The following is a 56480-nucleotide window of genomic DNA, read 5'->3' on the forward strand; positions in this document are numbered from 1 at the left end:
TCCGGGGCGTCGGCGCCGATCAGGTCGACCAGACGGTTCCAGAAGGCCTGGTTGGTGACGTAGACCATCACGAAGCCGTCGCTGGTGCGGAACGGCCCGGTAAAGGTGGCGCCGTGGCGGTGCGGGCTGCGCACCCCCCGCGGGGCGACCATCCCGGAGTAGGCCGCAGAGACCAGGTAGGACGCGCGGCGGTCGGCGCCGGAGAGCAGCACCTCCTGGCCGGAGACGTCGATCACCGAGCCGGTGCCGGTGCGGCGGGCCTGGAAGATGCCCGCCATGGTGGCCTCCCCGGCGGTGCGGCCCACGGTGTAGTGCTCCAGCAGGCCGGGCTTGCGCAGCGGGGCGCGGTCGGCAGCGCCGGTGGCGTTCATCGGACCACCCGCGGCCTGCAGCACCAGGCCGGTGGCCTCGCGGTCGCGGTGGGGACCGGTCTGGCCGAAGGCGCTGATCCGAGTGAGCACCAGCTTGGGGTTGCGCGCCCGCAGCACGTCCGGACCCAGCCCGAGGCGCTCCAGGTGGCCGGGGCGGAAGGACTCCACCACCGCGTCGGAGCTGGCCACCAGCTCCAGCAGCAGCTCCCGGTCGCCGGCGTCGGTGAGGTCGAGCGCCACCGAGCGCTTGTTGGTGTTGAGGTGCAGGAACAGCGCGCTGCGCTCCGGGTCGGGCACGTCGTCGGGGAAGGGTCCCCAGTGCCGGGTGAGGCTGCCCTGGCCGGGCTTCTCCACCTTGACCACGTCGGCGCCGAAGTCGGCGAACAGCTTGGTGGCGTACTCCCCCGCCACCCAGCGGGACAGGTCGAGCACCCGCAGGTCCTGCAGGGCCTGGCGCGGACGGGTTCGGTCCTGGGTGGACTGATCGTCAGTGAGAGCTTCGTCAGTGGACAAGACCCAGCTCCTCCTGCAGCCACCGGGCCGCGACGTCGGCGGTGCCGCCCCAGACCTCGGTGGTCTTGGCGCGCTCGGACCACAGGTGCAGGTCGGTCTCCCGCACGTACCCCATGCCGCCGTGCAGCTGGTGGGCGTTGAGGGTGGCCCACTTGTAGGCCTCGTTGCACCGCATGGTGGCGATGGCCACCGGCCGGGTGGCGCACTCGCCGCGACCCAGCCACCACACGGCGCTGTGCGCGGCCAGGCGCGCGGCGTCCAGGGCGATGTGGATGTCGGCCACCAGGTGCTGGGCTGCCTGGAAGCTGCCGATGGGGCGGCCGAACTGCTCACGGGTGCTGATGTGGGCGACGGTCTGGTCCAGCACCGCTGCGGTGCCGCCCACCATCTCCATGCACTGCAGCGCGACCGCGGCGTTGGCCACCCAGCGCAGGTCGTCGGTGCTGAGGCCGCGACCGTCCTGGCCCGCCAGCACGGCGGTGGCGGGCACCAGCACGTCGGTGAGCACCACCCGGCTCACCCGCTCCCCCGACATGGTCTCCAGCGCCTGCGCCTGCCAGCCCGCCGCGGTCGGGTCCACCAGGAACCCGAGGGTGCGGGTGGGCTCGGCGTAGACCCTCGCCCTGGCCGTCACCAGGACCACCTCGGCGCCCTCGGCGTTGACCACGAACGGCAGGGTGCCGCTGAGCGCCCAGCCCCCGCCCTCGGCCGGCACCGCGGTCAGCACCGGGCGCACGTCACCGGCGTCGGCGGGGTTGCTGATCGCGGTGGTGGCCCGCAGCTCACCGGCGGCCAGCGCGGGCAGGTGGCGCTCCTGCTGCGCGGGGGTGCCCAGCCGCCCGAGCGCGACGCCCAGCAGCAGGCTGCTGTAGATGCTGCTGGGGCACAGCGCCCGGCCGGCCTCGGCGAAGAACAGCCCCAGCTCGTAGAGGCCGGCCCCGCTTCCGCCGTGCGCCTCGTCGGTGGCCAGGCCCAGTGCGCCGACGTCGGCCAGGGCAGCCACCAGGTGCTTGGGCCAGGCGTCGGCTGCGGGGTCGCGCAGCTCGCGGACGAGGGTGGTCGGGCAGTGCTTGGCCAGCACCGACCGCAGCGTGGCCTGCAGGTCCAGCTGGTCCTGGGTGGGAACGATCTTCATGGTTCTCCTCGCGCTGCAGGGCAGCGGCAGTGTGGGCGAGCGGGCTCGTCAGCGTCCGTAGCTGGGCAGGCGGTGGCCGCGCTGGGCGATCACGTCCCGCAGCACCTCGTTGGTGCCGGCGCCGAAGCGCAGCAGTGGCGCGGCCCGGTAGAGCCGCTCGAACTTGCCACCGGCGGGCGCGTGCTCGCTGCGGTGGGCCAGCACGCCGGCGGGGCCGAGCAGCCCGGTGGCGACGTCGGCGATGCGCTGTCGCAGCTCGCTGGAGAAGATCTTCTCCGAGCTGACCAGCACCGAGGGGATGGTGCCGCTGTCGAGCAGCGAGGAAGCCTCGAAGCCCATCAGCTGCGCCACCTCGACGTCAGCGTCCAGCTGGGCCAGCTGGCGGCGCACGTCGGCGTCCTCCACCGGCCGGGTGCCGTCCTCGCGGGGCAGCCGCGCCAGCTCGAGCAGGTCGTCCACCGCGCGGCGCAGGTCGCCGGCGTTGGTGAGCGCGCCACGCTCGAGGTCCAGCGCGCCGGTGATGTACTGCCAGCCCCGGTTGACCTCGCCGATGAGGTTGGTCGCCGGCACCCGCACGTTGTCGAAGAAGGTCTCGTTGGTGCGGTAGTCCGACCAGGAGATGATCGGACGGATGGTGACGCCGGGGGCGTCGATCGGCACGATGATCACCGAGATGCCCTTGTGCTTGGGCACCTCCGTGTCGGTGCGCACGCACAGCCACTCGTGGGTGACCCGCTGGGCCATCGAGTTCCAGATCTTCGACCCGTTGATCACCCACTCGTCGCCGTCCAGGACCGCGCGGGTGCGCAGGCTGGCCAGGTCGGTGCCAGCGCCGGGCTCGGAGTAGCCGACCGCGCAGGTCATCTCGCCGCGGGCGATGGGCGGCAGGAACTCGGAGCGGTTGCGCTCGGTGCCGTGCCGCATGATCATCGGCGCCACGGAGGTGACCGTGAGGTCCGGACCCGGCACCCCCCAGTACTCGAACTCGCTGACCAGCAGGTGCTGGTAGACCGGCCCCAGGCCGAGCCCGCCCAGCTCCGCCGGCCAGTTCAGCCCGAACCAGCCCTTGTCCCCGATCTTCTTGCGGAAGCGGGTGACCTCGCCCTGTGGGGCCTCGAGGTCGTGCACGGCCATCTCGGCCCGCAGCTCGGGAGTGACGTTCTCGCGCAGGAAGGCTCGCACCTCCTCGCGCCAGGCTCGCTGGTCGGCGTCAAGCTCGAAGTCCATGCCCGTCCGTTCCGGAGAAGGTATGCCTATTAGGCACATTGCTAGAGAATCTAGCAGTTGCTGTGCCAGGGGTCACGCCCGGGCGATCAGCTCCTCCGACAACGCCCACAGCCGGGCGGCGAGCTCGGGGTCGCTGGCGTGCGGACGGGCGCGGCCCAGTGCGCAGTCGGCCAGGTACGCGCCGCCGTGCTGGTCCAGCTCGGGCGCGGTGGCCGCCCACACCGTGGTGGCGGCGCCGACCGGCACGGTGCCGTAGCGCATGCCGCTGCGCGCCGGCCGAGCCGCACCCGCGGCGGCAGGGTCCCGGGGCGGACGGTTGAGCTTGGTCAGCCGCACCATCTCGGCCAGGTCGGCCTCGTCCATGTAGCGCGCCAGCTCGGTGACGATGATGCCGGGGTGCACCGAGTAGGCCCGCACCCCGCTGGGCTCCAGCCGCCGGTTCAGCTCGAGGGCGAACAACGCGTTGGCCGTCTTGGCCTGCCCGTAGGCCTCGAACTTGTCGTAGGGCCGGCGCAAGTAGCAGGGGTCGTCGAAGTCCACGGCCCCGAGGCTGTGCCCGGCGGAGCTGAGCACCACCACCCGAGAAGGGGCGCCCGCCACCAGCGCGGGGGTGAGCAGCTCGGTGAGCAGGAAGTGGCCCAGGTGGTTGGTGCCCAGCTGCAGCTCGAAGCCGTCCGCGGTGCGCTCGAACGGGGTGAACATCACTCCCGCGTTGTTCACCAGCACGTGGATCTCGCGGTGCCGGCCGAGGATCTGCTGGGCAGCGGCACGCACGCTGGCCAGCGACGTCAGGTCCAGCTCGACGTGCTCCAGGTCGGCCGCGGGGTGGCGGTCCAGGATGCTCTGCAGCGCGGCGGCCGACTTCTCCGGGTTGCGCGAGGCCAGCACCACTCGGGCACCGGCCGCGGCGAGGGCGCGGGCGGTCTCCAGGCCCAGCCCCGCGCTGGCCCCGGTGACCACCACCGTCCGGCCGGTGAGGTCCACACCGGACAGCACGTCGTCGGTGGTGCGGGCGGTGTCGGTGGTGCGGGCGGTGCTGTCCTGGCTCATCGCGGCTCCTGCTGTCCAAGGGGGCGGGCTCCGCCGACAGACGCCGCGGTGGCGAAGCGCACCACGGCGAGGGTCGCGGCCTCGGTGCCGGCCTGCAACGTGGCCAGCTCGGCGCCGTCGGCAAACGGCACCAGCGTGCGCGGTGGCAGCTCACGGCCGTCCTGGGTGAGCGCACCGGAGAGCACCACCACGTAGCCCCGTCCGGTCAGCGCGACCAGCTCCGGTGCCAGGGACTGGCCCGGACCCAGCCGAGCCGCCCAGGCCTGCGCGCCGCGCGAGGTCTCGGCCAGCAGTGACGCCGCCGCACCCTCCGGGGTGGCCAGCGCGGTGAAGTGCTCGCCGCCGCGGACGGTCCGCTCCCGCGACTCCGGCATGTAGCTCAGCCCGGTGGCCGCGTCCAGGCGCAGGGTGAAGTACGCGAGCCCGTCCGGGTCGTCGGTGGTGATCGGCCCGTAGGGGGTGTGCCCGTCGCTGTAGTGGACGACGCCGACACCCACCTCGTCGCGGCCCAGCCGGCCGCGACCGCCCACCACCACCTGGAACTGGTCCACCTCGTGGAAGTGCGGGCGCAGCAGCGGCGCCTGCTGGGTGACCAGGTAGGCCTGGTACCCGTCCTCGCCGTCCAGCCGGTCGTGGCGGCCGAGGAAGTCGCTCATCAGGAACTGCCCCTCCGCGGTCTCTCGGCGCACGGTGCGGGCCTGGTCCGGCGTCACGGCTGGCGGCACGGGGTTCTCCTAGCTGCTCAGCGACGGGCTCGGGACGGCTTCGGCGGCCAGCCGGGCGGCGCGGGGCACCGGCACCGGGATGGCCTCGAGCAGGGCGCGGGTGTACTCCTGCTGCGGGTCGGTGAAGATCTGCTGCACGTCGCCGGTCTCCACCACCTTGCCGCCGGCCATCACCATCACCCGGTCGGCGATCACCTCGATCAGGGCAAGGTCGTGGCAGACGAACAGGTACGCCACCCCCAGCTCCTCCTGCAGGTCGCGCAGCAGGTTGAGCACCTGGGCGCGCACCGAGACGTCGAGCGCGGCCACCGGCTCGTCGCACACGATCATCTTCGGGTCCAGGGTCAGCGCCCGCGCGATCGCCACGCGCTGCAGCTGCCCGCCGGAGAGCTCGGCGGGGTAGCGGCTGAGGTAGCGCGAGCCGATGCCCACGCGGTCGAGCATGGCGCTGACCTTCTTGGTCCGCGCGGCGCGGTCCAGGTCGGTGTGCACCACCAGCGCCTCGGCGACCGCCTCGCCCACGGTCATCCGCGGGTCCAGCGAGCTGTGCGGGTCCTGGAAGATCATCTGCATGCCGCGGCGCATCCGGCGCAGCTCGCCGGCCTTGGCCGCTCGCACGTCAGCACCGTCGAAGGCGATGCTGCCAGTGTCGGGCTCGATGAGGCGCAGCACGATGCGCCCGACGGTGGACTTTCCCGCGCCGGACTCCCCCACCACGGCCAGGCACTCCCCCCGCTCCAGGCTGAAGCTGACGTCCTGCACGGCGTGCGACCAGCGGGACTTGCGGCCCAGCAGGTCGCGGCCGGAGGAGAAGGACTTGGAGACGTTGCGGACCTCGAGCAGGCTCATCAGATCGTCACTCCCTGCAGGGCGAGCTCACCCAGGCGCACGCACCGGGCCTGGTCGGTGGGTCCCGCGCTGATCAGCGGGGGGTGCTCGCTGTCGCAGCGCCCGGGCTGGGCGTGCGGGCAGCGGGCGGCGAAGCGGCAGCCGGTGGGCCACTCACCGGCGGCGGGGATGCCACCGGGGATGGCGACGAGGCGCCGGTCGGTCATGGTGCCCGGCTGCGGGATGGCCGCGAGCAGGCCGGAGGTGTACGGGTGCTGCGGGCGGAAGAAGATGTCGTCGACGTCGCCGTCCTCGATCACCTCGCCGGCGTACATCACCACGACCCGCTGGCACAGCTCGGCCACCACCGCGAGGTCGTGGCTGACGAACAGCAGCGACACCCCGGTCTGCTCCTGCAGCTCGCGCAGCAGCTGCAGGATCTTGGCCTGCACGGTGACGTCCAGGGCGGTGGTCGGCTCGTCGGCGATGAGCAGCTTGGGGTTGCAGGCCATCACCATCGCGATCATCACCCGCTGGCACATGCCGCCGCTGAAGGCGTGCGGGTACTCGTCCACCCGCTGGGCGGCGCGCGGGATCTGCACCAGCTCGAGCATCTCCACGGCGCGGGCCCGTGCCTGCTTGCGGTTGAGCCCCATGTGGCGGCGCACCGACTCCGCGATCTGGTCCCCCACCGTGTAGGCCGGGTTCAGGCTGCGGATGGGCTGCTGGAAGATCATGCCCATCCCGGCGCCGCGGAGCTTGCGCCACTCGCGCTCGGGCAGCGCAGTCAGGTCACGACCCTCGAACTCCACCGACCCGGCGGAGATGCGTCCGCCGGTGGCCCCGGTCAGGCCCATCACGGCCAGCGAGGACACCGTCTTGCCGGAGCCGGACTCGCCCACCAGGGCCACCGACTCCCCGGGCCGCACGTCGAAGGACGCGCCGTCCACCGCGGTGACCCAGCTGCGGCCGGCCGCCGGGAACTGCACGGTCAGGTCGCGCACCCGCAGCAGCGGCTGCTCCGCCGCCGCCACGGTCGCGGTCTTGGTCGTCTCGAGCGGGCTCTCAGGCACTGTCGCCTCCACTGCGGCTGCGGACCATGGCACGGCGCACCCCGTCACCGAGGTAGGTGAACGCCAGGACGGTCAGGAAGATCATCACTCCGGGGGGCCACACCAGGTGCGGTGCGCCCTGCATGTTCGAGGCGGCGGTGCTCAGCATCGAGCCCCAGCTGGCGGCCGGCGGCTTCGCGCCCAGGCCCAGGAAGCTCAGGCTGGCCTCGGCGGCCACCGCCGAACCCAGCGACACCGAGATCACCAGCACGATGGGCGGCAGCACGTTGGGCAGGATGTGCCGGCCGATGGTGCGCAGCGGGCGGCAGCCCAGGGCGATGGCTGCCTCGATGTAGGTCTCGTGGCGGACGTCCATGGTGGACGCCCGGGCCACGCGGAAGAACCGCGGTGCCATCACCAGGCCGACGGCGAACATGGCGTTGGTGATGCTGGCACCGAGCACGGCGACGATGGTGATGGCCAGCACCAGCGACGGGGCGCTCATCAGCGCGTCCATCACCTTGGTGGTCACCGCGCTCACCCAGCCGCCGAGGTAGCCGGCGAGCACGCCGAGCGGGAAGCCGAGCAGCATCGCCACCGCCACCGCCTGCAGCGACGCCGACAGCGAGATGCGGGCGCCGTGGATGATCCGGCTGAGCACGTCGCGGCCGTAGTCGTCGGTGCCCAGCAGGTGCGCCCCGCTCGGGGACTTGAGCCGGTTGACCACCTCCTGCGCGAGCGGGTCGTGCGGGGCGAGCAGCGGGGCGAAGATCGCCATCACCACGACGGCGAGGACGAACAGTCCTGCCACCACGGTGACCGGCCGCCGCACGATGGAGCGCAGCGCACCGCCGCGGAGCGCCACCGGGGTGTCGGTCGGGTCGGTCTCGGACGGGGAGACAGGTCCCTTGGCCAGGGACGTCGTGTCGCTCATGCGCGCACCTTGGGGTTGAAGTAGCCGTAGGAGATGTCCACGACCAGGTTGACCAGCACCACCACCACGGTGGTGAACAGGACGAAGCCGAGCAGCACGGGGATGTCCCGGTTCTGCACGGCCTCCACCGCCATGCTGCCCAGGCCGGGCATGTTGTAGATGATCTCGATGGTGACGGCGCCACCGAGCACCTCCGACACCCGGATGCCCAGCACGGTGGCCACCGGGATGAGCGCGTTCTTCATGCCGTGCTTGATCACCACGCTGACCGGGCTGAGCCCCTTGGCCCGGGCGTTGAGCACGTAGTCGCTCTTGAGCACCTGCACCAGCGACGCGCGCAGCTGCAGGGTGACCTCGGCGGCCGGCAGCAGCCCCAGGGCGATGCCGGGAAGCACCAGGTGCCGGATCCAGGGGGTGAACCCCTCCGACAGCGGGCTGAAGCCCGATGCCGGCAGTGCCCGCAGGCTCACCGCGAAGATGGCCACCAGCACCAGCCCGAACCAGAACGCCGGGATGGCGATGGCGATGGAGGCGATGACGTTGACCGCGCGGTCGACGATGCCGCCGGGCCGCAGCGAGGCGACGGTGCCGAGGATGGCGCCGACGAGCACGGCCACCACCATGGCGAAGAGCACCAGCGACATGGTGGTGCCCATGCGCCGGAACAGCAGGTCGGACACCGTCTGGTTGGAGATGTAGGACATGCCCAGGTCGCCCTGCAGCACCCCACCCACCCAGTCCAGGTAGCGGATGAACACGTTGTGGTCGAGCTGCAACGACTCTCGGATGGCGGCCAGCCGCTCCGGTGTCGGGTTCTCCCCGGCCAGGATGACCGCGGGATCACCCGGGGACAGGTCGATCAGAAAGAAGATCAGCAGCGGGACGACGAGCAACAGCGGTATCGCTGTCAGCAGCCGCTTGCCGGAGTAGCGCAGCATCACAACCCCTTACCAGGTGCGCACGAGAGCGGTGCCCACACGGCCCGGCGCAGGCCGGGCCGTGTGGGTGAGTGGTGAGTCAGACCGGTGACTCAGGAGGTCATGGCCACGTAGCGGAGGTCGAAGATGCCGGTGTTGACCCAGGGCATGTTGTCAGCGCCGATGACCTTGGGGCTGGCGACCGTCGCGTTGGTCTGGTGGCAGATGGGGATGACCAGCGCCTCGTCCAGGGTCAGCGACCAGATCTTCTTGTACAGCGCGCCGCGCTCGTCCTGGGACTTCGTCGGGTCGGATGCCTCGGCGGCGAGCTTGAGGATCTCCGGGTTGTCGTTGCCCATCTTGTAGGCACCGGTCACGAAGGTCTTCACCGTCTCCGCCGGGTCGACCTTGGGGCTGTAGCTGTTGGTGACCATGGCCTCGAAGTCGCCGGCGATGTAGCGAGGCTCGTTGACCGTGTTGGGCACCGGGTTGAGCTCGGCGTTGAAGCCCACCTTGCTGAGCTCGGACTGGATGACGTTGGCCGGCTGCTCGGTGTTGGTGCCCGCACCGAAGGTCAGCGCGATCTTCGCCGGACCGTTGGCCGCCACCAGCTCCTTGGCCTTGGCCTCGTCGTAGGCGTACGGGTACTGGTAGCCCTGGTCGGTGGCCCAGCTGGAGGAGGGCTCCAGCTGGCGGTAGGGCGAGCAGGTGTCGGAGAACAGCGCGCTGATGGCCTGGGGGTTGACCGCCCGGGCCACCGCCTCGCGAATCTCCGGCTTGGCCAGGTCACCGCGGGCACGCAGCATCACGCTGAGCACGTTGCGGAACTCCACGGTGTTCACCACCAGGCCGCCCTGCTTGGCCAGGTCCTTGGCCTGCACGAGCTCGTTGGCCGAGCTGACCCAGGTCAGGTCGGTGGCGCCGGTGCGCGTGCCGTTGAGGCGGGTGGAGGCGTCGGCGGTCCACTGCAGCTCGATGCCGCCCAGTCGGCCGGCCTTGGGGTCCCAGTAGGTGCCCGGGGCCTTCTTCAGCGACAGCTTCTCGCCGGGGGTGTAGCTGGACACCAGGTAGGGGCCCGAGCCGGCGTTGCCCGGCTGGTTCTGGATGTCGGTGCCGGCCTCGATCACCTTGGGGCTGATCATCATGCCCACGTTGGTGCTGAACAGACCCGGCAGGTCCACGCCGGTGCCCTTGGCCAGGTTCAGCCGAGCGGTGGTGGGGTTGACGACGTCGACGGAGGTGACGTCCTTCAGCGCAGCCACCACGGTGCTGCCCTTCAGGGTCTGCCCGCGCTTGATGTTGGCGGCGACTGCGGCGGCGTCGAACGGGGTGCCGTCGTGGAACTTCACGTCGTCGCGCAGCTTCAGCTCCAGCGAGGACCCGTCCTTGGCGAACTCCCAGGAGGTGGCCACGCCGGGGACGAGCTTGTCCTTGTCGTCCACCAGCACCAGGCGGTCGTAGACGGCGGAGATGTAGCCCCAGCCGCCGTAGCTGGTCTGCAGGTAGGGATCGAGGTTGCGCGTGGGCGCCGAGGCGGCGACCTTGAGCACCGCGTTGGGGTCGACCTGCGCGTCAGCAGCGGGCGCGGTGGCGGAGGTCTCCTCGCCCGCGCCACAGCCTGCTGCCAGCAGCGTCGCCGCCAGCGAGACGGCCACCACTCCCGTTCCTCTACGGATCCAACCGGCTCTCAATGGTCTTCCTCTCGACGATCTGCGGGATCTGCGTCCTGCCTGGAGCTCGGCACGCGTGCGCCGGACCAGGTTGCACTGCAACATGTTTCAACTACGCATAGTTCTATTAGGAACTATCGATAAGTGTGGCATGCCTGGATGGATGCAGTGTGTCTCGGGGCACACGCGCGCACGCCGCTAGATTCCGCTGGGCGGGACAGAACTAGAGACCGTAACCAAAACGCCTGGTGGGCAGCGCCTCTCACGCGCCCCAGCGCGGCACCCCGCTGGGGTGTCACGCTGTCGCACGGGGCTGGTGGCGCTAGGCCCGAGGCAGCCCCAGCACCCGCTGCGCGAGGATGTTCAGCTGGATCTCCACCGTGCCGCCACCGAAGAGGATGGCCGGCAGACCCAGGTGGTCGACGTTGGTGTTGCCCGGGCTGGTGGCCAGCGCGCCGGCCGGGCCGAGCAGCGCGAGGGTGGCCTCGGACCCGGATCGCTGGGCGAGGGCTCCGGACACCTTGGTCACGCTGTTGTTGGCGTCGGCGCTGCGGCCCAGCAGCTGCAGGAACATCCCGCGCAGGTTCAGCGCCCCGAGGGTGATCTCGGCGGCCGTGAGCCGGCCCAGCACCCGCAGCACCTCCTCCTCCGGCGCGGCCAGCGCCCCGCTGCCGATGGCCTCGCGCAGGTGCGCCGACGTGCCGTGGCCCAGCCGGGTGGTGGCCATGTTCAGCCGCTCGGTGGCCAGCGTGGTGAGGGTGATCTTCCAGCCGCCACCGGGCTCGCCCACCAGGTTGGCGTCGGGCACGAAGACCTCGTCCAGGAACACCTCGTTGAACTCCGCCCTGCCGGTGGCCTGCTTCAGCGGCCGGACGGTGATCCCGGGTGAGGTCATGTCCACCAGGAAGTAGGAGATGCCCTTGTGCTTGGGGGCGTCGGGGTCGGTGCGCGCCAGCAAGATGCCCCAGTCAGCCTGGTGCGCCATGGTGTTCCACACCTTCTGGCCCTGGATCTTCCAGCCCCCCTCGACCTTGGTGGCCCTGGTGCTCAGGCCGGCGAGGTCGGAGCCCGCGCCGGGCTCGCTGAAGAGCTGGCACCACACCAGGTCGCCCCGCAGGGTGGCGTGCACGAAGCGGTCCTTCTGCTCCTGCGTGCCGTGCTTGACCAGCGCCGCCATCGCGTACTCGCCGATGATGAGGTCCGGCGCCTGGATGCTGCGGGCGCGCAGCTCCTCGGTGAGCACCAGCTGCTGCGTGGTGCTCGCGCCGATGCCGTAGGGCTTCGGCCAGTGCGCGCCGAGGTAGCCGAGCTCGGCCAGCCGCTGCCGGCGCGGGCCCACCCGGTGCTGGCTGTCCGCCACCGCGGGGACGTCGGCAGGCAGTGCGGCGACCTCGTCCAGCGCGGCAGACACCTGCGCGCGGAAGTCGCTGCTGTCGGTGTCGTGCTCGATGCTGAAGTCTCGGGCTGCCTGCTGCGCGGCCACGCCCAGGCGCTGCTGCCACACCGCGTCGGCCCCGGCGATCGCCCGGATGCTCATGGCCCGGCGCCAGTACAGGTGCACGTCGTGCTCCCAGGTGAAGCCGACAGCGCCCAGCAGGGTCACGCACTCCACCGCGGCCTCGACGGCCGCGGGCAGCGCGGTGACGGCGGCCTGGGCCGCGGCGAGGCGCTGCTGGGCGGGCTCGTGCTCCAGCGCGCGGGCGGCGTCCCACGCCGAGGCGCTGGCCTTCTCCGCGCGCAGCAGCAGGTGGGCGGCCTTGTGCTGCACGGCCTGGAACGTGCCCAGCGCCTGGCCGAACTGGTGGCGCACCTTCACGTGCTCCACCGCGGTGTTCAGGCACCAGCGGGCGATGCCGCTGGCCTCGGCGGCGAGCAGGGCCAGCACCACCACGTCCACCGCCTCGGCGGTGAGCCCCTCGAGCACGGCGGAACCGGGCACGGTGAGCCCGTCCAGCTCCAGGTGGCCCAGCGAGCGGGTGAGGTCCACCCCGGCGTCGGTGTGCACCGCCGCGCCCAGCTGCTCCGCCCGCAGCACGAACCAGCGGGGCTGCTGGTCGGCGGTGTCCCGGGCCGCCACCACCACCACGTCGGCGCCGGGCAGCCCGAGCACCGGCACCGACCGTCCGCGCAGGACCCACCCGCTCGGGTCGGCGGTGGCGGTGAGCCCCGTCGCGTCGTGCACCAGCGCCGCCACGGCCCCCTCGGCCAGGCTGCGCAGGGCCGTGCTGACCGCCTCGGTGGCGGTGGCCTGGGTGAGCACCGCACTGGTCAGCAGGGTGGGCAGGTACCCGCCCGGAACCAGCGCCTGGCCCAGCTGCTCCACGATGATGGCCAGCTCCAGCAGACCGGCGCCGTCCCCACCGACCTCCTCCGGCAGGTGCACCGCGTGCAAGCCCTGCGACACCAGCGGCGCCCAGCAGCTGGGCGTGGCGCCCTTGGCCAGCTCGTCGGCTCCAGCGCGGGTGGTGTCGATGGGTGCGTGGCGCTGCGCGAACGCGGCGACCGACTGGGCGAGGTCCTCGTGGTCCTGGGTGAGGGAGATGGCCACTGTGCACGGCTCCAAAAGATGGTGGGTGGAAAGGGATCAGACTTTGGGGTACGAGCCGACCGGCTCAGGGCAGGTACCCGGTGCGCTGGACCGGGCCCACCGGGGCGCTGCGGCGTCCCTGGGCCAGTCGCAGCCCGGCCAGCAGCGCGTTGCGCAGCTGGCGCGGGTCGATCACGTCGTCGTAGGTGACGGTGCTCGCCAGCCGCCACGGACCGGCGGCCTCGTTGTCCACCAGCGCCTGCTGGGTGCCGGCGTCCTCCTTGGCGGTGGCACCGCCCACGGCGGCCGGGATCCCGCCGAGCATGGCGTCGGGGAAGGCCAGCGACACGGTCTGGGCGTCGAAGGCGTTCTGCCCCATCACCGAGCTGCCGAACCCGAAGGCCTTGCGCACGGTGACGTGCAGCTTGGGCACCCCGGCCCGGTGCTGCGCGGCGAACATCCGCGCGGCGGCCCGGAGGATGCCGGCCCGCTCCGAGGCGCTGCCGGCCAGCACGCCGGGGTTGTCGGCCAGCTGCACCAGCGGCAGGTGGAACGCGCTGGTGCACTCGATGAAGCGGGCGGCCTTGCTCGCCGCCGCCACGTCCAGGGCGCCGGCCAGCACCAGCGGCTGGTTGGCCACGATGGCCACGGCGGTCCCACCCAGCCGCGCCAGCGCGGTGATCATGGAGGGCCCGTGCTGGGGCTGCACCTCGAACAGGCTGTCCTCGTCCACCAGCTCAGCCAGCACCGCGTGCATGTCGTAGGGCCGGCGAGGGTTGGGCGGAACCAGGTCGAGCAGCTCCTCCAGCACCCGCTCCCCCACGTCGTCGTTGCCCTCCGCGGGTCCGGCGTCGGGGGTGCGGCTCCAGGCGTTGGTCGGGAAGTACGAGAGGTAGGTGCGGGTCAGCTCGAGGGCCTCCTCGACGTCCGCGGCGACGGCATGCGCCAGCCCGCTGGCCACGGCGTGCACGGCGGGACCACCGAGCTCCTCCTTGCTGACCTGCTCGCCCAGCGAGGCGGCCACCAGGGGTGGGCCGGCGGTGAACAGCGACGCGTCACCGTCCACCATCACCACGTAGTCCGACATCGGGGCGGCCAGCGCGCCGTGCCCGGCCGACGGGCCGGTGACCACCGCGACGGTGGGCACCAGACCGGCCAGCTCGCTCAGCGCCTGCAGGTCGTTGGGGGCAGGCCGGTGCGGGTGCAGCGCGTTGGTGGCCCGGTGCCCGGCGCCCTCCAGCATCATCACCAGCGGCACCCGCTCCTGCTGGGCCAGCGCGGCGATGCGGGCCCGCTTGGTGGCGGCGGCGGTGCCGATGGACCCGCCGGCGACGGTGAAGTCCTCCGAGCCCACCAGCACCGGGCGCCCGTCCACCAGCCCGGACCCGGCCACGAAGGCGTCGGCGGGCACGGGCTTGTCGGCGGACGCGGTGCCGTCGCCGGCCAGCGCGCCGAGCTCGACGAAGGTGTCGGTGTCCAGCAGGGCCTGCACGCGGGCGCGGGCGTCCACCCGGCCGGTGGCGCGGTAGCGGGCCAGCTTCTCCGGCCCACCCATCACCCGGGCGGCGGCCTGGCGGCGGGCGAGGGTGTCCAGCAGCGGACCCCAGGCCGCGCGGTTCTCCCCCACCGTCACTGGGCGGTGCCGACGGCGGTGGGCAGAGCCTTGCGCATCACCTTGCCGGTGGCGTTGCGGGGCAGCTCCTCGTCGGTGACCAGCCACCGCGCGGGGACCTTGTAGCGGGCGATGCGCTCAGCCACGAACGCGGTGAGGTCCTCGGCGGTGACCGACAGGTCGGGCACCACCACGATGGCGGCCACCTCCTGGCCGAGGTCCTCGCTGGGCGCGCCCACCACGATGCACTCACGCACGGCGGGGTGCTCGATGATCGCGGCCTCCACCTCGGCCGGGTAGATGTTCTCCCCGCCGCGGATGATGAGGTCCGACCGCCGGCTGCTCATCTGCAGCTCCCCGTCGCGCAGCGTGCCCAGGTCGCCGGTGCGCATCCAGCCCTGCTCGTCGATGGTCGCGGCGGTGGCCTCGGGGTTGTTCCAGTAGCCGAGCATCACCTGCGGGCCGCGCAGGTAGATCTCGCCCTCGGTGCCGTCGGGCACCGCCTGGCCGAGCGCGTCGCGGACCTCCACCCGCACGGTGACGATGGCGCGGCCCACCGACTCGGGGTTGCGCACCAGGTCGGCTGCGGTGGCCAGGGTGGCGGCGGTGCTGGACTCGGTGAGCCCGTAGGTGGTGCCCAGCGCCTTCCCGGCCACGGGCAGCAGCTCCCGCAGGCCGGCCTTGAGCGCCGGCGAGGACGGGGCGGAGCCGAGCGAGAAGCTCTTCAGCGACGACAGGTCGTAGCCGTCCACGCCGTGCTCGAGCAGCCGGCTGGCCATGGTGGGCACCGCGCCCCACTGGTTGATGCGCTCACGCTCGATGAGGCCCAGGATGCGGTCGGGTTCGAAGCGGCCGGTGTAGATCACCGCGGCGTCACCGAACGCCAGCCGCGGCACCACCAGGTTGTGCAGCGACATGATGTGGAACAGCGGACCGGTGAGCAGGAACCGACGCGGACCCTGCGGCACGCCCAGCTCGGCGGCCACCGCGTCGTTGATGCGGAAGTAGTCCACGGCGCAGATGAGGTTGCGGTGCGAGTGCGTGGCGCCCTTGGCCCGGCCGGTGGTGCCGCTGGTGTACAGGATCACCGCGGGGTCGTCCTCCACCACCACGCACGGCGGCAGCTCCGCGTCGGGGTGGGCCAGCGACAGCTCGCGCACCGCCTCGATGCTCAGCACCGGGACGTCCACCTCGCCCAGCAGCTCGCGGCGGGGAGCGTCGGCGACCACCAGCGACGGCGTGGAGTGCTCCATCCCGTAGGCGATCTCCCGCGCCGACCACAGCGAGTTCATCCCCACCACGATGGCGCCGAGGGAGGTGGCGGCCCAGAAGGTGATGACCCACTCGGCGTTGTTGGCCGACAGCACGGCCACCCGGTCGCCCTTGCCGATGCCGTGCTCGTCCCGCAGCACCGCGCTGAGGGAGGCCACCCGGCGCAGGTGCTCGGTGTAGGTCAGGCGCAGGTCGTCGCACACCAGGTACTCGCGGTCGCCGTAGCCGGCCGACTCCGTCAACAGCTCGTGCAGGCTGCGGTGACGCTGGGCGAAGACCTGCATCTGGTTGCCGCGCACGTCCTCCTCGATGAGCTCGAAGCGCTGACCGGGAGCGGTCAGGCGGGCCATCGCCTCGGCGCGGGGGTCCGACGCCGTGGTCTGGTCAGTCATCGTGGTTCCTCTCGTGCAGGTCTGCAGTGTCGGTCTAGGAGCTGGAGCAACGAACGGGGCCGAATCAACGAACGGGGCCGAATCAACGAACGGTGAGCTGGCCGCCGTCGACGTTCCAGGACTGTCCGCTCACCCAGGCGGCCTGCTCGCTGGCCAGGAACACCGCGGTGAACGCGACCTCCTGGGCGGTGCCGGCCCGGCCCAGCGGGATGTTGGCCGCCACGTAGGACTGCCAGACGTCCGGAGCCAGGTCGTCGAGCCGGCTGGTGGCGGTGACGCCGGGGCAGATGGCGTTCACCCGGATGCCGTGGCCGCCGAGCTCCTTGGCCATGGACGAGGTGAGCGACTGGATGCCGGCCTTGGAGGCGGCGTACGCAGCGGTGGCCGCGCCGCCGGTCTTGCCGCCGATGGAGGAGATGTTGATGATCGCGCCGCCCTCGCCCTGCTCCACCAGGCAGCGCCCGAAGGCGCGGCTGACCAGGAAGGTCCCGCGCAGGTTCACCCGCATCACCGTGTCCCACACCTGCGGGTCCAGCTCGAGCACGGGCACCCGGTCGGCCCCGCGCGCAGCGGCGGCGTTGTTGACCACCACGTCCACCCGGCCGTGCTCGGCGAGCACCTGCTCGACCAGCGCCTGCACCGACGCCTCGTCGGAGACGTCGGTGACCACGGCGGTGGCCTGGCGTCCCAGCGCCCGCACCTCCTCGGCCACGGAGTGGATGTCGCGCCAGCCGGCGGCCTTCTCCTCCTCCGGGTAGTGCTCGGGCGAGCGCCCGGTCCCGGTGACCACCACGTCACAGCCCGCTCGGGCCAGCTCGACGGCCACCGCGCGGCCGATGGAGCGCATCCGGCCGGCCCCGGTCACCACGGCGACCTTGCCGGCCAGACCCGTGAGCTCGAGCGCCACTACCCCGCCACCTCGATGAAGAGTCCGGTGGCCTCCACGCAGCGACGGCCGTCGTGGTCGATCCAGCCGCGCACGGTGAGCTTGCGGCCGTCGTGCTTGACCAGCTCCGCGCCCAGGTTCAGCTCCTGGTCCAGCGGGGTGCGGGCCAGGTAGCGCATGGTCAGCGTGCCGGTGACGGCGCGGCAGCCCTCGCCGCGCACCACCGCGCCCAGCAGCATGTCCATCAGCCACGCGCTGATTCCGCCGTGCACCGACTCGGGCGGGCCCTCCAGCAGCGCACCGGCCACCAGCGTGGCGCTGACGCTGCCCTCGCCGTAGGTGATCTCCACCGGCACCGACTGCGGGTTGTAGACGTCCATGGTGGCCTGGTGACCCACCGCGATGCGGCCACGGGGCAGGTCACGGTGCGGGCGGTAGCACCGCTCGCGCTGGCGGGTGCTCAGCAGCGCGGAGGCCTGCTCGAGCAGCCGGGCCGCCTCGGTCATCGTGGCAGCGTCGACGTCGGCGAGCCCAACGTCGGTCATCAGGGCGCGGGTGGTCCCGACCAGCTCGGCGTACGCCGCTTGGTCGAGGGACGTGGCGGAGCCCGCGTGACCCGCGGGTGCGGTCACAGCCGCTCGATCACGGCGCCGGTGGCCAGCGCGCCGCCGGCGCAGATGGCGACCACGCCGAGCTGCTTGTCGCGGCGCTCGAGCTCGTCGATGATCGTGGCGATCAGGCGGATACCGGTGGAGCCCACCGGGTGGCCGAGCGCGATGGCGCCGCCGTTGACGTTGAGCTTGTCCGGGTCGACCCCGTGCACGGAGGCCATGGACATGGGCACCGCGGCGAAAGCCTCGTTCACCTCGAACAGGTCGATGTCGCTGACGCTCATCTTGGCCTTCTCCAGCGCGATGCGGGTGGCCTGGACCGGCCCGTCGAGCAGGAAGCTGGTCTCGCCACCGATGAGGCACTGGCTGCGCAGCCGGGCGCGGGGCGTGAGGCCCAGCGCGGCGGCGCGGTCGGAGTCCATCAGGATGGCGGCGGTGGCGCCGTCGGAGATCTGCGACGCGGTGCCCGCGGTGTGCAGCCCGCCCTCGCGGATCGTCTTCAGCGCACCCAGCGCCTCCAGGCTGGTCTCGCGCAGCCCCTGGTCACGGGTGACCACCTCAGGTGCGCCCTCGGCGGGGTTCGGCACGGTGATCGGGATGATCTGGCGATCCAGGCGGCCCTCGGCCCAGGCGTCGGCGGCGCGCTGCTGGGAGCGCAGGCCGAACTCGTCCAGGTCGGCGCGGGTGAAGCTGCGTCGCTCGGCGATGCGGTCGGCGGCCTCGAACTGGGCGGGCAGGTCCACCTTCCAGCCTGGCGGACGGGGCACGCCGAAGCCCTCGGGGATGTTGGACAGCAGCGGCACCCGCGACATCATCTCCACGCCACAGGCCATGCCCACGTCGATGACGCCCGCGGCGATCTGCGCGGCGATGAGGTGCACCGACTGCTGGGCGGAGCCGCACTGGCAGTCGATGGTGGTGGCCGCGGTCTCCTCCGGGTGGCCGGCGTGCAGCCAGGCGAAGCGCGCGACGTTGGACGCCTGTTCGCCGGCCTGGGTGACGCAGCCACCGATGATCTGCTCGACCTGCGCGGGGTCGACGCCGGTGCGCTCCAGCAGGCCGGTCTGCACCGCGCCGAGCAGCTCCACCGCGTGCATGCTGGACAACCAGCCGTTGCGGCGGCCGTACGGTGATCGGGCGGCATCAACGATGACGGGGAAACCCATGACAACTACTCCTTCAACGGACTCACGAGGTCGACGCCGACTCCGTCGCGTGAGCGGCACACGAGCCAGGTGACCCGACCGTAGGCGGCGACGGTGCGCGACCCGTGCTCACGTCCCACCGACCGAGACCGCGCCGCCTCGCCCGGCACCGTCGCCCCGTCTCCCCGTCTCCCCGTGGGTCAGAGGCTGGGGCGGTCGGTCACTCCGCCCAGGTCCGGGTAGTTGGACTGCTCCCACCCGCCGTCCACCACCAGTGCGGCGCCGGTGACGTAGGCGGCGTCGGCGCTGGCCAGGTACAGGCAGGGACCGGCGATCTCCTCGGGGGTGCCGGCCCGGCGCTGCGGGATGCGGTCGGTGAAGGCGTCGAGCATGGGCTGGTAGCCCATCACCACGCCCACCAGCGGGGTGTCCACCAGGCCGGGCAGCACGCAGTTGACGCGGATGCCGTGCCGGGCCAGCTCCACGGCCGCGGTCCGGCTGAAGCTCTCCACGCCGGCCTTGCCGGTGTTGTACGGACTGCCGCCGGGCATGGGCACGTGGGCGTTGAGCGAGGCGACGTTGACGATGGCGCCGCCGTTGCCGCAGTCGCGCATGTGCCGCGCCTCGTGCTTGGTGCTGAGGAAGACACCCTTCTGCACCAGGTCCACCGTGAAGTCCCAGTCGGCCTCGTCCAGGTCCACGATGGCACCCATCCGAGCGGCGCCGGCCACGTTGAAGGCCAGGTCGAGCCGACCGTGGGTGCGCACCGCCACCGCCATCGCCTCGGCCACGTCCGCCTCCACGGTGACGTCGGCGACCACCGGGGAGAACGACTCCCCCAGCGTGCCGGCCACCGCGTCCAGCGCGTCCTTGGCCACGTCCACGCCGATCACCGTCGCGCCCTCGGCCACCAGCCGGGCGGCGATGGCCCGACCGATCCCCGAGGCGGCTCCGGTGACCACCGCGTTCTTGCCCTGAAAACGTGCGCCCTGCTCCTGCTCAGCCATGTCCTACCTCCACCAACACCTTCATGGCGCGTCCTGCCGACGCGGCCTGGAAACCTTCGGTCACTGCCTCGACCATGGGGACCTGCTGCACCCACCCGTCGAGGTCGTACGAACCCTGCGCCATCAGCGCGATGACCTCGCGGAACTCCTCGGCGGAGTACACCATCGAGCACCGCAGCTGGGCCTCGGAGAACATCAGCGCGTAGGTGTAGAGCTCCACCGGCTGCGGGTAGGTGGCCAGCAGCACCACCCGGCCGCGGGCGCGAACGCTGCTCAGCGCGGTGTCGATGGCCGCCGGGGCACCGGCGCACTCCAGCACCAGGTCAGCACCGGCTCCGTCGCTGCGCTCCAGCACCTCGGCCCGGACGTCGGTGCTGGTCGGGTCCAGCACCTCCAGCCCGAGGGACTGCAGCACCGCGCGGCGCTGCGGGGACGGCTCGCTGAGCAGGATGCGCTGCACCCCGGCCACCCGGAGGTTCAGCGCGGCGCAGATGCCGATGGGGCCGCCGCCGAGCACCAGCGCCAGCTCGTCGGCGGACGGCTCGGCCAGGCGCACGCCGTGCAGGGCCACCGCCAGGGGCTCGACCACCGCGCCCTGGCGCAGGCTCACCGACTCCGGCAGCGGGTGCGCGTTGCGCGCGGGCACCACCGTCAGCTCGGAGAGCCCACCCCCGTGCGCGGAGAGGCCGTGGAAGGCGATCACCGCGCACAGGTGCGCCAGTCCGTCGCGGCAGCGCGGGCAGGTGCCGCAGGAGTAGTTCGGCTGCACCGCCACCCGATCGCCCACCTGCAGCTGGGTGACCCCGGTGCCGAGCTGTTCCACGGTGCCGGAGAACTCGTGGCCGAGCACCTGCGGCCCGTGCGCCCCGGTGAGCGGGTGCGGCTCCGAGGCGAGGAAGCCCTTGTCCACCACGCTCAGGTCGGAGCCGCAGATGCCGTTGAAGGCCACCCGCACCAGCACCTCGCCGGCGCCGGGCACCGGTGGCTCGAGGTCTTCCAGGCGGAGGTCGTCGGCACCGTGCAGGACGAGCGCCCTCATGTCAGCGTCACGAGGACCGACACTATGGCGGCCAGCGTTCGGCCACAAGTAGTCCGACTCAGAATATTTCGATTCAGTGCAACCGGGCGTCGGCGCAGACGTTCATGGCGTCGCGGTAGTACTCCGCCAGCCCGGGCGCCACCGCCTCAGCCCGATGTCGTCGTCGTGCCGCAGCGTCCGCGAGCTCACGGATCGGCCGGTCTCTCCGGCCACCAGCGACGCTAGGGGTTGGCGCAGCGTCAAGGTCAAGGCCAGTCACTCGCGCCGGGGATGCTTATGATCGCGGTCACAGCCGCGCCTCAGCCGCCGGACCCACCCCTAGCCCCAGGATCGTGCCCATGCCCGTTCGTGACGGCCTGACCGCCACCGACTACGAGCTGGTCCTCGACGTCTCCGCGCACTGCGGGTCGGCGGACACCGTGCCGGAGTTCTCGGAGCGGCTGCTGGAGTCGCTCGCCGCAGCCTTCGGCGCCCGCTACACCACCTTCTTCCGCGGCCACAGCCTGCGCTCGGCCTTCGACGACCACGGCGCGGTGGTGCACGGGGGCGGACGGACCAGCCTGGCGCACTACCACGCGCACTGGCGGTCGGTGGACGTCTTCGCCAGCTCGCCGTCGCTGCAGCACCTCAACCGCAGCGGCGTGGTGTCGCTGCACGAGCTCGCCGACATCAGCCACTCCTTCCGCGACCGGGTGATGGCGCCGCGCGGGCTCACCGGCGCCGCGGCGCTGCGGCTGCCGCTGCCCGCGGGCACGGTCGGGGTGGTCGGGCTGTTCACCGTGGACCAGCCGCGGCTGGGCCTGCGGGACCGCCAGGTGCTGCAGCTGCTGGTGCGCCAGCTCTCCCTGGTCTCGCGCCTGCTGCCCGAGGCCGCTCCGGTGGACGCCCTCGCTGGGCTGCCCCGCCGCGAGGCCGAGGTCGCCCGGCTGGTGGGCGAGGGTCTGGGCAACGCCGACATCGCGCTGCGGCTGGGCCTGGCCGTGGACACGGTGAAGAAGTACGTCAGCCGCGCCCTGACCGCCACCGGCTGTCAGTCCCGCACCGAGCTCGCGGTCCTGCTGCACCGCAGCCGGTAGCGCCCCACCCGCAGGCCTCAGCCGACGCTGACCTGCTCCGCCCGCGGCGGCACCGGCAGCTGGTTGCCGGCCTGCGTCGCCCGCTTGCGCCCGGTCGCGATCTCCTTGACCAGGTCGCGCACGTAGCGGCCGAAGTCCACCTGGATGGTGTGCCGCGGGGTGTCGTAGTACTGCTCCAGGCTGGCCTTCTCGTCCTTGCGCATGATCAGCCGCATCTCGTTCACCGAGGGCAGCGCGTACTCGCCCGTGAGGTAGGCAGCGAGGAGCTTGCTCTGCTGCTCGGCGAAGTTGATGATCGTCGGCGACGCCTGGGCCAGGCCCATGAAGAACAGGTTGTCGACGCCCGGCTTCACCATCCGCTTGAACAGCGGGAACCGGTTGTCGGCGTCAGGCTGCAGCGCCGGGTCGGTGAAGAACGGGAACTCCATGTTGTAGCCGGTGGCGCACACCACCACGTCCGCCGCCACCGAGGTGCCGTCGGTGAAGTGCACCGTGTCGCCGTCGAGGCGGGTGATGGCCGGCTTGCAGGTGAGGTCGCCGGAGCCGGCCTTGGCCAGGAAGTCGATGCTCACCGACGGGTGCGCCGAGAGCGGCTCGTGGTCGGGCTTGGGCAGCCCGTAGTCCTCCATGTTGCCCACCGCCTTCTTGATCGCCTTGCGCGACAGGGCCAGCCCCAGCTTGCGCGGCATCCACGGCGGCTTGGCGGCCTTGTCGGCGGGCTTGCCGTTGCGGTACTTGCTCAGCACCCACACCCCGCGGCGACCCGACACCCACAGGTTCTTGGCGATGGAGCGGTGCGAGAGCTCGGAGGCAATGTCCATCGCCGAGTTGCCCATGCCGACCACCACCACGTTCTTGCCGCGCATCTCCACCGGCTCGAACGGGCTGCGGTAGGCGTGCGAGTGCAGCACCACCCCGTCGAAGGTGCCGGGGTACTCCGGCATCCGCGGGCTCCAGTGGTGCCCGTTGGCGACCACCAGCACGTCGTAGGTGCGCGCCTCACCGGTGTCCAGGGTGACCGTCCAGATGCCGTCGGATCCGCGCTCGGCCCGCTCCACGCTGGTGTTGAAGGTGATGGTCTCGCGCAGGCCGAACTTCGCCACGTAGTCGCGGAAGTACTGGTGCATCAGGGTGTGGTGCGGGAAGTCCGGCCACTCCTCGGGCACCGGGAAGTCCTGGAACTGCAGCCGGTACTTGGAGGTGTCGATGTGCAGGCTCTCGTAGCAGGCGGAGCGGCCGTTGGGGTTGTTGTAGTACCAGGTGCCGCCCACGTCGTCGGAGCTCTCGAAGCAGTCGTAGGGGATGCCGGCGTCCTTCAACCGCTTGGCCGTGCTGAACCCGCTGGGACCAGCTCCGATGATGCAGACCTTCGGCAGTGCGCTCATGTGCAGCGACGCTATGGCGTGGATCACGCCGCCACCAGTGCACCAAGGTGGACCCAGGGCGTCCACTGAGCGGACAGCCGTGCTGCGCCGGCACCTCTCCGCCTGCGATCGTCTCCGCCGTGAGCTTTCCCGCGGACAGCCCGATCATCGACACCTTCATCGGCTTCCGGGAGGCCGGGGGCGGCGAGTACGACTTCATCACCGCCCAGACCAAGGACCGGGAGAGCAAGGAGGAGTTCAGCTTCCCTGCCCAGTACATGTTCACGGACGTCCCGCACGACCTGCCCACCGACGACCCGGTGTCGGTGACGCTGCGGGAGATGGACGCCCACGGCATCAGCATCGGGATGGTGAGCGTGTCCACCGCCTCGGGGCGCCGGGCCGTGGCCACGCACCCCGACCGGTTCGTGCCGCTGGGCAGCGCGGTGGACCCGCACGACATCATGGGCACCCTGGCTCGGATGCGGCGGGAGCACGAGCAGTTCGGCATCCGCTCGGTCAGCTCCTTCGCCGCGGGCACCTTCCCGCAGGTGGCGCTGAACGCCCCGCAGATGTACCCGATCTACGCCACGTGCGTGGAGCTGGGCATCCCGATCTTCGCCTGCGTCGGCGTGCCCGGCCCGCGAGTGCGGATGGCCCCGCAGCACGTCGAGCTGATCGACGACGTGATGTTCGACTTCCCCGACCTGGTCTTCGTCACCCGCCACGGCGGCGAGCCCTGGCAGGACCTGCTGGTCAAGCTCCTGCTCAAGTGGCCCAACCTCTACTTCTCCACGTCGGCCTTCGCGCCCAGGCACTACCCGCAGGCCATCGTGGACTACGCGAACACCCGCGGCGCCGACAAGATCCTCTACGCCGGCTACTTCCCGGCCGGGCTGTCCCTGGAGCGCATCGCCGCCGAGCTGCCGGGCGTCGGCTTCCGCGCCGAGGTGTGGCCGAAGTTCTTGCACCTCAACGCCCGGAAGGTGCTGAAGCTCGACGCCTGAGCCGCTGGGTGCGGCCCGGGCACCCTGGTCGACCCCCACCGCCACCGTGTGGTGAGGTTCAGGTGAGATCACGCCCGAGCTGACCGACCTGCGACGACCCGAGGAGTCCCGTGCCCCCCATCGACGAGGTCCTCAAGGTCGACCAGCTCGCCGAGGACGTGTTCCAGGGCAAGTCCTTCGACACCAGCATGCAGCGCACCTTCGGCGGCCAGGTGGCGGCCCAGTCGCTGGTGGCGGCGGTGCGGACGGTGCGCGAGGACGTGCGGGTGCACTCCTTGCACGGCTACTTCCTGCGGCCGGGCGACCCCGACGCCCCCACCGAGCTGCACGTCGACCGGGTCCGGGACGGCCGGTCGTTCCTCACCCGCCGGGTCACCGCGATCCAGCACGACAAGGCCATCTTCTCCATGTCGGCGTCCTTCCACGCCCACGACGACGGCCCCGAGCACCAGGACGACATGCCCCGGGTGCCCGGCCCGGACAACCTCTCCGCGCTGGGCGGGGTGAACGAGGCGATCAACGACTGGTTCCGCCAGGAGTGGCCGGACTGGGACATCCGCATCGTGCCCGCGGTGGACATGTCCACCAGCCGCGGCCTGGCCGCCCAGCAGCGGGTGTGGATCCGCTACCGGCACGAGCTGCCGCCCGACCCGGTGTTTCACGTGTGCGTGCTGGCGTACATGAGCGACATGACGCTGCTGGGCTCCGCCCGGGTGCCGCACCCCGACGCACACACCCAGGGCGCGTCGCTGGACCACGCGCTGTGGTTCCTGCGCCCGTTCCGGGCCGACGAGTGGCTGCTCTACGACCAGACGTCGCCGTCGGCGGGCTTCGGGCGCGCGCTCACCCAGGGCCGGATCTTCGACCAGGGCGGCAACATGGTGGCGGCCGTGGTGCAGGAAGGGCTCATGCGCTACGCGCGCTAGCGCCTTGGGGGGCGTTCAGGGCCCTGATCGCCCTCCAGGGGCTTCCCTGGGGGCGACAAGGGCCCTGAACGCCGTAGCGGAGCGGCTAGTACGAGCGCGGCAGTCCCAGGGTGTGGGTGCTGACGTAGTTGAGGATCATCTCCCGGCTCACCGGGGCGATCCGCATCACCCGCGAGGCGCCGAGCAGCGCACCCAGCCCGTACTCCGCGGCCAGGCCGTTGCCGCCGTGCACCTGCACCGCCTGGTCGATCACCGCGCACGCAGCCTCGGCGGCGGCGTACTTGGCCATGTTCGCCGCCTCGCCCGCGCCCTTGGCCCCGGCGGTGTACATCGCGGCGGCCTTCTGCGTCATCACCCGCGCCAGCTCCAGGGAGATGGCGGCGTGGGCCAGCGGGTGGGCGATGCCCTGGTGCGCCCCGATCGGGGTGCCCCACACGTTGCGGGTGCGCGCGTAGTCGGTGGCCTTGTCCAGCGCGAAGCGGCCCAGCCCGGTGGCGAAGGACGCGGCCATGATCCGCTCCGGGTTCAGCCCGGCGAAGATCTGGCTGAGCCCGGCGTCGGGGTCACCCACAATGGCGTCGGCCGGCAGGCGCACGTCGTCGAAGAACAGGGTGAACTGCTTCTCCGGCGAGACGATGTCCATCTCGATCATCTGCGCGGTGAGGCCCGGGGCGTCGGTGGGCACGATGAACACCGAGGGCAGCCCGCGATTGCCGGCGGCGTCGGTGTGCCGGGCCACCACCAGCACGTGCGAGGCCTCGTCCACCCCGGAGATGTAGTACTTGCCGCCGTTGAGGATCCAGTCGTCGCCGTCGCGGCGCACCGCGGTGCTCAGCTCGTGGCTGTTGGACCCGGCGTCGGGCTCGGTGATGCCGAAGGCCATCTTGGTGCTGCCGTCGGCAAAGCCGGGCAGCCAGTGCTGGCGCTGCTCCTCGGTGCCGAACTTCTCGATGATGGTGCCGCAGATGGCCGGCGAGACCACCATGAGCAGCATGGGCGAGCCCTGCGCGGCGAGCTCCTCGCACACTGCGGCCAGGTCACCGATGTCACCGCCACCGCCGCCGTAGGCCTCACCGATGGCCACCCCGAGGTAGCCCAGCTGACCGGCGCGGTCCCACAGCTCGGTGGTCTTGCGGCCGTTGCGGGCGCAGTCCTGCAGGTAGTCCCCGCCGAACTCCGCGCCCAGCGCGGCCACGGCCTTGCGCAGCTCCTGGCGCTCGGCCGACTCGGTGAATGCCGTGGCGGCGCCGGCGCTCACTGCCAGCTCCACAGCTTGGCCGCGAGGTCCACCATGATCTCGCGGGCTCCGCCGCCGATGGGCAAGATGCGCACGTCCCGGTAGTGCCGTTCCACTTCAGACTCCCTCATGTAGCCCATCCCGCCGTGCAGCTGCACGGCTTCGTTGACGACGTAGTCGGCGGCGTCGCAGGCCATGTTCTTGGCGACGCACACCGCGGCGATGTCGGTCTCCCCCGCCGCGACCCGCGTGGCGAGGTCGCGGGTGTAGGTGCGGGCCAGCTCGATGCGCGAGCGCATCTCCACCAGCTTGTGCTGCACCACCTGGCGCCTGATCAGCGGCTTGCCGAAGGTCTCCCGGTCGCGCGCCCACTGCAGGGTCAGGTCCAGGCAGCGCTGCGCGGTGGCGTAGGCCTGCACGGCGATGGAGATGCGCTCGTGCTGGAACTGCATGGCGATCTGCAGGAAACCCTGGTTCTCCTCGCCCACCAGGTTGGCGGCGGGCACGCGGACGTCGTCGAAGGACAGCTCGCCGGTGTCCGAGCACAGCCAGCCCATCTTCTCCAGCCGCCGGGTGACGGTGAAGCCGGGGGTGTCGGTGGGAATCACCAGCAGGCTGACGCCACCGGCGCCCTTGCCTCCGGTGCGCACCGCGGTGGTGATGAAGTCGGCGCGGGTGCCGGAGGTGATGTAGGTCTTGGCACCGTTGACGATGTAGTCGTCGCCGTCGCGCTTGGCGGTGGTGAGCAGGTTGGCCACGTCGGAGCCGCCGCTGGGCTCGGTGATGCCCAGCGCGCCGATCATCTCCCCGGCCAGGGTGGGCCGCACGAAGCGGTCGACGAGGTCGGGGTTGCCGGCGGCGACGATGTGCGGCAGCGCGATGCCGTGGGTGAACAACCCGGCCGCGAGGCCCGAGCTGCCTCCGGCCTGGATGAGCTCCTCGTTGAGGATGACCGCGTCGAGGAGGTCACCGCCGGAGCCGCCGACGGCCTCGTCGAAGGCCAGGCCCATCAGGCCCTGCGCCGCCGCCTTCCTGTGCAGCTCGCGCGGCAGCTCACCGGCACGCTCCCAGTCGTCCAGGTGCGGCAGGACCTCCCGCTGCACGAAGGTGCGGATGGTGGCCCGGAGCTCGGTGCGCTCGGGGGTCTCGAACAGGTCGTTGACGCTCATCGGTCGGAGTGTCTCCTCGGGGTGTGGGCCGGTCGGGGCAAGCACGGACGGGAGTCAGGAGCTGGGGACGGTGGCGGGCGCGCGTCCGGGGCCGGGTGGTCCGGCGAAGGCCTGGGCGATGCGCAGCCACTCCTCGGCTCCGGCGCCGGTGGTGCGCAGGGCGAGGTCGTCGAGGTGGCGGCGCTGGGTGACCCGCAGGCAGAAGTCCTCGGCCGGGCCCTGCACCACGTCGGTGTCGGACTCGCCCCAGCACCACAGCTCACCGTCCGGCGCAGCCAGCTCCACCCGCACGTCGCCGGTGGGCGGGGTCAGGCCGTTGACCAGGTAGGCGAAGCCGCGGGTGCGCACGCCGATGTGGCAGATGTGGCGCAACCGTGCGGTGGGCACCCGCCGCTGACCCAGGGCGTCGGCGACGTCCTGGCCGTGCGCCCAGGTCTCCATCAGGCGCGCGGTGGCCATCGAGGTGGGGCTCATGGGTGGTCCGAACCAGGGCAGCTTCTCCCCCGGCGTGGCGGCGGCCAGCGCCGCCAGCAGCTGCGCCCGCCCCTGGCGCCACCGCTGGAGGAGCTGCGGCGGGGGCTGCGTGGCGTCGCGCTCGGCGACGGCGTCCACAAAGCCCATGGGGTCGGCCGCGGCGCCGGTGAGCACCTCGGTGAAGCCGTCGAGGTCGGTGGCCGCCAGCACCGCCACCTGGTCGGTCCACGCCAGGTGCGCCACCTGGTGGGCCACGGTCCACCCGGCGGCCGGAGTCCCCCGCGCCCAGTCGGAGTCGGGCAGGTCGGCCACCCGGGCGTCGAGGTCGTCGTTCTCCTCGGCGAGGTCGGTCAGCAGCTGGTCCAGGGCACTCACGTCTTGCCTCCGAGCTGGTCGTCGAGCTGCCCGGCCCACTGCCGGACGATCTTGGCGCGCCGCACGCTGTCGTCGGCGAGCTGGTTGGCCAGGGCGAGCCCGCGGGCCAGGTCGAGGGTGGCCTGCACGGACTCCCGCACGCCGGGCACCGACTCGTCAGCGCCCAGCAGCTCCACCGCCATCCGGTGACACTCACGGCCGAGCTTGGCCTGCAGGCGCAGCACCATCGGCGTGAGCTCGGCGTCGGTGCGGGCGGCCACCCACAGCTCGAGCGCAGCGGCGAACACCGGGCTGATGAAGAAGTCCACGATCAGCTGGACCACCGCCTCGGTGCGCACGGCGGAGCGGGAGCTGGACAGCACCGTGGCGCTCGCCCGGAACTCCTGCACGCCGCGGGAGCCGACGTGCTCCACGGCGGCGGCCACCAGTGCGCCGCGGCTGGCGAAGTGGTGCAGCTGCGCTCCGCGGGAGACCCCAGCACGCTGGGAGACCAGGGCCGTGGTGGTTCCTGCCCAGCCGTGCTCGGCCAGGCACTCCACCACCGCGTTCATCAGCTTCAGCCGGGTCTCCCGGCTGCGCTCGCCCTGGGTCTGCCGACCCGCCGGGGCGGTGACGCTGGGCGTCACCGCCGGTGTGGTCATGGTCACCAGTGTGCGGGGTCAACGAACAAACAGTCAAGTCTGCTTGTTTGTTCTCCTCCTTGGTTGTTCCTCGGGAGCGGCGGGGGTCGAGGTGCGACAGCGTGCCCGGACGGAAGGATCCGTCCGGGCCCGCTGTCAGTGTCGGTGCTGGTGCGTCGGCGTCGGTGCTGGTGCCGCGGGAAGGTCAGGCCAGGGAGAGGAAGAGCTTCTCCAGGTCGGCCTCGGTCATCGGCTGCTGCTCTGCACTGTCCCCGTTGAGGCACTCGCGCAGGCCGGAGGCCACGATCTTGAACCCGGCCCGGTCGAGGGCCTTGGACACCGCCGCGAGCTGGGTGACGACGTCCTTGCAGTCCCGGCCGTCCTCGATCATCGAGATCACCCCGGCCAGCTGGCCGTGCGCACGTCGCAGCCGGTTGAGCACCAGGTTGATGCTCTCCTCGTCACCTGTCATCAGACTTCCCTTCCGTGAACCGTCCACCGACGATACGCCGATACCACCGGGGGCATCATCGGTGGTGAAGGGAAGCTGGTGCGGGGGCCGCTCGCGGACTGCCCAGCGCGGGTCTAGCTGATGAACCGCCAGGTGAACGGGTACCGGTAGTCCTGACCCTTGCTGGCCGCGACGCCGGCCAGCACGCTGAAGACGACATCGGCGACGTAGAGCAGCGGCAGCAGCAGGAAGCCGATGAGCAGGACCATCAACAGCGCGGAGATGACGTAGGCGATCACCAGGGTGATCTGGAAGTTCAGTGCTTCCACCGCGTTCCTGCGGGTGTACGGCGACTCGTTGCCCTTGATCAGCATCACCAGCAGCGGGCCGAGGAAGCCGAGCACGATCCCGCTGAGGTGCGCCAGCAGGCTCCAGGTGGTCTCGTCCGGCGAGAGCTGGCGGCCGGCCACGTCGGAGTACGGGCGCGGAGCGACACCGGGTTGGCCCTGCTGCCCGTACCCCGGCTGGCCGTACCCCGACGGCGGGTAGCCCGGCTCGCCGTAGCGCTGGGCGCCGGGCGGAGGACCGGGTTGGGACGGGCCCGGCGGCGGACCGGGCGGCGGACCCGGCTGCTTCGGTCCCGGCTGCGACGGACCGGGTTGGGCCGGGCCCGGTTGGGCCGGGCCCGGTTGGGCCGGGCCCGGTTCGGCTGGGCCCGAGAGAGGTTCCCCGGGCTCGGCCGGTGCCGACCCCTGGGCTGGGCGGTCATCAGACGGCTCAGACGGAAATGGCTGCGTCATGACCACACACTAGGACGTCACAGTGACCGGGAACAGGTACTCGCGCCTACCTAACTAGGCAGCCGAACAAGTCTCCCGCCAGGGCCGGAGCCGGCCGGCTCAGCCCAACGCGGCCTGCACCGCCGCGAGCACCTCGGCCGCCGGGACCTCCGACTGTGAGCCCGTGCTGAGGTCCTTCACGCCCACCCGTCCCGCCTCCAGGTCGCGGTCCCCCACCACCAGCGCGAGCCGGGCACCGGAGCGGTCGGCCGCCTTCATCGCGCCCTTCATCCCGCGCCCGCCGTAGGACATGTCGGCCCGGATGCCCGCCGCGCGCAGGGTGGCCACCAGCTGCACCACCGCGTCCTTGGCCGCCTCGCCCAGGGCAACCCCGAACACCTCGCACCGGGCGACGTCGCCCACGGTGACTCCCTCGGCCTGCAGTGCCAGCAGGGTGCGGTCCACCCCCAGTCCGAAGCCGATGCCGGACAACGCCTGGCCGCCCAGCTGGGCCATCAGGCCGTCGTAGCGCCCTCCCCCGCCGATGCCCGACTGGGCGCCCAGCCCGTCGTGCACGAACTCGAAGGTGGTCTTGGTGTAGTAGTCCAGCCCGCGGACCATCCGGGGGTTGATCACGTAGGGCACTCCGAGAGCGTCGAGGTGGCGGCGCACGGCGGCGAAGTGCTCGGCAGTCTCGGCGGAGAGGTGGTCGAGCATGAGCGGGGCGTCGGCGGTCAGCTCGCGGACCTCCGGACGCTTGTCGTCGAGCACTCGCAGCGGGTTGATCTCCGCCCGAGCCCGCGTGGCCTCGTCCAGGGGCAGCGAGAACAGGAACTCCCGCAGCAGCTCGCGGTACTGCGGCCGGCAGGTGTCGTCGCCCAGGGAGGTGATCTCCAGGCGGAAGCCGGTGAGGCCGAGGCCCCGGAACCCAGCGTCGGCGATGGCGATGACCTCAGCGTCCAGCGCAGGGTCGTCCACGCCGATGGCCTCCACGCCGACCTGCTGGAGCTGGCGGTACCGACCGGCCTGCGGGCGCTCGTAGCGGAAGAACGGGCCGGAGTAGCTGAGCTTGGTGGGCAGCTGGCCGCGGTCCAGGCTGTGCTCGATGACCGCCCGCATCACGCCGGCGGTGCCCTCCGGGCGCAGCGTGACCGAGCGGCCGCCGCGGTCGTCGAAGGAGTACATCTCCTTGCTCACCACGTCGGTGGACTCGCCGACGCCGCGGGCGAAGAGCGCGGTGTCCTCGAAGATCGGCAGCTCGATGTGGCCGTAGCCGGCGAGCCGCGCCGGACGGGTGAGGCCCTCGCGCACGGCGAGGAACGCCGAGGAGTCAGCCGCGCCAGCGCCGGGGTAGTAGTCGGGAACGCCCTTGGGGGCGGAGAAGGTGGCCACGTCACATGCCCTTGCGAGGAGGCTGCTGGAGACCCAGCAGGTAGGGGTTGCTGGCGCGCTCGCGCCCGATGGTGGTGGTGGGGCCGTGCCCGGGCAGCACGACGGTGGAGTCGTCCAGCGGCAGCAGCTTCTTCTGCAGCGACTCGAGCATCGTCGCGTGGTCGCCACCGGGCAGGTCGGTGCGCCCGATGGCGCCGGCGAAGAGCGTGTCGCCGGCCAGCAGCACCTGGGTGGGTCCGTCCTCGGTGTCCACCGTGGAGCGGAACACCACCGACCCGCGGGTGTGGCCCGGGGTGTGGTCGACCGTCATCGTCACGCCGGCGAGGTCGAGCCCGTCACCGTCGCCGAGGGCGCGCACCTCGCGGGGCTCGCGGAAGACGAGGTCACCGAGCATCGCCTGCATCTGCGGGCTGACGCCCTTGCCGGGGTCGGCCAGCATCTCCTCGTCCAGCGGGTGGATGTAGGCGGGGATGTCGTTGCCGTCGCACACGGGAAACACCGACCAGGTGTGGTCGAGGTGTCCGTGCGTGAGCAGGACGGCTGCGGGAGTCAGCCGGTGCCGAGCCAGCAGCGCCGTGAGTGGCTCGACTGCGTCCTGGCCGGGGTCGACCACGACGCAGGGGCCGCCCTCCTCGGGAGCGATCACGTAGCAGTTGGTCTGGAACGACCCGGCGGGAAACCCGGCGACAAGCACGGTGAGGGCTCCTGGTGTGGAGACGGCGGTGGACTCGGTCAGCCTATCGGCGCCGCCCCTCACGCTCCCGACACCCGGGGGCTGGCACACTCGGTGGGTCTGACCCTCGCCCCGCCCGGACCGTTCTGGGCGCCCACGACCTGGAGGACCACCCGGTGCCGACCAACGAGCAGCGACGCCAAGCCGCCAAGCGCAAGCTCGAGCGCCAGCTGGAGCGGCGGGCGGTCCGGGCCAAGCGGCGCCGCCAGCTGACCGTGGCGTTCACCGCCATCGGCGTGGTGCTGGCCATCGGCGTGGTGGCCCTCGTGGTGGTGCTCACCCGCGGCGGCGGGGACGACAACACCACTGCTGCCCCGCCCACCACCGAGGAGGCGCCGGCCGAGGGTGCGCCGCTGCCCGCCGCCCGCAGCGCGGCTCTGCCTGCCACTGTGGACTGCAGCTACCCCGCCTCCGGCGAGGCGTCCAAGCCGAACACCCCGCCGCAGAGCACCGGGGTGTCCACCCAGGGGGTGGCCGCGGTGAAGATGGCCACCACCCAGGGTGACCTCGGGCTGTCGCTGGACCGGGCCCTGTCTCCGTGCACGGTGAACAGCTTCGTCAGCCTGGCCAACCAGCAGTACTTCAACGACACCCCGTGCCACCGCCTGGTGACCTCCGGCATCTACGTCCTGCAGTGCGGCGACCCCACCGGGCAGGGCACCGGCGGCCCGGGCTACGGCTTCGGCAACGAGTTCCCCACCGACCAGTACGCCGCGGACGACGCCGCTGCCCAGGCGGCCGCGATCTACCCGCGCGGCACGATCGCGATGGCCAACAGCGGTCAGCCCAACAGCAACGGCAGCCAGTTCTTCCTGCTCTACAAGGACTCCCCGCTGCCGCCGCAGTACACCGTCTTCGGCACCGTGGACGAACCCGGCCTGGCCGTGCTGGAGAAGATCGCGGCCGGTGGTGACGACGGCTCCATCAGCGCCGGCGGCGGGGCGCCCGCCACTCCCGTCACCATCACCTCGATGACGGTGCAGGCATGAGGCGGGCCACCGCGCTCGCGGCGGTCGCACTGGCCGCGGCGCTGAGCCTCGCGGGCTGCAGCAGCGACTCCGACGACGGCGCTGCTCCGGCATCACTGCCGGTGTCCACCACCGGCGCACCGAGCACGTCCCCCACCAGCGCGCCGCTGGCCGGCCAGTTCGCCCGGCCCACCCCGCTCCCGCCGACGGTCACCTGCGCCTACCCGCCGTCCGCGCAAGCGGTGCGGCCGGTGAGCCCCCCGCCGACCGCCAACATCTCCACCCAGGGGATCGCCACCGTCACCCTGGACACGTCCGTCGGTGACATCGGGCTGAACCTCGACCGGGCGCTCGCACCGTGCACGGTCAACAGCATGGTGAGCCTGTCGACGCAGGGCTACTTCGACGACACCCCGTGCCACCGACTGGTGACCTCCGGCATCTACGTCCTGCAGTGCGGCGACCCGACCGGCAAGGGCAACGGTGGTCCCGGGTACGTCTACGCCAACGAGTACCCGACCGACCTGTACCAGGCGAATGATCCCGCGCTGTCCACGTCGGTGAACTACCCCCGCGGCACCGTCGCCATGGCCAACACCGGCAAGCCGTCCAGCAACGGGAGCCAGTTCTTCCTGGTGTACCAGGACTCGCCGCTGCCGCCGACCTACACAGTGGTGGGCTCCATCAGCGAGCCCGGGTTGGCCACCCTCGACAAGGTGGCGGCGGGCGGAGACGACGGCTCCATCAGTGCTGGCGGCGGCGCACCCAAGACCACGGTCACCATCGAGAAGGCCACGGCCAGCTAGCTCTCTGTTGTTCTCGAACGGGCCGCTCCTTGCCGGGGGCGGCCCGTTCGCTGTCGGTGCTGGTCACAGGGCCGAAAATGTCGGGGCGGGGCCCTATGCTTCGAACATGCGTTCGAATGTTGCGGCAGTGGCAGTGGAGGACCTCCCCGACGAGGTCGCCTCGCTGCTGGCCGAGCACGCCTCAGTGATGGGGCGGTTGCAGCGGCTGCCGCTGGCCGGGCTCAGCAATGCTGGGGTGTTGGCGGTGTGCCGTGAGGTGGAGCGGGTGCAACGGATGAAGCCCACAGTGCAGCATCGGTTGATTGTGGAGATGGAGTGCCGCTCCTTGGCCACGGTGTTCCTGGCTCGCGGTACTGCGGGGTTGTTGTCGGAGCTGCTGCACCTGGACATCCAGGAGGCGCGGGCCCGGGTACGGGCTGCGCAGCTTCGAGGGCCGCGCACGTCGTTCACTGGTGAGGACCTCGGACCGGCCCATCCTGCGTGCGCGGCCGCCGAAGCGGAAGGCTCCCTCTCCCCGCGGCACGCCGAGATCGTCGCCAAGACGATGCACGACCTACCCGCATCCCTGGACACCGAGACTGTCGGGTTGGCCGAGCAGACTCTGGCCGCGCAGGCGTGTGCGCTGCGGCCCTCCGAATTGACCAAGGCGGCGGAGCGACTGACTACCTACCTCGATCCCGACGGCCGCGAGACCTCTGACGTGGACCGGGCGCGGCGACGTGGCTTCACCATCGGCCGCCAGCGCCCGGACGGGATGAGCCGCATCAGCGGTGAGCTGGACCCGATGACCCGGGCCCTGGTGGACGCGGCGTTCTCCGCGGCCGCCCGGCCGGTGTCGGAAGATGGGGTTGTGGATCCGCGCAGCGCCGCCCAGCGCAACCACGACGCGCTGGCCACGCTGTGCCGCAACGCCCTGGCTTCCGGGGAGCTGCCCAGCAACCGCGGATTACCAGCGACGGTGGTGGTGACGATGGGACTGGCGGACCTGGAGCGCCGGGCGGGTACCGCGTCGACCGCTTCCGGTGGCACCGTGCCGGTGCGCGACGTGCTCCGCATGGCCGCGGACGCGAAGTGGCTGCCCTGCGTGCTGGACTCCGCCGGCCAGGTCCTGCACCTGGGCACCGGGCAACGCCTGGCCTCACCGGCGCAACGCCTGGCCCTGTACGCCCGAGACCGCGGCTGCACCCGGCCCGGCTGCGAGATACCCGCCCAGTGGACCCAGGTCCACCACCTGCACGAGTGGCAACACGGCGGACCCACAGACCTGCACAACCTCGCGCTCGTCTGCCCGTTCGACCACCGCCTCATCACCCACGAAGGCTTCACCGTCCGCATGGGCACCAGCGGCCGCATCGAGTGGATCGCACCCAGACACGTTGACCCACAACAGGTTACACGCACCAACCCGATCCACCACCCACCCGACCTCAGCGACCCCGACCCGCCCTAGCTGGCTGAGGTCACTCGGTACACGTCGTAGACACCCTCTACGTTGCGCACCACGTTGAGCACGTTGCCAAGGTGCTTGGGCTCGCCCATCTCAAAGGTGAACTTGCTGACCGCCACGCGGTCGTGCGAGGTGGTGACCGACGCGGACAGGATGTTGACCTTCTCGTCGGCCAACGTCTTGGTGATGTCAGAAAGCAGGCGGTGCCGGTCCAGCGCCTCCACCTGGATGGCCACCAGGAACACCGACGACGAGGTCGGCGCCCACTGCACCTCCACGTGTCGCTCCGCCTGGGCGTTCAGCGAGGTGGCGTTGGTGCAGTCTGTGCGGTGCACGCTCACCCCGCCGCCCCGGGTGACAAAGCCCAAGATCGCGTCGCCAGGCACCGGCGTGCAGCACTTCGCCAGCTTGGTGAGCACTCCGGTGGCGCCGGTGACCAGCACGCCGACGTCGGTGGAGCGTCGCGAATGTCCCGTGGTGGTCGACGGCGTCGCGCGTGCAGCCAGCTCTTCCTCGGCGTCCTCCACACCGCCCAGCTGCGCCACCAGCCGCTGCACCAGGTGCTGCGCCGACACGTGACCCTCGCCCACCGCGGTGTACAGCGCCGAGACGTCGGCGTAGCGCAGCTCGCGGGCCAGCGCGGAGATGGTCTCCCCGCTCACCAACCGGTGCAGCGGCAACCCGCCGCGCCGCACCTCCTTGGTGATGGCGAGCTTGCCCGCCTCCAGCGACTCCTCGCGGCGCTCCTTGGCGAACCACTGCCGGATCTTGCTCTTGGCCCGCGGCGACACCACGAAGCTCTGCCAGTCACGGCTGGGCCCGGCGTTGGCGGCCTTGGAGGTGAACACCTCCACCACCTCGCCGTTCTCCAGCGGCCGCTCCAGCGCCACGAGGCGACCGTTCACCCGCGCACCGATGCAGCGGTTGCCCACCTCGGTGTGCACGGCGTAGGCGAAGTCCACCGGCGTCGAGCCGGCCGGCAGCGTGATCACGTCCCCCTTGGGGGTGAACACGAAGATCTCCTTGACCGCCAGGTCGTAGCGCAGCGACTCCAGGAACTCCCCCGGGTCGGCCGACTCCCGCTGCCACGCCAGCAGCTGACGCATCCACGCCATCTCGTCCACGTCGGCGCCGGGGGAGGCCGCGTTCTTGCCGCGGGACTCCTTGTACCGCCAGTGCGCGGCGATGCCGAACTCCGCGGTGCGGTGCATCTCGCGGGTGCGCACCTGCACCTCCAGCGGCTTGCCCTCCGGGCCCACCACCGTGGTGTGCAGCGACTGGTACACCCCGTAGCGCGGCTGGGCGATGTAGTCCTTGAACCGCCCCGCCATCGGCTGCCACAGCGAGTGCACCACGCCCACGGCGGCGTAGCAGTCCTTGACCTCCTCGCACAGCACCCGCAGACCCACCAGGTCGTGGATGTCGTCGAAGTCGCGTCCCTTGACGATCATCTTCTGGTAGATCGACCAGTAGTGCTTGGGCCGGCCCTCCACCGTGGCGTCGACGCGACCCGCGGTGAGCGTCTGCTGGATCTGCTGCTGAACGGTGGCCAGGTAGGTCTCCCGCGAGGGCGCGCGGCCGGCCACCAGCCGCACGATCTCGTCGTACTTCTTGGGGTGCAGGATGGCGAACGCCAGGTCCTCCAGCTCCCACTTGACCGTCGCCATTCCCAGCCGGTGCGCCAGCGGGGCGATGACCTCGAGGGTCTCGCGCGCCTTGCGCACCTGCTTCTCCGGCGGCAGGAACCGCATGGTGCGCATGTTGTGCAGCCGGTCGGCCACCTTGATCACCAGCACGCGGGGGTCGCGGGCCATCGCGATGATCATCTTGCGGATGGTCTCTGCCTCAGCGGCGCTGCCCAGCGCCACCTTGTCCAGCTTGGTGACCCCGTCCACCAGGTGCGCCACCTCGTCGCCGAAGTCGCGGCGCAGCTCGTCCAGCGAGTAGCCGGTGTCCTCCACGGTGTCGTGCAGCAGGGCAGCGATCAGCGTGGTGGTGTCCATCCCCAGCTCGGCCAGGATGGTCGCCACCGCCAGCGGGTGGGTGATGTAGTGGTCGCCAGACTTGCGCATCTGGCCCTCGTGGTGGGCCTCCGCGGCGTCGTAGGCGCGCTGCAGGGTGACCAGGTCCGCCTTGGGGTGCAGCGACCGGTGCAGCGTCGCCAGCGGCTCGAGCACCGGCTTGACGGCACCCCCACGCTGCGCGGTGATGCGCCGGGCCAGGCGGGCACGCACGCGGCGCGAGGCCGACGAGGTGCTGGACGGGGGCGGGGTCTCCGCAACAGCTCCCGCGCCATCACCGTTCTCGGTGGACACCGGTTGCACGTCGTGGCTCACCACTTCCACCTCCTGCCCAATGCCTGGAACGGCATGCCGTCATCACGCAACGGTCACACCGTCACGGTGTCGAGAGTAAACCTCAGGCAGGGACGACACAGACGAGCGGGGCACGTCCCTCTTCGGGACCGTCGGTGAGCAGCTCGCGCCCACCCAGACCGGGAACCTCCAGGACGGCCGCAGCCGTGGTGACCTCGGCTCCGCACCGCCGCAGCAGCCGCACCGACGCGGCCAGGGTCCCGCCGGTGGCCAGCACGTCGTCCACCACCAGCACCCGGCGACCGTGCAGGTCCACCGCCGCGGCCGGCACCTCGAGGGTCGCCTTGCCGTACTCGAGGTCGTAGCTCTGCGAGTGCACCGGCGGCGGGAGCTTGCCGGCCTTGCGCACCGGCAGCACCCCGACGCCCAGCGCCAGGGCCACCCCGGAGCCGAGCAGAAAGCCACGTGCGTCGATGCCCGCCACCAGGTCCACGCCCTGGGCGTCCTCGGCCAGCGCGGCGATCACCGCGGCCAGCGCGGGACCGTCGGCGAACACCGGGGTGAGGTCGGAGAACAGCACGCCGGGGACGGGAAAGTCCGCGACCACCCGGGTGAGTCGCCGGACGTGCTCCGCCGCGCTGCGCCGCACGTCGAGGTCGTTGGTGAGGCTCATCGCTTCCGCTTTCCAGTGGGACGCGCACCCGTGCTGGGCGCGCTCCCCCGCTTCTGGTTGGGCTTGGTCGGGCGAGTGGGGCGCACCGGGGTGCGCGGGGTCGTGGTGGCCGTGGTGGCACGCACGGCAGCGACGTCAGCACCGCCGACCACGGCGGCCTCCGGCGCACCCGCCTGCTTGGCCGCAAGCGCCTTGCGCCGGGCCAGCACCTTCTTGGTGTGCACCGCCACCTCGCCCTTGCGCTCGCGCAGCGTCACCACCAGCGGCGTGGCCAGGAAGATCGAGGAGAAGGTGCCCACGACCAGGCCGGTGAGCTGCACCAGTGCCAGGTCCTTGAGCGTGCCGACCCCGAGCAGCCACACGCCGATCACCAGCAGCCCGAGCACCGGCAGCACCGCGATCACCGTGGTGTTCACCGACCGGACGATGGTCTGGTTGACCGCCAGGTTGGCCTGCTCGGCGTAGGTCCGCCGGGTCAGGTGCAGCACCCCGCGGGTGGTCTCGTGCACCTTGTCGAACACCACGACGGTGTCGTAGAGCGAGAAGCCGAGAATGGTCAGCAGACCGATCACCGTGCCCGGGGTGACCTCGAACCCGATGAGGGAGTACACGCCTGCGGTGACGATGAGGTCCTGGGCCAGAGCGGCGAGCGCCGCGATGGCCATGTCCCGCTCGAAGACGATGCCGATGAAGATGCCGACCAGCACCAGGAACACGATCAGCGCGACGATCGCCTTCTGGGTGATCTCGCTGCCCCAGGTGTCGCTCACCGCCGTGTCGCTGATGGCGGCCAGGCTCGGCTCACCGCCGGCCGGCGCCGGGCGGAAGGCGTCGAAGAGCGCCTGGCGCAGCCCGTCCACCTGGTTGGCGTCGAGGGTCTCGGAACGGATCTGGATGGTGCTGGAGCCGCCGGAGCCCACCGTCTGCACGGTCACCGGGTCGGTGCCGATGACCGCCGAGTACACCTCCTCGACCTCGGAGACCGTGGCACCGCCGGCGGGGAACTGGATCTGGGTGCCGCCCTCGAAGTCGATGCCGAGGTTGAAGCCCCGGAAGATGATGGAGCCGAGGCAGACCAGCACCAGGACTGCGGTGATGACGTACCAGCGACGCCGGTTGCCGATGATGTCGAACGCGCCCGTGCCGGAGTAGAGCCGGGTCATGACGTTCTTGCGGGTCACCGGGTCACGGGTGTCGACTCCGCCGTTCAGGGAGCCACCGTTCTCGTCGCCGTTGAGGCTCTCACCGCTCTGGGTGGTGCTGCCCTGGGGGTCTGGGGTCTCGGACATGCTCAGGCCTCCTTCGGGCGTGCGCCGGCGGCGGCGAGCTGCTTGCGTTGCTTGGCCTGCGCCTGCACCGAGCCCAGCCCGGTGAGCTCGGGCCGGGACAGGAAGGCGTTCTTGGACGCCATCGCCACCAGCGGGTGGGTGACCAGGAAGACCACGATCAGGTCGAGCACGGTGGACATGCCGAGGGTGAACGCGAAGCCCTTGACCTGCCCGACGGCGAGCACGTACAGCACCGCCGCGGCCAGGAAGCTCACCGCGTCAGCGGAGAGGATGGTGCGCCGAGCACGGACCCAGCCGCGGGGCACCGCCGACCGGAAGCTGCGGCCCTCCCGCACCTCGTCCTTCAACCGTTCGAAGAACACCACGAACGAGTCCGCGGTGATGCCGATGGCCACGATGAACCCGGCGATGCCGGCGAGGTCCAGGGTGAAGCCGATGTAGCGGCCGAGCAGGACCAGCACGGCGTAGATGACCACGCCGGACAGGATCAGCGACAGCGCGGTGAGCACGCCGAGCAGCCGGTAGTACAGCAGGCAGTAGATGAGCACCAGGATCAGGCCGATGCCACCCGCCAGCAGGCCCGCCTTGAGCGAGGCCAGGCCCAGGCTGGCCGAGACCGTCTGCGCCTCCGACTGGTTGAACGACAGCGGGAGCGAGCCGTACTTCAGGGTGTTGGCTAGCTCCTCGGCCTGCGGCTGGCTGAACTTGCCGGTGATCGAGGTGACGCCGCCGGTGATCGCGGAGTTGATCCGCGGGGCGCTGACCACCTCGCTGTCGAGCACGAACGCGGCCTGCTTGCCCACGTTCTGGGCGGTGTAGGCGGCCCAGATGTTGCCGCCCTCACCGGTGAAGGTCAGCTGGACCTCGAAGCCGACCCCGCCGGAGGCCACCGAGGACGTGGCGTCCTTGATGTCGCTGCCCTTGAGGAAGGCCGGGGTCAGGACGTACTTGGCCAGTCCGTCGGCGCCGCAGGTGACCAGCGGCAGGGCCGGGTCGTCGTTGCCGGCGAGGACGTCGGCCACGGAGCAGTCCAGCGTGGTCAGCGCCTGCTGCTGGACCGCCGCGTCGGTGCTCTGGCGCTGCGCCTTGGCAGCGGCGATCTCGCCGGCGACCCTGGCCGCCTCGCTGCCCGGCACCGGTGCGGGGGTGGCGGCCGGCGGAGTGGTCGTGACGGCGGGCGCTTCCGGGGCGGGCGCAGAGGGGGTGGGTGCGGGGGCAGCCGTGGTGGGTGCGGGGGCAGCGGTGGTCGGCGCAGGGGCGACCGTGGTGGGCTCGGGCGGGATGCTCGGATCCTGCGCGGGCACCGGACGGCCCTGCGGCGTCGGGGGCGGGGCGGTGGTGGGTGCGGGCGCCTCGGAGGTCACCGCGGGCGCAGGGGGCGTGGTCGCCGGGGCCGGAGCCGGAGTGGTCGGCGCGGTGGTGGCCGGCGGGGTCGCGGCCACCTCGGTCTGCACGCCACGGAAGTACAGCTGCGCGGTCTGCCCGAGGGCCTTGGCCTGGGCGCCGTCGTCTCCCGGCACGGTGATCACCAGGTTCGACCCGTCGATGATCACCTCGGAGCCGGACACCCCGATGCCGTTCACCCGGTTCTCGATGATCTCCCGGGCGGTGTTGAGGCTCTCCTGGCTGGGCGCCTCGCCGTTGGGGGTTCGCGCGGTCAACGTGACCCGGGTACCGCCCTGCAAGTCGATGCCGAGCTTCGGGGTGGGCTTGCGGTCGCCGGTGAAGAACACCAGACAGTAGAGCGCCGCCACGATCGCCACGAAGATGGCCAGGTAGCGAACGGGGCGGATCTGCCCTGCCGGTGGTGCCACGTTCGGTAACTCTCCTCAGGTTCGCTTCATCATGGGGTGCAGCCCGCCACGTCGTGCGCTCTGCGACCGCGAGCGCCGGCAGAGCGTACCTGTGTGCAGGTGAAGGCCCTGTTCACGCTGCGTGCACCGGGCCGGTGCGGGTCAGGCCGTGGTGTCGCGCTTGACCAGGTCCGGACGGGACGCGTCGTGGCTCGCGTCGAGCTCGTCGGAGTAGTCGTACACGTCGGGGACGTCGGCGGCGGTGTCGGAGACACGCTCCCTGACGACCATGCGGTTCCAGGTGGTGACCACGCCGGGAGCGATCTCCAGCTCCACGGTCTCCTCGTCCAGGGCTACCACGGTGGCGTACAGGCCAGCGGTGGTCATGATCCGGTCACCGACGCTCAGGGAGTCCTGGAACTCCTGCGCCTCCTGCAGCACCTTCTGCTGGCGGCGGCGTCCCAGGAACATCGGCAGGACCAGCGCGACCAGCAGGAGCGGGAGGATCAAGTTTTCCATCAGAGTGGATCCTTAGGTTGACTGGATCGGGCAGTATCGCCCGACCAACACCCAAGTGTGCCATTAGCCGCCTGCGGCACCCCCGCGTCAGTCGAACAGCGGCGGTTCGGGCGTGCCGCCGCTGACCGCGTCCGGCGGCGGCACCAGACCCAGGTGCGCCCAGGCAGCGGCGGTGGCCACCCGGCCCCGCGGGGTGCGGGCGAGCATACCGGCGCGCACCAGGAACGGCTCGCAGACCGCTTCCACGGTGGCGGGCTCCTCACCCACGGCCACGGCCAGGGTGGCCACGCCGACCGGCCCCCCGCCGAAGCTGCGCACCAGCGCGCCCAGCACTGCCTTGTCCAGCCGGTCCAGGCCCAGCTCGTCCACGTCGTAGACGGCCAGCGCCGCCCGGGCGACCTCCCGGGTGACCACCCCGTCCGCGCGGACGTCGGCGAAGTCGCGCACCCGGCGCAGCAGCCGGTTGGCGATGCGCGGAGTACCCCGGGAGCGCCCGGCGATCTCCTTCGCCCCACCGGGGTCGAGCTGCACCCCGAGAATGCCCGCGGAGCGGCGGATGACCAGCTCGAGCTCGGCCGGCTCGTAGAACTCCATGTGCGCGGTGAAGCCGAAGCGGTCGCGCAGCGGACCGGTCAGCGCCCCGGAGCGGGTGGTGGCGCCCACCAGCGTGAACGGGGCGACCTCCAGCGGGATGGACGTGGCACCGGGGCCCTTGCCCACCACCACGTCCACCCGGAAGTCCTCCATCGCCAGGTACAGCATCTCCTCGGCGGGCCGCGCGATGCGGTGGATCTCGTCGATGAACAGCACGTCGCCCTCGAGCAGGTTGCTCAGCATGGCGGCGAGGTCACCGGCGCGCTCCAGCGCCGGACCCGAGGTGATGCGCAGCGCGGAGCCCAGCTCCTCGGCGATGATCATGGCCAGGCTGGTCTTGCCCAGCCCGGGCGGGCCGGACAGCAGCACGTGGTCGGGCGGTGTGCCGCGCAGCTGTGCCGCGGAGAGCACCAGCTCCAGCTGCTCGCGCACCCTGGCCTGCCCGATGAACTCGGTGAGGCTGCGGGGCCGCAGGCTGCGCTCGGCGTCACGGTCCTCCGGCAGCGCCTCCGGCGTGAGCTCCTCGCGCCCGGTCACCGCTTGCGGCCCAGCGCGTTGAGGGCGGTGCGCAGCGCCACCGGCGTGGTGAGGTCGGGGGCGTCGGCGAGGACGGCGTCCACCACCTGCTCGGCCTGCTTGGTCGGGAAGCCGAGGCCGACGAGGGCGTCGAGCACCTGCTCGCGGACGGCACCACCGAGGTGCTGCACCCCGGACCCGCCGGCCACCTTCTCCACCTTGTCCTTGAGCTCGACGATCATCCGCTCGGCGCCGCGCTTGCCGATCCCGGGCACCCGGGTGAGCGCGGTGACGTTCTCCTCGGCCAGCGCCGCGCGCAGCGCGTCCGGCTCGTGCACCGACAGCACCGCCATGGCCAGTCGCGGGCCCACCCCGGAGACGGTGAGCAGCAGCCCGAACAGCTCCCGGGACTCCGCGTCGCCGAAGCCGTACAGGGTGAGCGCGTCCTCGCGGACGATGAGCGTGGTGGACAACCGACCCTCGTCGCCGCGGCGCAGCCCCGCCAGGGTGGCCGGGGTGGCGTGCACGCGCAGGCCCACTCCGCCGACCTCGACCACCGCGTGGTCGAGCCCCAGGGACAACACCTCTCCGCGGATGGAGGAGATCACCGAGCGCCTGCCTTTCGTGCCTGGGCCAGTCGTTCCTGGTACCGGCGCTGCTGCTCGGCCGCCGCCTGCTCGGCAGCAGCCAACCGGGCCATCATCGGTGCTCGCCAGCAGTGGCAGATGGCCAGGGCGAGCGCGTCGGCGGCGTCGGCGGGCGCGGGCTTGACGTTGAGGCCCAGCAGCTTGGTCACCATCGTGGTCACCTGCGCCTTGCCCGCCGTGCCGCTGCCGGTGACGGCGGCCTTGACCTCGCTGGGGGTGTGGAAGCTGACCGGGATGCCGCGCCGCGCCGCCGAGAGGGCCACCACTCCGCCGGCCTGCGCGGTGCCCATGGCCGTGCGCACGTTGTGCTGGCTGAACACCCGCTCCACCGCGACGACGTCGGGTGAGTGCACGTCCAGCCAGTGCTCGGCCGCCTGGGAGATGAGCAGCAGCCGCTGGGCCAGGTCGAGGTCTGCAGGGGTGCGGACCACGTCCACGTCCAGCGCGAACACCTCGCGGCCACGGCCACCCTCCACCACGCCGAAGCCGCAGCGGGTCAGGCCGGGGTCGACACCGAGCACGCGCACTGGCTCATCCCCTTTGCTCCTGGTCAGCGCCCGCTCCGGTGCGAACAGACGTTCGAACTCTAGTGGGCGCGGTGCGGTGCACCGAGCAGCGACACGCTCGGCAGTGCGGCCCGAAGTCGTCCGGCCCTGAGATAGGTTCGAACCGGAATAGTCCGGCACGAACACTGGAGCCGCATGTCCCTGGTCGAGCTCGAGCGTCCCGCAGCCGGCCTGGCCGTGGTGACGCTGAACCGGCCGGAGCGACTCAACGCCCTGAGCTTCGCCCTGGCGGAAGAGCTGCACGCCACGCTCGCCCTGCTGGAGCAGGACAACGAGGCTCGGGTGGTGGTGCTCACCGGCGCCGGTCGAGGCTTCTGCGCCGGGCTCGACCTCAAGGACGAGACGCAGCGCTCCCCCACCGCCGCCGGGCTGAGCGGACCAGCGGCCGGGATGCGCTCCCAGGAGTACCTCGCCTCGCTGGTGCCCCGCCTGCAGCGGCTGCCGCAGACGGTGATCGCCGCGGTCAACGGCCCTGCCTTCGGTGGTGGACTGGCGCTCGCCGCCGCCTGCGACCTGCGGATCGCGGCGGCATCGGCCACCTTCGGCGTGCAGTTCATCAAGATCGGCGTGTCCGGGTGCGACATCGGCATCAGCTACACGCTGCCGCGGCTGGTCGGGCTCTCCCGCGCCACCGAGCTGATCACCACCGCTCGCACGTTCGACGCCGAGGAGGCGGTGCGCATCGGCCTGCTCACCCAGGTGGTGCCGGACGCGCAGCTGCTCGTCGCGGCACGCGAGCTGGCGGCCACCCTGCTGGCGCACAGCCCCTTCGCGCTGGCGATGACCAAGCAGGTGCTCACCGCGAACGCCGCGGCCACCAGCGTGGACGCAGCCATCGCGCTGGAGAACCGCACCCAGATCCTGGCGGGCAGCAGCAGCGACTTCCGCGAGGCCAGCGCGGCCTTCCGGGAGAAGCGCCCACCGCGGTGGGCATCACCGTCCCCCTCCACAGGAGAGTCATGAACCACGACCAGCTCAACCGGCTCTTCGACCTGGCTGGGCGCACCGCCATCGTCACCGGCGGCACCCGCGGCATCGGGCTGGCCATCGCCGAGGCCTACACCTGCGCCGGCGCGAACGTGGTGGTGGCCAGCCGCAAGGCCGAGGCCACCAAGGCCACGGCCCAGCACCTGCAGAGCCTGGGCGGCAACGCCATCGGGGTGCCTACCCACGCCGGCGACCTGGACGCGCTGGCGACGCTGGTGCAGCGCACCGTGGCCGAGTTCGGCGGGGTGGACATCGTGGTGAACGGCGCGGCCAACCCGGTGACCCAGCCGCTGGGGCAGATGACACCGCAGGCGTGGGCCAAGTCGCAGGACGTCAACGTCCGCGGCCCGCTGTTCCTGGTGCAGGAGGCGCTGCCGCACCTGACGGCGAGCAGCCACGCCGCGGTGCTGAACATCATCTCGGTCGGCGCGTTCATGTTCGCGCCCAAGGTCGCCATGTACGCCGCGGGCAAGGCGGCCCTGATGTCGCTCACCCGGTCGATGGCCGCCGAGTACGCGTCACGGGGCATCCGGGTGAACGCCCTGGCGCCCGGATCGGTGGACACCGACATGGTGCGCAACAACACCCCGGAGGCCGTCGAGGCCATGCGGGTGGGGTCGTTCCAGCAGCGGCTGGCCACGCCGGAGGAGATGGTGGGGCCGGCACTGCTGCTCACCTCCGACGCCGGCAGCTACGTCACCGGACAGGTGCTGATCGCCGACGGCGGGATGGTGGCGCACTAGCCCGTGGTCACCAAGACGAGCACGACCCCCGCAACACCCACCGCACAGATCGCCCCGCCGCAGTGATGCGCCTGCTGGGGCGCCTGGCGACGCGACGGGCCACTCCGATCGCCGTGCAGGTGCTGCTGAGCTGCCTGGCCGGCGGAGTCCTGGTGCACGCCTGGTGGTGGGGCACCCCACCGGTCTGGTTGCTGGCGCTCGCGCTGGCCGGCACCCTCGGACAGCTCGTCGTCGCTGTCGTGGCAGCGTGCCGCTGGGTTCTCTCGCACACCATGGACCTGTGGTGGGCCAGGGTGATGGGGCTGGTGCTGGGGATCTGGATCTGCGCGGCGGTCGCCGTCGCCGTCCTGGCCGCCGAGCTGGTCGACGCCTGGTGGGCGGTTCTCGTCGGAGGTGTGCTGGCGGGGCTGTTGCTCACCGCCTGGCTGCAGCTCACCGCCCCCGTGCAGCTCAGCGACGTCGCGAGGGGTGACATCTGGTGGGCGCAGGTTCCCCTCGAGGAGGAGGGGCGGTCCCCGCACCGGCCCGTGCTGGTGGTGGAGGTCAAGCCCCGCACCGTTGACGTCCGCATGTTCACCAGCCAGGACAAGTCGGGCCATCCCAGCTACGTCCAGACCCCGCGCCTGGTGTTCTCGCCGGAACCCGCGCACTCCTACCTGCGCACCGACCGCATGATCGAGCTCGGCCCTGCTGACCTGCGCAAGAAGGTAGGCAGGGCGCCGAGATCGCTGCGACGCGCGGCCCGCTGACGAGGAGCTCGGCTGCCGCGGCCGGCAGCTGGCGGGCGGCGGAACCGACGCACCCGCACCACCAGCAGGTACGTGGCCGCGAGCACCGGCAGCACCAGCAGGTCGGTGGCGTCGCGCACCACGACGATCGGCGGCCCCCCGCCGCGCAGCCACCCGACCGCCACCTCGTAGCAGTCGCCCACCGCGGGCACCGTCTTGACCGCGGCGAACCCCGTTCCCGTCACCGCCACCGCCCACGCCGTGCGGCCGGGGCCCGACGCCCATCCCGGGCGTCGCGCCACGACCAGCAACCCCTCGGTCAGCGCGAGCAGCAGCAGCGGCAGGAAGAACACCCCGGCCACGTCGGAGAGCTTGCCGGTGACCGTGCTGCCGTGCGCCCCCTTGAGGTGGTGGTCGTTGACCACCAGCACGACGACCGCCCCCACGGCCGCCGGGTGCAGCAGCAGGTCACCGGGGTGCCTCACGACAGCGTGATGGTCGCCGAGCCGGAGCTGAGCAGGTCGCACTTGAACTGCAGCCGCAGGCCGGTCGAGGTCGCGGGCACCTCGTAGGCCAGGGTGCCGCGCTTGGCGGCGCCGGGAGCCAGCTCGCCGTCCAGGCCGGCGGTGCTCTCGTCGGTGATCGTGAGGTTGAAGGACTTGTTCTGGCTGTCCTGCAGCTCGAAGCACATGATCGACGACACCGTCGCCGGCTTGGTGGACTGGTTGCGCACCTCGGTGTCCACCGTCAGCAACCGGTTGCCCGGCTTGGCCTGCAGGAACTGGTTGCTGCTGGTGTACGGGTCGGTCACGGCGTGCACCGTGGTCCGCCAGTCCCCCAGCTCGACCACGTCGCCGACCCTGAACTCCTGGGCCGCGGCCGGGGCTTCGCCGCCGCCGCCGTCGACCTTCGTAGCCTGGTTGGTCTCCCCGGACGCGGTGGTGGCGACCACGCCGCCGATCAGCGCAGTCACCGCCAGGACGTTCCTCAGGTTCTTCTTCGTGAGCGTGTTCATCGTGGGTGTCCCTCCTCGAGTGCCGCTGACGTTGCGGTACCCGAAGTCAACGGCGCCAACGCCATCCGTCGCCTCGGCCATCGGTAGGTCTGGCCTCCTCCTTTCGGTCGGGGTACCGGCGCCGGTCCTCCTCCTGGTGGATGGGCAGTGTCAGTGCCAGTGCGTAGCGTCGCCTCTGTGCAGCGGACGGGGTGGCAGCAGGACCAGGGGCAACCGGGGTGGGCGCACGCCGGCGAGGGGCAACAAGGGTGGGCGAAGCCAGCCCGCACGAGCACCCTGCGGCGGCGGGCCTGGACCACTGCCGCCGTCACGATGTGCGTGCTCACCACCATCTCGACGATGGCGTTCTCCGACGAGTCCGGGGTGGCTCCGACCTGGAGCTGGGTGCTCGGCGGGGTGGTCAACCTGGCCGCCGCTGCCGCTCTGGTGTGGCGCCACCAACACCCGTGGTGGGTGCTCGGCCTCGCGGTGGCCGCGCCGCTGTTCCTCTCCACCGACGCCACGGCCGCCCTGGTGGCCCTGGTGGCGGTGTCCCGGGTGGCGCAGGTGCGCCAGCTGGTGGCCGCCGCCGCGGTGGTGCTCGTGGCCTGCGGAGTCTCGCTGACCTACGACGCCTACCGGCTGCGCGAGTACTCGGTGCTCACCATGGGCACGCCCAAGGCGGAGGACGGCAGCGCCGTGCAGCAGTACGACGTGGCCCTGTGGATCCCCTGGGTGGTGGCGCTCGGGCTGGTCGCGGCCACGGTGGTGCTGGGCCAGCTGCTGCGCACCCGCACCGCGCTGAGCACCGCCGAGCACACCCGGGACCGGGCCACGGCGCAGCAGGAGGTGCTGCGCGACGAGGTGGTGCGCGCCGAGGAGCGCACCCGCATCGCCAGGGACATGCACGACACCCTGGCCGCCAGCCTCAGCCGCATCTCGCTGTTCGCCGGCGGCCTGCAGGTCAACGGCGCGGGCAACCCGGAGAAGGTGGCCAACACCGCGGCCCTGATCCGCACCACCGCCCACGAGGCGCTGGACGACCTCAAGCAGATCATCGGCGTGCTCCGCGGCAACGGCCGCAGCGGCGGGCACCAGCAGCAGGGCATCGACGCGATCTCCGCGCTGGTGCAGTCGGCCAGGGCAGCCGGGGTGCACGCCGTGCTCATCACCGACCTCGCCCCCGGCGACCTGGGCACCCTGGCCAGCCAGGTGGCCTACCGGGTGGTGCAGGAGTCGCTGACCAACGTGCAGAAGTACGCGGCCGACCAGACGGTGCACGTGTCCGTGGTCGGCAGCGAGCACGCCGGCATCCGGGTGGTGCTGCGCAACCGGTTGAGCGAGGCAGCGTCGAGCTTCACGCCCGGCTCGGGCAGCGGGCTGCGGGGCCTGGCCGAGCAGGCTCACCAGGTCGGCGGAACCTTCAGCGCCGCAAGCCAGCACGGGGAGTTCCTGGTGGAGTGCTGGCTCCCCTGGTCGGCCTGAGCACCCCGGCTGCCCTTGTCGGTGGCCCGGGGCATACTCGGTGCCGCCATGACCACTCCCCCGCGCCTCACGGTCCTCATCGCCGACGACGACCGCTACAACCGTCGCGGCATCAGCGAGATCTTCGCCGCCACCGACGACATCGTGGTGGTCGGCGAGATCGAGGACGGTGACCAGGCGGTCGACGCGGTCACCCGGTTGCGCCCGCACGTGGTGCTGATGGACCTGAAGATGCGCCGGACAGGTGGTCTGGACGCCACCCGGGAGCTGATGCGGCTGCCCGCCCCGCCCAAGGTGGTGGCGATGACCGCGCTGGACGTGGACGACCTGGTGGTGCAGGCGATGGCCGCCGGCGCGCACAGCTTCCTCAGCAAGGACGAGCCGCCGGAGATGTTCCAGCTCGCGGTGCGGGTCGCCGCGGCCGGCAACATGGTGTTCAGCCCGGAGTCGCTGCAGCGCATCATCGCCGCCGGTGGTGGGGGCTCGCAGCTGCCGCCCACCACTGACCTGGCCGTGCTGACCGATCGAGAGCGCGACGTGCTGGCGGCGCTGGCCGTCGGTGACTCCAACTCCGACATCGCCCGACGGCTCTACCTGGGCGAGACCACGGTGAAGAGCCACGTCTCGGCGGTGCTGGCCAAGCTGGGCGTGTCCAACCGGGTGGGTGCGGCCCTGGTCGCCTTCCGGGCGGGCCTGGTCAGCTGACGCCCGCGGAGCTCACCGCCGACGAGGTCCGCACGCTGCGGCTGCGAGCGCACCGGTTGTCGGGCCTGCGCTGGGGCACGGCGGTGGCGGCGGCGCGACACCTGCTGGCGGTGCAGGCGCAGAACCTGGGCGACGCCGGCTGGACGCTGGGTCTGCGCACCACCGGGCTCACCGAGCCAGCCGTGGCCGCCGCACTCGCCTCGGGTGAGCTGGTGCGCACCTGGACCATGCGCGGGACGCTGCACCTGTGCGCGCCGGAGGACGTGCGGTGGCTCCTCGCGCTGCTGGGGCCACGGGCCTACGGCGGCCGGTCCACGCTCTGGCGCAGCTGCGGGCTGGACGAGCAGCAGCTCACCCGGGCGCGCCAGGTCGCACGCGTCGAGCTCGCGGGCGACCGGTTGGTCGCTCGGCCCGCCCTGCTGGGGGCCCTCGCCGACGCCGGTGTCCCGACCGCTGGGCAGGCCGGCTCGCACGTGCTCCGCTACCTCGCCGAGAGCGCCACCCTGGTGCCCGGCCCGCCGAGCGGGCGCACCCCCACCTTCGCGCTGCTCGACGACTGGGTCCCCGCTGGTCCGGCGCCCAGCCGGGAGGAGGCGTTGGCGCGGCTCGCGGTGCGCTACGTCGCCGGACACGGGCCGGCGACCGCCAAGGACCTGGCCTGGTGGAGCGGGCTGCTGCTGCGGGACTGCCAGCACGCGCTGCGCCTGGCCGGTGACGAGCTGGTCGAGGTGAGCGTGGCCGGGGAGGCCCACCACGTGAGCGCGTCCCTGCTGGACCGGCCCGCGGACCCCGCACCGCGGGTGCACCTGCTGGCGGGCTTCGACGAGTACCACATCGGCTACGCCCACCGGCGGCTCATCCTGGACGACGCCCACCGGGCCACCGTCGGCCCGGCCAAGAACGGTCTGTTCCGGTCGCCGCTGCTGGTGGACGGCAGGATCGCCGGCACCTGGAGCCGCACCCTGCGCACCCGGTCCGTGGAGATCACGGTGGACCCGTTCGGCGAGCTGCCGCCGGAACTGGCCGCGCCGCTGGCGGCGGCCCGTACCGCCCACGCGGCCTTCCTGGAGCGGGCCGAGACCGCCCCGCCCGGCTGAGCCCGGGGCTCAGTCCTCCTGGTCCAGCTCGGCCATGACCTCGTCGGTCAGCTCGACGTTGGAGAAGACGTTCTGCACGTCGTCGGAGTCCTCCAGGGCGTCCACCAGCTTGAAGATCTTGCGGGCGCCGTCGGCGTCCACGGCCACGCTCATCGAGGGCTGGAAGCTCGCCTCGGCGGAGTCGTAGTCGATGCCGGCGTCCTGCAGCGCAGTGCGCACGGCCACCAGGTCGGTGGGCTCGCTGACCACCTCGAACTTCTCGCCGAGGTCGTTGACCTCCTCGGCGCCGGCGTCCAGCACCGCCATGAGCAGGTCGTCCTCGTTCAGCTCGCCCTTGTCCAGCTGCACCACACCCTTGCGGCTGAACAGGTACGCCACCGAGCCAGGGTCGGCCAGCGTGCCGCCGTTGCGGCTCATCGCGGTGCGGACCTCGCCGGCAGCACGGTTGCGGTTGTCGGTGAGGCACTCCACCAGCAGGGCAACGCCGTTGGGGCCGTAGCCCTCGTACATGATCGTCTGGTAGTCGGCGCCGCCGGACTCCTCACCGGCGCCACGCTTGCGCGCGCGCTCGATGTTGTCGTTGGGCACCGACGTCTTCTTGGCCTTCTGGATGGCGTCGTAGAGCGTGGGGTTGCCGTCCGGGTCACCGCCACCGGTGCGGGCCGCCACCTCGATGTTCTTGACCAGCTTGGCGAAGGCCTTGCCGCGACGGGCGTCGATCACGGCCTTCTTGTGCTTGGTGGTAGCCCATTTGGAGTGACCGCTCATCGGTGCGCGAACCTTCCCCACTCTTCGGTGCAGCGTGTGCTTGCTTCAGTCCAGTCAACCGATCCTAGCGGGGCGTGCACCCCCGGCGCCGTCCCCGCGGGGGCTGTCCCACCCTCAGGCACGCGCGACGATCATCTGCACGAAGTGCTGGTGCACCCGGTGGTCGCCGGTCACCTCGGGGTGGAACGACGTGGCCAGCACGTTTCCCTGCCGCACCGCCACCACCCGGTCCACCGCCTCGGGCTCGGCCTCCGGGCTCGGCGGCACCGAGGCCAGCACCGTGACTCCGTCGCCGGTGCGCTCCACCCACGGGGCGCGGATGAACACCGCCCGCACCGGACCGTCGTCGATGCCGTCCACCGTCAGGTCGGTCTCGAAGGAGTGCACCTGCCGGCCGAAGGCGTTGCGCCGCACGGTGATGTCCAACCCGCCGAGCTGCACGGCGTCGGCGCGGGTGTCCAGCACCTCCGAGGCGAGCAGGATCATGCCGGCGCACGAGCCGTAGGCGGGCATGCCCTGGGCCAGGCGCTCGCGGATGGGCTCGAGCAGGTCGAACACCTGCAGCAGGCGGCTCATGGTGGTGGACTCCCCGCCGGGGATCACCAGAGCCTGGACACCGGCCAGCTCAGACTCACGACGGATCGTCACGGGGTCGGCGCCGGCGGACTCCAGCGCCGCGAGGTGCTCTCGCACGTCTCCCTGCAGGGCCAGCACACCGACGGAGGGGCGCACGTTCACGGGCCATATCGTAGAGAGCGTGACCGTGGGCCCCTCCGGCGCACCGCACTTCCGGGCGGTGAGCCCCGACGCGCTGGCGGCCGAGCTCGTCGCGCTGTGCCTGCGGGTGGAGCAGCACGGCCCGGCGCTGCGGGTGCTGCTCGACGGCGCCGACGCTGCTCGCCCGGCGGAGCTGGCAGCGGCGGTGGCCGAGCTGCTGCGCGCCGCGGGCCGACCCTGCGCGGTGGTCGACCTCCGGTGGTGGCTGCGCCCGGCGTCGCTGCGCCTGGAGCACGGGCGCACCGACGCCGACAGCTACCGCGACGAGTGGTTCGACCTGGCGGCGCTGCGCCGGGAGGTGCTCGACCCGCTGGGCCCGGGCGGCACCGGGCAGTGGCTGCCCACGCTGTGGGACCCGGCCACCGACCGGGCCACCCGCGCGGCCCGGCTCCGCTGCGGGGAGGGCCAGGTGGTGCTGGTGGCCGGGCCGATGCTGCTGGGCCGCGGCCTGCCCGCCGAGCTGGCGGTGCACCTGCACCTGAGCGAGGCGAGCCTGCGGCGACGGGTCACCGACGAGCTGGCGTGGACGGTGCCCGCACTGGTGGCCCACGAGCGCGACGCCGACAGCGACGCCGTCGCCGACGCGGTGGTGCGCACCGACCATCCCGACCGCCCGGCCCTGCTGGTGCGCTAGCGCGCCTGCGCCGGGCTCAGCAAGGACAGCTGGGCCACCAGCCCGCCCTCGACGTGCACCACCGGACCCAGCCGGCGCCCCGGCTGGTGCGGGTCCCACAGCTGGTAGCTGCCCGACACGAGCTCGGGGTACACCGCGGTGAGCCCGCGGGTGCCGTCCGGAGCCGCTCGCACGTGCACGCCGGTGTGCCCGACAGCCCGCGTGCTGCCCGCGTGTGAGATGTCGATTTCGGTGCCGGCGAAGCGATCGGGCAGGTGGACCACCAGCGCGCCGATGTCGCCACCGATGTCGAGCACCACCGATCCGCCCTGCACCTGCTGCTGTTCCACGTCGGTGCTCCTAGCTGCCTGGCGCGTAGGGGCGCGGCATGGTGGCGAACCCGCTGTTGGGGATGTTGAGGTAGGGGAAGCTGCTCAGCAGCGGCCCGTTCTCCTGGCCCGCGTAGTCGCCGAGCAGCGCCACGGCGAGGTCGGGCACGTAGCCGGAGTCCACCACCGGGATCGTCGCCCCGGCGACAGCCCGCAGCTCGACGTCCGCGACGTCGTCGGGCACGCGACGGCCGTTCGGAAAGCCGGCCAGGTCGCCGACGAGCACGCCGTACTCGCGCAGCGCGGTGGCCGGCGGGATGGCCATGTTCAGCCGCACCAGGTCGGCGAGCACGGGGCCGGTGTAGTTCTGGAAGCCCGGCACGAGGCCCTCGGGGAAGCCGGTGAGGAAGATCCGGACCAGGTCGTTGCGGTCCTTGGTGTAGGCGCGCAGGTTGTTGAAGACCAGCGGGTACAGCTCGGGCAGCCGCCGGGCGAGCTCCGGCTGCAGCACCCGCTCCAGGAAGGCGGCGTCGTTGGTGGGCGAGCTGGCGTTCCACAGGTCCTTCTGCCCGATGCCGATGAGCAGCTCGTTGAACAGCGGGTTGGCCAACCGCGAGACCTGCTGCCAGGCGCCCATTCCCACCCGCCTGCCGTCCTCCTCCACGCTGGTCATCGCCTGGCGGCTGGCCGAGGCGTAGACCCCGATGACCGAGCTGGGCGCCATGACGTCGGTGGGGTTGCTGCCGTCGGCGGCCAGCAGCGTCTTGGGCAGCTGCAGCGCGATGGTGTGCACGTTGAGCCCGCGAAAGGAGTCCACACCCGGGGCGGGGAACAGTGGGCCGGTGTGCAGGAACTGCAGCGGCCGGATGTCGTCGAGGTCGAACACCGCACCAAGGTCGACGAAGAAGGCGTCGGCCCGCTGGCCGGCGAACACCGTGGCGCCGTCGCTGAGCTGGCGAATGGCCGGCGGGACGTACTGCGGGTAGCTCGGCGTGGAGTGCACCCCCACGTTGCAGGGCGGGGACGGGATGTCGTCGCCGACGACGGTGCTCGTGCCGTCCTTGAGCACCTTGGTGACCGTGTAGGTCTGGCGCCGGTTGAGGTTGGCGTAGGTGGTGGCTCCGGAACCGTTCGGGTCCACCGACACGGTTCCGAGGTTGTACATGAACGAGCCCGGGTCGGCGTAGGTCTCGGTGAAGCGGAACTGGTAAGTGATGTCCGGCCGTTGCCCCTCCGCGGTGATCGGCGTGTTGAAGACGTGGATCTCGTAGAGCACGTCGTCGCCGAAGACGAAGAAGTTGGGTCCGCCGTCGGGGTTCTGGAACGGGATGAAGTTGGCGAGCAGGGTGACGGTGTCCGGCCGGTCGGGGCTGACGAAGGCGTACACGTCGGTGTTGTCGGCGACGGGGTCCTGGGAGATCTCCGGGGCTTCGCGGTGCGAGGACATCTCTTACCTCTTCGGTCGTGGTCTGGTCACGCGGGAGCCCGCCGACAAGACGGTCGGCAGAGTAGGGAAGCTGCCCGGAGCTGGGCAGGAGGTTGGCTGAGCGGGGCGCGGCGTCAGAGCTGCGCGGTGGGCGCCTCGTGGGTCAGCCGGGCGGCCAGTGCCTTGTCGGTCAGCGTCGACGACTGCTCTCCGTGCATCACGGTGAACTCACCGGTGCTGGCGTCGCGCAGCAGCAGCACCACCGGCCCGTCGAGCTGCTTGGCCCGGGCTGCAGGCTCGGCGTGCGCCGTGCCCGCCAGCACCGCGCCCGGCACCGCGGAGGCCGCTCCCACCGCGACCGCGCCCAGCGAGGCCGTGCGCAGAAAGCTCCGACGATTGGTCTCAGCCATGTGAATGCCTCTCGATCAGTGCAGACGGGTGCCCGAGGAGTCGATAGGTGCACGCGTGCAGACGCTGTTCGGCGCACAGAAAACAATTCATCGACACCCGCCGGTAAAGATCATCTCCCGGCACCCGACTCATCCCCCGTGGCCTGGTCAAATGAACAACCCGGCACCCGCAAATAGTGACACTCGACACAGCATTCGGCAACAGAAAGAATGCCGGTTGGCGGCGCATTCGGCCGAATTCTCTGGGGCACCGGCGAATTGCGCCAGAAATTGCGCCGGCGCAGCGAGGATCAGGCCACGCCAGCCAGGCGCAGCAGCGCGGTGGTGCCCGCGGCCACCAGCACCACCACCACGAACGGGGCTCGCCGCCACAGCGCCAGCAGACCCGCACCCACGCCGAGCACGCGCGCCCAGCCGCCGAAGGAGGACCCGTCGAGCACGGCCGTGGTGACCGCCAGCGACAGCAGCAGCGCGGTCGCGGCCAGCCCCAGCAGCCGCACCACGCGCGGTGGCACGTGCACGCGCCGACGCAGCAGCCCGCCGGAGACCCGGATCAGGAAGGTGCCCGCGGCGAGCACGCCGATCACCCACCAGCTGACCGGGCTCATCCGCGCAGCTCCCGCCAGGCCAGGACCACGCCGCACAACCCCGCGAGCACGCCCACGCCGGCCGGCAGCAACGGGGTGAGCACCAGGGCCACGGTGGCGCCGGCCACCGCCACCCGGCGGTCCAGGCGGTCGCGCAGCGCCGGGGCGACGAGGGCGAGCAG

The 56480-nt window shown here is 71.8% G+C and carries 56 protein-coding genes and 1 pseudogene (2 of these 57 cut by a window edge); 13 read left to right on the forward strand and 44 right to left on the reverse strand.

Going from position 1 to position 56480, the window contains the following annotated elements:
* The 18 genes from ELX43_RS09525 to ELX43_RS09610 all read right to left on the reverse strand — a co-directional run.
* Positions 1 to 884 carry the 5' portion of a CoA transferase gene (locus ELX43_RS09525; protein ID WP_127783177.1) on the reverse strand. It extends 373 nt beyond the left edge of the window, so the window shows 884 of its 1257 coding nt (coding positions 1-884); the start codon lies at positions 882 to 884; its stop codon lies off the left edge, out of view.
* Positions 874 to 2019, reverse strand: coding sequence for an acyl-CoA dehydrogenase family protein (locus ELX43_RS09530; protein WP_127783178.1), 1146 nt, complete (start codon positions 2017 to 2019; stop codon positions 874 to 876). Before ELX43_RS09530 ends, ELX43_RS09525 begins: the two co-directional genes overlap by 11 nt.
* 48 nt (positions 2020 to 2067) lie before the next feature.
* On the reverse strand, positions 2068 to 3246 hold the full coding sequence (locus ELX43_RS09535) for an acyl-CoA dehydrogenase family protein (protein ID WP_127783179.1): 1179 nt from the start codon (positions 3244 to 3246) through the stop codon (positions 2068 to 2070).
* 72 nt (positions 3247 to 3318) lie between these two features.
* Positions 3319 to 4296 carry an SDR family NAD(P)-dependent oxidoreductase gene (locus ELX43_RS09540; RefSeq protein ID WP_127783180.1) on the reverse strand — a complete coding sequence of 326 codons (978 nt, stop codon included), beginning with the start codon at positions 4294 to 4296 and terminating at the stop codon, positions 3319 to 3321.
* A complete protein-coding gene (locus tag ELX43_RS09545; protein WP_127783181.1) occupies positions 4293 to 5021 on the reverse strand; it encodes a hypothetical protein in 729 nt (242 codons plus the stop codon). Before ELX43_RS09545 ends, ELX43_RS09540 begins: the two co-directional genes overlap by 4 nt.
* Before the next feature lie 9 nt (positions 5022 to 5030).
* Complete coding sequence (locus tag ELX43_RS09550; protein WP_127783182.1) at positions 5031 to 5870, reverse strand: ATP-binding cassette domain-containing protein; 840 nt, start codon at positions 5868 to 5870, stop codon at positions 5031 to 5033.
* Positions 5870 to 6922, reverse strand: coding sequence for an ABC transporter ATP-binding protein (locus ELX43_RS09555; protein WP_127783183.1), 1053 nt, complete (start codon positions 6920 to 6922; stop codon positions 5870 to 5872). The genes ELX43_RS09550 and ELX43_RS09555 overlap by 1 nt, the downstream gene beginning before the upstream one ends.
* Positions 6915 to 7835 (reverse strand): ABC transporter permease, encoded by a 921-nt coding sequence (locus ELX43_RS09560; RefSeq protein ID WP_127783184.1) that lies wholly within the window; start codon positions 7833 to 7835, stop codon positions 6915 to 6917. The genes ELX43_RS09555 and ELX43_RS09560 overlap by 8 nt, the downstream gene beginning before the upstream one ends.
* Positions 7832 to 8773, reverse strand: a complete 942-nt coding sequence (locus ELX43_RS09565; RefSeq protein WP_127783185.1) for an ABC transporter permease — start codon at positions 8771 to 8773, stop codon at positions 7832 to 7834. Before ELX43_RS09565 ends, ELX43_RS09560 begins: the two co-directional genes overlap by 4 nt.
* 92 nt (positions 8774 to 8865) lie before the next feature.
* Complete coding sequence (locus tag ELX43_RS09570; RefSeq protein WP_241248880.1) at positions 8866 to 10407, reverse strand: ABC transporter substrate-binding protein; 1542 nt, start codon at positions 10405 to 10407, stop codon at positions 8866 to 8868.
* Between the two features lie 337 nt (positions 10408 to 10744).
* Positions 10745 to 12970: an acyl-CoA dehydrogenase gene (locus ELX43_RS09575; RefSeq protein ID WP_127783187.1), complete on the reverse strand. Its 2226-nt coding sequence runs from the start codon at positions 12968 to 12970 to the stop codon at positions 10745 to 10747.
* A gap of 64 nt (positions 12971 to 13034) precedes the next feature.
* A complete protein-coding gene (locus tag ELX43_RS09580) occupies positions 13035 to 14582 on the reverse strand; it encodes a carboxyl transferase domain-containing protein (RefSeq protein WP_127783188.1) in 1548 nt (515 codons plus the stop codon).
* Complete coding sequence (locus ELX43_RS09585) at positions 14579 to 16225, reverse strand: class I adenylate-forming enzyme family protein (protein ID WP_127783189.1); 1647 nt, start codon at positions 16223 to 16225, stop codon at positions 14579 to 14581. Before ELX43_RS09585 ends, ELX43_RS09580 begins: the two co-directional genes overlap by 4 nt.
* Positions 16226 to 16307: 82 nt before the next feature.
* On the reverse strand, positions 16308 to 17132 hold the full coding sequence (locus ELX43_RS09590; protein ID WP_127783190.1) for an SDR family oxidoreductase: 825 nt from the start codon (positions 17130 to 17132) through the stop codon (positions 16308 to 16310).
* Entirely contained in the window at positions 17132 to 17743 is a 612-nt protein-coding gene (locus tag ELX43_RS09595) for a PaaI family thioesterase (protein ID WP_127783191.1), read from the reverse strand. Before ELX43_RS09595 ends, ELX43_RS09590 begins: the two co-directional genes overlap by 1 nt.
* On the reverse strand, positions 17740 to 18888 hold the full coding sequence (locus ELX43_RS09600) for a steroid 3-ketoacyl-CoA thiolase (protein WP_127783192.1): 1149 nt from the start codon (positions 18886 to 18888) through the stop codon (positions 17740 to 17742). Before ELX43_RS09600 ends, ELX43_RS09595 begins: the two co-directional genes overlap by 4 nt.
* 179 nt (positions 18889 to 19067) lie before the next feature.
* Positions 19068 to 19874 (reverse strand): SDR family NAD(P)-dependent oxidoreductase, encoded by an 807-nt coding sequence (locus ELX43_RS09605; RefSeq protein ID WP_127783193.1) that lies wholly within the window; start codon positions 19872 to 19874, stop codon positions 19068 to 19070.
* Positions 19867 to 20913 (reverse strand): 2,3-butanediol dehydrogenase, encoded by a 1047-nt coding sequence (locus tag ELX43_RS09610; RefSeq protein WP_127783194.1) that lies wholly within the window; start codon positions 20911 to 20913, stop codon positions 19867 to 19869. Before ELX43_RS09610 ends, ELX43_RS09605 begins: the two co-directional genes overlap by 8 nt.
* 338 nt (positions 20914 to 21251) lie before the next feature.
* Between ELX43_RS09610 and ELX43_RS09615 the strand changes: the two genes are divergently transcribed.
* Positions 21252 to 21989, forward strand: coding sequence for a LuxR C-terminal-related transcriptional regulator (locus tag ELX43_RS09615; RefSeq protein WP_127783195.1), 738 nt, complete (start codon positions 21252 to 21254; stop codon positions 21987 to 21989).
* Positions 21990 to 22006: 17 nt separating this feature from the next.
* On the opposite strand, the gene ELX43_RS09620 is transcribed toward ELX43_RS09615, so the two are convergent.
* Entirely contained in the window at positions 22007 to 23374 is a 1368-nt protein-coding gene (locus ELX43_RS09620; protein ID WP_127783196.1) for an NAD(P)-binding domain-containing protein, read from the reverse strand.
* Positions 23375 to 23493: 119 nt separating this feature from the next.
* Between ELX43_RS09620 and ELX43_RS09625 the strand changes: the two genes are divergently transcribed.
* Together ELX43_RS09625 and ELX43_RS09630 are read left to right on the forward strand one after the other, a co-directional pair.
* Positions 23494 to 24360 carry an amidohydrolase family protein gene (locus ELX43_RS09625; RefSeq protein ID WP_127783197.1) on the forward strand — a complete coding sequence of 289 codons (867 nt, stop codon included), beginning with the start codon at positions 23494 to 23496 and terminating at the stop codon, positions 24358 to 24360.
* A gap of 110 nt (positions 24361 to 24470) precedes the next feature.
* The gene (locus tag ELX43_RS09630; protein ID WP_127783198.1) at positions 24471 to 25286 is read left to right on the forward strand and encodes an acyl-CoA thioesterase II; all 816 of its coding nucleotides are present in this window, start codon (positions 24471 to 24473) and stop codon (positions 25284 to 25286) included.
* An 85-nt stretch (positions 25287 to 25371) separates the two neighbouring features.
* On the opposite strand, the gene ELX43_RS09635 is transcribed toward ELX43_RS09630, so the two are convergent.
* The 8 genes from ELX43_RS09635 to ELX43_RS09670 all read right to left on the reverse strand — a co-directional run bounded on the left by ELX43_RS09635 (position 25372) and on the right by ELX43_RS09670 (position 32477).
* Positions 25372 to 26544: an acyl-CoA dehydrogenase gene (locus ELX43_RS09635; RefSeq protein WP_127783199.1), complete on the reverse strand. Its 1173-nt coding sequence runs from the start codon at positions 26542 to 26544 to the stop codon at positions 25372 to 25374.
* Positions 26541 to 27692 (reverse strand): acyl-CoA dehydrogenase family protein, encoded by a 1152-nt coding sequence (locus ELX43_RS09640; RefSeq protein WP_127783200.1) that lies wholly within the window; start codon positions 27690 to 27692, stop codon positions 26541 to 26543. Before ELX43_RS09640 ends, ELX43_RS09635 begins: the two co-directional genes overlap by 4 nt.
* 54 nt (positions 27693 to 27746) lie before the next feature.
* Positions 27747 to 28541: a TIGR03084 family metal-binding protein gene (locus ELX43_RS09645; protein ID WP_127783201.1), complete on the reverse strand. Its 795-nt coding sequence runs from the start codon at positions 28539 to 28541 to the stop codon at positions 27747 to 27749.
* Complete coding sequence (locus ELX43_RS09650) at positions 28538 to 29182, reverse strand: TetR/AcrR family transcriptional regulator (protein WP_127783202.1); 645 nt, start codon at positions 29180 to 29182, stop codon at positions 28538 to 28540. The genes ELX43_RS09645 and ELX43_RS09650 overlap by 4 nt, the downstream gene beginning before the upstream one ends.
* Before the next feature lie 184 nt (positions 29183 to 29366).
* The gene (locus ELX43_RS09655; RefSeq protein ID WP_127783203.1) at positions 29367 to 29633 is read right to left on the reverse strand and encodes a metal-sensitive transcriptional regulator; all 267 of its coding nucleotides are present in this window, start codon (positions 29631 to 29633) and stop codon (positions 29367 to 29369) included.
* 113 nt (positions 29634 to 29746) lie between these two features.
* Positions 29747 to 30082: a DUF4870 domain-containing protein gene (locus tag ELX43_RS17775; RefSeq protein ID WP_206517985.1), complete on the reverse strand. Its 336-nt coding sequence runs from the start codon at positions 30080 to 30082 to the stop codon at positions 29747 to 29749.
* A 429-nt stretch (positions 30083 to 30511) separates the two neighbouring features.
* Positions 30512 to 31783, reverse strand: coding sequence for a histidine--tRNA ligase (gene hisS / locus ELX43_RS09665; RefSeq protein WP_127783205.1), 1272 nt, complete (start codon positions 31781 to 31783; stop codon positions 30512 to 30514).
* A 1-nt stretch (position 31784) separates the two neighbouring features.
* Positions 31785 to 32477, reverse strand: coding sequence for an MBL fold metallo-hydrolase (locus tag ELX43_RS09670; protein ID WP_127783206.1), 693 nt, complete (start codon positions 32475 to 32477; stop codon positions 31785 to 31787).
* Positions 32478 to 32632: 155 nt separating this feature from the next.
* On the opposite strand from ELX43_RS09670, the gene ELX43_RS09675 reads away from it, so the two are divergent.
* From ELX43_RS09675 to ELX43_RS09685, 3 genes are all read left to right on the forward strand, one after another.
* Complete coding sequence (locus ELX43_RS09675; protein WP_127783207.1) at positions 32633 to 33505, forward strand: peptidylprolyl isomerase; 873 nt, start codon at positions 32633 to 32635, stop codon at positions 33503 to 33505.
* A complete protein-coding gene (locus tag ELX43_RS09680) occupies positions 33502 to 34290 on the forward strand; it encodes a peptidylprolyl isomerase (RefSeq protein ID WP_127783208.1) in 789 nt (262 codons plus the stop codon). The genes ELX43_RS09675 and ELX43_RS09680 overlap by 4 nt, the downstream gene beginning before the upstream one ends.
* Before the next feature lie 106 nt (positions 34291 to 34396).
* Positions 34397 to 35740 (forward strand): HNH endonuclease signature motif containing protein, encoded by a 1344-nt coding sequence (locus ELX43_RS09685; RefSeq protein ID WP_127783209.1) that lies wholly within the window; start codon positions 34397 to 34399, stop codon positions 35738 to 35740.
* Here ELX43_RS09685 and ELX43_RS09690 read toward each other — a convergent pair.
* The 8 genes and pseudogenes from ELX43_RS09690 to ruvC form a co-directional block, all read right to left on the reverse strand.
* Positions 35737 to 37992: pseudogene (locus ELX43_RS09690) on the reverse strand (RelA/SpoT family protein); the annotation flags it as partial. The gene ELX43_RS09685 and the pseudogene ELX43_RS09690 sit on opposite strands and share 4 nt — an antisense overlap.
* 163 nt (positions 37993 to 38155) lie before the next feature.
* Positions 38156 to 38725, reverse strand: coding sequence for an adenine phosphoribosyltransferase (locus ELX43_RS09695; protein ID WP_127783211.1), 570 nt, complete (start codon positions 38723 to 38725; stop codon positions 38156 to 38158).
* Positions 38722 to 39888, reverse strand: coding sequence for a protein translocase subunit SecF (gene secF, locus ELX43_RS09700; RefSeq protein ID WP_241249897.1), 1167 nt, complete (start codon positions 39886 to 39888; stop codon positions 38722 to 38724). Before secF ends, ELX43_RS09695 begins: the two co-directional genes overlap by 4 nt.
* A gap of 128 nt (positions 39889 to 40016) precedes the next feature.
* The gene (gene secD, locus ELX43_RS09705) at positions 40017 to 41828 is read right to left on the reverse strand and encodes a protein translocase subunit SecD (RefSeq protein WP_127783213.1); all 1812 of its coding nucleotides are present in this window, start codon (positions 41826 to 41828) and stop codon (positions 40017 to 40019) included.
* Between the two features lie 141 nt (positions 41829 to 41969).
* Complete coding sequence (yajC, locus tag ELX43_RS09710) at positions 41970 to 42326, reverse strand: preprotein translocase subunit YajC (RefSeq protein ID WP_127783214.1); 357 nt, start codon at positions 42324 to 42326, stop codon at positions 41970 to 41972.
* An 87-nt stretch (positions 42327 to 42413) separates the two neighbouring features.
* Positions 42414 to 43457 (reverse strand): Holliday junction branch migration DNA helicase RuvB, encoded by a 1044-nt coding sequence (ruvB, locus tag ELX43_RS09715; RefSeq protein ID WP_127783215.1) that lies wholly within the window; start codon positions 43455 to 43457, stop codon positions 42414 to 42416.
* Positions 43454 to 44044 carry a Holliday junction branch migration protein RuvA gene (gene ruvA / locus ELX43_RS09720; RefSeq protein ID WP_127783216.1) on the reverse strand — a complete coding sequence of 197 codons (591 nt, stop codon included), beginning with the start codon at positions 44042 to 44044 and terminating at the stop codon, positions 43454 to 43456. The genes ruvB and ruvA overlap by 4 nt, the downstream gene beginning before the upstream one ends.
* Positions 44041 to 44610: a crossover junction endodeoxyribonuclease RuvC gene (gene ruvC, locus ELX43_RS09725; protein WP_127783217.1), complete on the reverse strand. Its 570-nt coding sequence runs from the start codon at positions 44608 to 44610 to the stop codon at positions 44041 to 44043. The genes ruvA and ruvC overlap by 4 nt, the downstream gene beginning before the upstream one ends.
* 174 nt (positions 44611 to 44784) lie before the next feature.
* Here ruvC and ELX43_RS09730 point away from each other — a divergent pair, with 174 nt between their 5' ends.
* The 3 genes from ELX43_RS09730 to ELX43_RS09740 all read left to right on the forward strand — a co-directional run bounded on the left by ELX43_RS09730 (position 44785) and on the right by ELX43_RS09740 (position 47128).
* Entirely contained in the window at positions 44785 to 45612 is an 828-nt protein-coding gene (locus tag ELX43_RS09730) for an enoyl-CoA hydratase-related protein (RefSeq protein ID WP_127783218.1), read from the forward strand.
* Positions 45609 to 46379, forward strand: coding sequence for an SDR family oxidoreductase (locus ELX43_RS09735; RefSeq protein WP_127783219.1), 771 nt, complete (start codon positions 45609 to 45611; stop codon positions 46377 to 46379). The genes ELX43_RS09730 and ELX43_RS09735 overlap by 4 nt, the downstream gene beginning before the upstream one ends.
* Before the next feature lie 113 nt (positions 46380 to 46492).
* Entirely contained in the window at positions 46493 to 47128 is a 636-nt protein-coding gene (locus ELX43_RS09740) for a type II toxin-antitoxin system PemK/MazF family toxin (protein WP_127783221.1), read from the forward strand.
* Here ELX43_RS09740 and ELX43_RS09745 read toward each other — a convergent pair.
* A complete protein-coding gene (locus ELX43_RS09745) occupies positions 47032 to 47592 on the reverse strand; it encodes a hypothetical protein (RefSeq protein WP_127783222.1) in 561 nt (186 codons plus the stop codon). The two genes, ELX43_RS09740 and ELX43_RS09745, sit on opposite strands and share 97 nt — an antisense overlap.
* Entirely contained in the window at positions 47589 to 48122 is a 534-nt protein-coding gene (locus ELX43_RS09750) for a DUF4352 domain-containing protein (protein ID WP_127783224.1), read from the reverse strand. The genes ELX43_RS09745 and ELX43_RS09750 overlap by 4 nt, the downstream gene beginning before the upstream one ends.
* 177 nt (positions 48123 to 48299) lie before the next feature.
* On the opposite strand from ELX43_RS09750, the gene ELX43_RS09755 reads away from it, so the two are divergent.
* The 3 genes from ELX43_RS09755 to ELX43_RS09765 are packed head-to-tail and all read left to right on the forward strand — an operon-like array spanning position 48300 to position 51388.
* Positions 48300 to 49586 (forward strand): histidine kinase, encoded by a 1287-nt coding sequence (locus tag ELX43_RS09755; RefSeq protein WP_241248881.1) that lies wholly within the window; start codon positions 48300 to 48302, stop codon positions 49584 to 49586.
* A 48-nt stretch (positions 49587 to 49634) separates the two neighbouring features.
* Positions 49635 to 50291, forward strand: a complete 657-nt coding sequence (locus ELX43_RS09760) for a response regulator transcription factor (RefSeq protein ID WP_127783228.1) — start codon at positions 49635 to 49637, stop codon at positions 50289 to 50291.
* A gap of 56 nt (positions 50292 to 50347) precedes the next feature.
* Complete coding sequence (locus tag ELX43_RS09765) at positions 50348 to 51388, forward strand: winged helix DNA-binding domain-containing protein (RefSeq protein WP_164860628.1); 1041 nt, start codon at positions 50348 to 50350, stop codon at positions 51386 to 51388.
* A gap of 9 nt (positions 51389 to 51397) precedes the next feature.
* Here ELX43_RS09765 and ELX43_RS09770 read toward each other — a convergent pair whose 3' ends face one another.
* Together ELX43_RS09770 and pdxT are read right to left on the reverse strand one after the other, a co-directional pair.
* Positions 51398 to 52156: a YebC/PmpR family DNA-binding transcriptional regulator gene (locus ELX43_RS09770; RefSeq protein WP_127783230.1), complete on the reverse strand. Its 759-nt coding sequence runs from the start codon at positions 52154 to 52156 to the stop codon at positions 51398 to 51400.
* A 114-nt stretch (positions 52157 to 52270) separates the two neighbouring features.
* A complete protein-coding gene (gene pdxT / locus ELX43_RS09775; protein WP_127783232.1) occupies positions 52271 to 52894 on the reverse strand; it encodes a pyridoxal 5'-phosphate synthase glutaminase subunit PdxT in 624 nt (207 codons plus the stop codon).
* 19 nt (positions 52895 to 52913) lie between these two features.
* Between pdxT and ELX43_RS09780 the strand changes: the two genes are divergently transcribed.
* Positions 52914 to 53567 (forward strand): uridine kinase, encoded by a 654-nt coding sequence (locus ELX43_RS09780; RefSeq protein ID WP_206517986.1) that lies wholly within the window; start codon positions 52914 to 52916, stop codon positions 53565 to 53567.
* Here ELX43_RS09780 and ELX43_RS09785 read toward each other — a convergent pair.
* The 5 genes from ELX43_RS09785 to ELX43_RS09805 all read right to left on the reverse strand — a co-directional run.
* Positions 53564 to 53896, reverse strand: coding sequence for a phospholipase (locus tag ELX43_RS09785; protein ID WP_127783233.1), 333 nt, complete (start codon positions 53894 to 53896; stop codon positions 53564 to 53566). The two genes, ELX43_RS09780 and ELX43_RS09785, sit on opposite strands and share 4 nt — an antisense overlap.
* A 10-nt stretch (positions 53897 to 53906) precedes the next feature.
* On the reverse strand, positions 53907 to 55322 hold the full coding sequence (locus ELX43_RS09790) for a DUF4331 domain-containing protein (RefSeq protein WP_127783235.1): 1416 nt from the start codon (positions 55320 to 55322) through the stop codon (positions 53907 to 53909).
* 113 nt (positions 55323 to 55435) lie between these two features.
* Positions 55436 to 55711 (reverse strand): twin-arginine translocation signal domain-containing protein, encoded by a 276-nt coding sequence (locus ELX43_RS09795; protein ID WP_127783236.1) that lies wholly within the window; start codon positions 55709 to 55711, stop codon positions 55436 to 55438.
* A 290-nt stretch (positions 55712 to 56001) separates the two neighbouring features.
* Positions 56002 to 56319 carry an AzlD domain-containing protein gene (locus tag ELX43_RS09800; protein ID WP_127783238.1) on the reverse strand — a complete coding sequence of 106 codons (318 nt, stop codon included), beginning with the start codon at positions 56317 to 56319 and terminating at the stop codon, positions 56002 to 56004.
* Positions 56316 to 56480 carry the final stretch of an AzlC family ABC transporter permease gene (locus ELX43_RS09805; RefSeq protein ID WP_206517987.1) on the reverse strand. Its footprint extends 549 nt past the window's final position, so the window shows 165 of its 714 coding nt (coding positions 550-714); its start codon lies beyond the right edge, outside the window; its stop codon occupies positions 56316 to 56318. Before ELX43_RS09805 ends, ELX43_RS09800 begins: the two co-directional genes overlap by 4 nt.

It is taken from the genome of Rhodococcus sp. X156 (assembly GCF_004006015.1).
Taxonomy (GTDB): Bacteria; Actinomycetota; Actinomycetes; order Mycobacteriales; family Mycobacteriaceae; genus X156.

What these genes read in the sequence shown, in the direction of transcription:
- ELX43_RS09530 (WP_127783178.1), bottom strand. Translation starts at nt 2,019, where the DNA reads ATGAAGATCGTTCCCACCCAGGACCAGCTGGACCTGCAGGCCACGCTG.
- ELX43_RS09535 (WP_127783179.1), bottom strand. Translation starts at nt 3,246, where the DNA reads ATGGACTTCGAGCTTGACGCCGACCAGCGAGCCTGGCGCGAGGAGGTG.
- ELX43_RS09540 (WP_127783180.1), bottom strand. Translation starts at nt 4,296, where the DNA reads ATGAGCCAGGACAGCACCGCCCGCACCACCGACACCGCCCGCACCACC.
- ELX43_RS09550 (WP_127783182.1), bottom strand. Translation starts at nt 5,870, where the DNA reads ATGAGCCTGCTCGAGGTCCGCAACGTCTCCAAGTCCTTCTCCTCCGGC.
- ELX43_RS09560 (WP_127783184.1), bottom strand. Translation starts at nt 7,835, where the DNA reads ATGAGCGACACGACGTCCCTGGCCAAGGGACCTGTCTCCCCGTCCGAG.
- ELX43_RS09565 (WP_127783185.1), bottom strand. Translation starts at nt 8,773, where the DNA reads ATGCTGCGCTACTCCGGCAAGCGGCTGCTGACAGCGATACCGCTGTTG.
- ELX43_RS09585 (WP_127783189.1), bottom strand. Translation starts at nt 16,225, where the DNA reads ATGACTGACCAGACCACGGCGTCGGACCCCCGCGCCGAGGCGATGGCC.
- ELX43_RS09600 (WP_127783192.1), bottom strand. Translation starts at nt 18,888, where the DNA reads ATGGGTTTCCCCGTCATCGTTGATGCCGCCCGATCACCGTACGGCCGC.
- ELX43_RS09605 (WP_127783193.1), bottom strand. Translation starts at nt 19,874, where the DNA reads ATGGCTGAGCAGGAGCAGGGCGCACGTTTTCAGGGCAAGAACGCGGTG.
- ELX43_RS09610 (WP_127783194.1), bottom strand. Translation starts at nt 20,913, where the DNA reads ATGAGGGCGCTCGTCCTGCACGGTGCCGACGACCTCCGCCTGGAAGAC.
- ELX43_RS09615 (WP_127783195.1), top strand. Translation starts at nt 21,252, where the DNA reads ATGCCCGTTCGTGACGGCCTGACCGCCACCGACTACGAGCTGGTCCTC.
- ELX43_RS09620 (WP_127783196.1), bottom strand. Translation starts at nt 23,374, where the DNA reads ATGAGCGCACTGCCGAAGGTCTGCATCATCGGAGCTGGTCCCAGCGGG.
- ELX43_RS09640 (WP_127783200.1), bottom strand. Translation starts at nt 27,692, where the DNA reads ATGAGCGTCAACGACCTGTTCGAGACCCCCGAGCGCACCGAGCTCCGG.
- ELX43_RS09650 (WP_127783202.1), bottom strand. Translation starts at nt 29,182, where the DNA reads ATGACCACACCGGCGGTGACGCCCAGCGTCACCGCCCCGGCGGGTCGG.
- ELX43_RS09655 (WP_127783203.1), bottom strand. Translation starts at nt 29,633, where the DNA reads ATGACAGGTGACGAGGAGAGCATCAACCTGGTGCTCAACCGGCTGCGA.
- ELX43_RS09680 (WP_127783208.1), top strand. Translation starts at nt 33,502, where the DNA reads ATGAGGCGGGCCACCGCGCTCGCGGCGGTCGCACTGGCCGCGGCGCTG.
- ELX43_RS09685 (WP_127783209.1), top strand. Translation starts at nt 34,397, where the DNA reads ATGCGTTCGAATGTTGCGGCAGTGGCAGTGGAGGACCTCCCCGACGAG.
- ELX43_RS09695 (WP_127783211.1), bottom strand. Translation starts at nt 38,725, where the DNA reads ATGAGCCTCACCAACGACCTCGACGTGCGGCGCAGCGCGGCGGAGCAC.
- secF (WP_241249897.1), bottom strand. Translation starts at nt 39,888, where the DNA reads ATGACCCGGCTCTACTCCGGCACGGGCGCGTTCGACATCATCGGCAAC.
- yajC (WP_127783214.1), bottom strand. Translation starts at nt 42,326, where the DNA reads ATGGAAAACTTGATCCTCCCGCTCCTGCTGGTCGCGCTGGTCCTGCCG.
- ELX43_RS09730 (WP_127783218.1), top strand. Translation starts at nt 44,785, where the DNA reads ATGTCCCTGGTCGAGCTCGAGCGTCCCGCAGCCGGCCTGGCCGTGGTG.
- ELX43_RS09735 (WP_127783219.1), top strand. Translation starts at nt 45,609, where the DNA reads ATGAACCACGACCAGCTCAACCGGCTCTTCGACCTGGCTGGGCGCACC.
- ELX43_RS09750 (WP_127783224.1), bottom strand. Translation starts at nt 48,122, where the DNA reads ATGAACACGCTCACGAAGAAGAACCTGAGGAACGTCCTGGCGGTGACT.
- ELX43_RS09760 (WP_127783228.1), top strand. Translation starts at nt 49,635, where the DNA reads ATGACCACTCCCCCGCGCCTCACGGTCCTCATCGCCGACGACGACCGC.
- ELX43_RS09770 (WP_127783230.1), bottom strand. Translation starts at nt 52,156, where the DNA reads ATGAGCGGTCACTCCAAATGGGCTACCACCAAGCACAAGAAGGCCGTG.
- ELX43_RS09790 (WP_127783235.1), bottom strand. Translation starts at nt 55,322, where the DNA reads ATGTCCTCGCACCGCGAAGCCCCGGAGATCTCCCAGGACCCCGTCGCC.
- ELX43_RS09795 (WP_127783236.1), bottom strand. Translation starts at nt 55,711, where the DNA reads ATGGCTGAGACCAATCGTCGGAGCTTTCTGCGCACGGCCTCGCTGGGC.
- ELX43_RS09800 (WP_127783238.1), bottom strand. Translation starts at nt 56,319, where the DNA reads ATGAGCCCGGTCAGCTGGTGGGTGATCGGCGTGCTCGCCGCGGGCACC.